Source organism: Gallibacterium genomosp. 3 (assembly GCF_001678475.1).
GTDB lineage: Bacteria > Pseudomonadota > Gammaproteobacteria > Enterobacterales > Pasteurellaceae > Gallibacterium > Gallibacterium faecale.
This window is the reverse complement of sequence record NZ_JTJR01000029.1, coordinates 1-57,671: the sequence shown is the minus strand read 5'-3', so window position 1 is coordinate 57,671 and position 57,671 is coordinate 1. Positions and strand designations below refer to the sequence as shown.

The 57,671-nt window shown below is 38.0% G+C and carries 40 protein-coding genes (1 of these 40 running past the window's edge); 28 read left to right on the top strand and 12 right to left on the bottom strand.

What is annotated here, in order from left to right; genetic code table 11:
- From rpe to srmB, 5 genes are all read right to left on the bottom strand, one after another.
- Positions 1 to 402, bottom strand: the 5' portion of a protein-coding gene (gene rpe, locus QV06_RS07715) for a ribulose-phosphate 3-epimerase (RefSeq protein ID WP_065235242.1). The gene continues 276 nt to the left of window position 1, outside the view; only the first 402 of its 678 coding nucleotides appear in the window; it begins with the start codon at positions 400 to 402; the stop codon falls past the left edge of the window.
- Between the two features lie 216 nt (positions 403 to 618).
- The gene (locus QV06_RS07710) at positions 619 to 1,761 is read right to left on the bottom strand and encodes an N-acetylneuraminate epimerase (RefSeq protein ID WP_065237632.1); all 1,143 of its coding nucleotides are present in this window, start codon (positions 1,759 to 1,761) and stop codon (positions 619 to 621) included.
- A 191-nt stretch (positions 1,762 to 1,952) separates the two neighbouring features.
- Positions 1,953 to 3,332 carry a bifunctional UDP-N-acetylglucosamine diphosphorylase/glucosamine-1-phosphate N-acetyltransferase GlmU gene (glmU, locus tag QV06_RS07705; protein WP_065237636.1) on the bottom strand — a complete coding sequence of 460 codons (1,380 nt, stop codon included), beginning with the start codon at positions 3,330 to 3,332 and terminating at the stop codon, positions 1,953 to 1,955.
- Between the two features lie 21 nt (positions 3,333 to 3,353).
- On the bottom strand, positions 3,354 to 3,683 hold the full coding sequence (locus QV06_RS07700) for a DMT family transporter (RefSeq protein ID WP_065237631.1): 330 nt from the start codon (positions 3,681 to 3,683) through the stop codon (positions 3,354 to 3,356).
- Positions 3,680 to 5,029 carry an ATP-dependent RNA helicase SrmB gene (srmB, locus tag QV06_RS07695; RefSeq protein ID WP_065237630.1) on the bottom strand — a complete coding sequence of 450 codons (1,350 nt, stop codon included), beginning with the start codon at positions 5,027 to 5,029 and terminating at the stop codon, positions 3,680 to 3,682. The genes QV06_RS07700 and srmB overlap by 4 nt, the downstream gene beginning before the upstream one ends.
- Positions 5,030 to 5,121: 92 nt before the next feature.
- Between srmB and QV06_RS07690 the strand changes: the two genes are divergently transcribed.
- From QV06_RS07690 to QV06_RS07635, 12 genes are all read left to right on the top strand, one after another.
- Positions 5,122 to 5,853 (top strand): tRNA1(Val) (adenine(37)-N6)-methyltransferase, encoded by a 732-nt coding sequence (locus QV06_RS07690; protein WP_065237629.1) that lies wholly within the window; start codon positions 5,122 to 5,124, stop codon positions 5,851 to 5,853.
- Positions 5,854 to 6,301: 448 nt separating this feature from the next.
- Entirely contained in the window at positions 6,302 to 8,539 is a 2,238-nt protein-coding gene (locus QV06_RS07685) for a nitric-oxide reductase large subunit (RefSeq protein ID WP_065237628.1), read from the top strand.
- 293 nt (positions 8,540 to 8,832) lie between these two features.
- Entirely contained in the window at positions 8,833 to 9,135 is a 303-nt protein-coding gene (gene rsfS, locus QV06_RS07680) for a ribosome silencing factor (protein WP_065234246.1), read from the top strand.
- Positions 9,136 to 9,139: 4 nt separating this feature from the next.
- A complete protein-coding gene (gene rlmH / locus QV06_RS07675; RefSeq protein WP_065237627.1) occupies positions 9,140 to 9,610 on the top strand; it encodes a 23S rRNA (pseudouridine(1915)-N(3))-methyltransferase RlmH in 471 nt (156 codons plus the stop codon).
- Between the two features lie 5 nt (positions 9,611 to 9,615).
- Positions 9,616 to 11,526 (top strand): penicillin-binding protein 2, encoded by a 1,911-nt coding sequence (gene mrdA / locus QV06_RS07670; RefSeq protein WP_065237626.1) that lies wholly within the window; start codon positions 9,616 to 9,618, stop codon positions 11,524 to 11,526.
- On the top strand, positions 11,523 to 12,635 hold the full coding sequence (rodA, locus tag QV06_RS07665) for a rod shape-determining protein RodA (RefSeq protein WP_065237625.1): 1,113 nt from the start codon (positions 11,523 to 11,525) through the stop codon (positions 12,633 to 12,635). The genes mrdA and rodA overlap by 4 nt, the downstream gene beginning before the upstream one ends.
- A gap of 43 nt (positions 12,636 to 12,678) precedes the next feature.
- Entirely contained in the window at positions 12,679 to 13,515 is an 837-nt protein-coding gene (locus tag QV06_RS07660) for a septal ring lytic transglycosylase RlpA family protein (RefSeq protein WP_065237624.1), read from the top strand.
- Positions 13,516 to 13,645: 130 nt separating this feature from the next.
- Entirely contained in the window at positions 13,646 to 14,830 is a 1,185-nt protein-coding gene (locus tag QV06_RS07655; protein WP_065237623.1) for a serine hydrolase, read from the top strand.
- Positions 14,831 to 14,967: 137 nt separating this feature from the next.
- On the top strand, positions 14,968 to 15,240 hold the full coding sequence (gene ybeD / locus QV06_RS07650; protein WP_065234252.1) for a DUF493 family protein YbeD: 273 nt from the start codon (positions 14,968 to 14,970) through the stop codon (positions 15,238 to 15,240).
- Between the two features lie 14 nt (positions 15,241 to 15,254).
- Positions 15,255 to 15,965 carry a lipoyl(octanoyl) transferase LipB gene (gene lipB / locus QV06_RS07645; RefSeq protein WP_065237622.1) on the top strand — a complete coding sequence of 237 codons (711 nt, stop codon included), beginning with the start codon at positions 15,255 to 15,257 and terminating at the stop codon, positions 15,963 to 15,965.
- 11 nt (positions 15,966 to 15,976) lie between these two features.
- Entirely contained in the window at positions 15,977 to 16,939 is a 963-nt protein-coding gene (gene lipA, locus QV06_RS07640) for a lipoyl synthase (RefSeq protein ID WP_065237621.1), read from the top strand.
- A 152-nt stretch (positions 16,940 to 17,091) separates the two neighbouring features.
- A complete protein-coding gene (locus tag QV06_RS07635; RefSeq protein WP_065237620.1) occupies positions 17,092 to 18,621 on the top strand; it encodes a YifB family Mg chelatase-like AAA ATPase in 1,530 nt (509 codons plus the stop codon).
- A gap of 37 nt (positions 18,622 to 18,658) precedes the next feature.
- Here QV06_RS07635 and QV06_RS07630 read toward each other — a convergent pair whose 3' ends face one another.
- Positions 18,659 to 18,871, bottom strand: coding sequence for a hypothetical protein (locus QV06_RS07630; RefSeq protein WP_065237619.1), 213 nt, complete (start codon positions 18,869 to 18,871; stop codon positions 18,659 to 18,661).
- Positions 18,872 to 19,601: 730 nt separating this feature from the next.
- Here QV06_RS07630 and QV06_RS07625 point away from each other — a divergent pair.
- On the top strand, positions 19,602 to 32,303 hold the full coding sequence (locus QV06_RS07625; protein ID WP_065237618.1) for an Ig-like domain-containing protein: 12,702 nt from the start codon (positions 19,602 to 19,604) through the stop codon (positions 32,301 to 32,303).
- Between the two features lie 326 nt (positions 32,304 to 32,629).
- Here the strand turns inward: QV06_RS07625 and QV06_RS12205 are convergent, their stop codons facing one another.
- A complete protein-coding gene (locus tag QV06_RS12205; protein WP_082985067.1) occupies positions 32,630 to 32,791 on the bottom strand; it encodes a fimbria/pilus periplasmic chaperone in 162 nt (53 codons plus the stop codon).
- Positions 32,792 to 33,117: 326 nt separating this feature from the next.
- Positions 33,118 to 34,344, bottom strand: coding sequence for an ATP-dependent RNA helicase RhlB (gene rhlB, locus QV06_RS07620; protein WP_065237617.1), 1,227 nt, complete (start codon positions 34,342 to 34,344; stop codon positions 33,118 to 33,120).
- Between the two features lie 159 nt (positions 34,345 to 34,503).
- Between rhlB and rho the strand changes: the two genes are divergently transcribed.
- Both rho and QV06_RS07610 read left to right on the top strand, forming a co-directional pair.
- Positions 34,504 to 35,766, top strand: coding sequence for a transcription termination factor Rho (rho, locus tag QV06_RS07615; protein WP_065234244.1), 1,263 nt, complete (start codon positions 34,504 to 34,506; stop codon positions 35,764 to 35,766).
- Between the two features lie 117 nt (positions 35,767 to 35,883).
- Positions 35,884 to 37,542, top strand: a complete 1,659-nt coding sequence (locus tag QV06_RS07610) for a sulfatase-like hydrolase/transferase (RefSeq protein ID WP_065237635.1) — start codon at positions 35,884 to 35,886, stop codon at positions 37,540 to 37,542.
- 16 nt (positions 37,543 to 37,558) lie between these two features.
- On the opposite strand, the gene QV06_RS07605 is transcribed toward QV06_RS07610, so the two are convergent.
- The 3 genes from QV06_RS07605 to QV06_RS07595 all read right to left on the bottom strand — a co-directional run bounded on the left by QV06_RS07605 (position 37,559) and on the right by QV06_RS07595 (position 41,202).
- Complete coding sequence (locus QV06_RS07605) at positions 37,559 to 38,818, bottom strand: glutamate-5-semialdehyde dehydrogenase (RefSeq protein WP_065237616.1); 1,260 nt, start codon at positions 38,816 to 38,818, stop codon at positions 37,559 to 37,561.
- Between the two features lie 11 nt (positions 38,819 to 38,829).
- Positions 38,830 to 39,924 carry a glutamate 5-kinase gene (proB, locus tag QV06_RS07600; RefSeq protein WP_065237615.1) on the bottom strand — a complete coding sequence of 365 codons (1,095 nt, stop codon included), beginning with the start codon at positions 39,922 to 39,924 and terminating at the stop codon, positions 38,830 to 38,832.
- A gap of 87 nt (positions 39,925 to 40,011) precedes the next feature.
- Positions 40,012 to 41,202 carry a sugar transporter gene (locus QV06_RS07595; protein WP_065237614.1) on the bottom strand — a complete coding sequence of 397 codons (1,191 nt, stop codon included), beginning with the start codon at positions 41,200 to 41,202 and terminating at the stop codon, positions 40,012 to 40,014.
- Positions 41,203 to 41,549: 347 nt separating this feature from the next.
- Between QV06_RS07595 and QV06_RS07590 the strand changes: the two genes are divergently transcribed.
- From QV06_RS07590 to nusG, 4 genes are all read left to right on the top strand, one after another.
- Entirely contained in the window at positions 41,550 to 42,326 is a 777-nt protein-coding gene (locus tag QV06_RS07590; RefSeq protein ID WP_065237613.1) for a threonine/serine exporter family protein, read from the top strand.
- A 2-nt stretch (positions 42,327 to 42,328) separates the two neighbouring features.
- Entirely contained in the window at positions 42,329 to 42,796 is a 468-nt protein-coding gene (locus QV06_RS07585) for a threonine/serine exporter family protein (RefSeq protein WP_065234239.1), read from the top strand.
- 146 nt (positions 42,797 to 42,942) lie between these two features.
- Positions 42,943 to 43,353, top strand: coding sequence for a preprotein translocase subunit SecE (gene secE / locus QV06_RS07580; protein ID WP_065237612.1), 411 nt, complete (start codon positions 42,943 to 42,945; stop codon positions 43,351 to 43,353).
- Positions 43,354 to 43,356: 3 nt separating this feature from the next.
- Positions 43,357 to 43,908 (top strand): transcription termination/antitermination protein NusG, encoded by a 552-nt coding sequence (gene nusG, locus QV06_RS07575; protein ID WP_065234237.1) that lies wholly within the window; start codon positions 43,357 to 43,359, stop codon positions 43,906 to 43,908.
- A 42-nt stretch (positions 43,909 to 43,950) separates the two neighbouring features.
- Here nusG and QV06_RS07570 read toward each other — a convergent pair whose 3' ends face one another.
- The gene (locus QV06_RS07570) at positions 43,951 to 44,337 is read right to left on the bottom strand and encodes a helix-turn-helix domain-containing protein (RefSeq protein ID WP_065237611.1); all 387 of its coding nucleotides are present in this window, start codon (positions 44,335 to 44,337) and stop codon (positions 43,951 to 43,953) included.
- A gap of 136 nt (positions 44,338 to 44,473) precedes the next feature.
- On the opposite strand from QV06_RS07570, the gene QV06_RS07565 reads away from it, so the two are divergent.
- The 9 genes from QV06_RS07565 (at position 44,474) to rpoC (ending at position 57,601) form a co-directional block, all read left to right on the top strand.
- Positions 44,474 to 44,827, top strand: a complete 354-nt coding sequence (locus QV06_RS07565; protein WP_065237610.1) for a hypothetical protein — start codon at positions 44,474 to 44,476, stop codon at positions 44,825 to 44,827.
- Between the two features lie 22 nt (positions 44,828 to 44,849).
- Positions 44,850 to 45,215: a hypothetical protein gene (locus tag QV06_RS07560; RefSeq protein WP_065237609.1), complete on the top strand. Its 366-nt coding sequence runs from the start codon at positions 44,850 to 44,852 to the stop codon at positions 45,213 to 45,215.
- A complete protein-coding gene (locus QV06_RS07555; protein ID WP_065237608.1) occupies positions 45,208 to 46,236 on the top strand; it encodes a hypothetical protein in 1,029 nt (342 codons plus the stop codon). The genes QV06_RS07560 and QV06_RS07555 overlap by 8 nt, the downstream gene beginning before the upstream one ends.
- Positions 46,237 to 46,706: 470 nt before the next feature.
- Entirely contained in the window at positions 46,707 to 47,135 is a 429-nt protein-coding gene (rplK, locus tag QV06_RS07550) for a 50S ribosomal protein L11 (RefSeq protein WP_039133696.1), read from the top strand.
- Positions 47,136 to 47,138: 3 nt separating this feature from the next.
- Positions 47,139 to 47,828: a 50S ribosomal protein L1 gene (gene rplA, locus QV06_RS07545; protein WP_065234236.1), complete on the top strand. Its 690-nt coding sequence runs from the start codon at positions 47,139 to 47,141 to the stop codon at positions 47,826 to 47,828.
- A gap of 261 nt (positions 47,829 to 48,089) precedes the next feature.
- Complete coding sequence (gene rplJ, locus QV06_RS07540) at positions 48,090 to 48,587, top strand: 50S ribosomal protein L10 (protein ID WP_065234235.1); 498 nt, start codon at positions 48,090 to 48,092, stop codon at positions 48,585 to 48,587.
- 52 nt (positions 48,588 to 48,639) lie between these two features.
- A complete protein-coding gene (gene rplL / locus QV06_RS07535; protein WP_065234234.1) occupies positions 48,640 to 49,011 on the top strand; it encodes a 50S ribosomal protein L7/L12 in 372 nt (123 codons plus the stop codon).
- Positions 49,012 to 49,264: 253 nt separating this feature from the next.
- A complete protein-coding gene (rpoB, locus tag QV06_RS07530; RefSeq protein WP_065234233.1) occupies positions 49,265 to 53,302 on the top strand; it encodes a DNA-directed RNA polymerase subunit beta in 4,038 nt (1,345 codons plus the stop codon).
- Between the two features lie 75 nt (positions 53,303 to 53,377).
- Positions 53,378 to 57,601: a DNA-directed RNA polymerase subunit beta' gene (gene rpoC / locus QV06_RS07525; protein WP_065234232.1), complete on the top strand. Its 4,224-nt coding sequence runs from the start codon at positions 53,378 to 53,380 to the stop codon at positions 57,599 to 57,601.
- Positions 57,602 to 57,671: the final 70 nt, after the last annotated feature.

Genomic DNA, 57,671 nt, shown 5'->3' with positions numbered 1-57,671 from the left:
ATCAATTTTATCCATTACATAATCGAGATAGCTTAATGGTGTAGCTGGATTAAAAACAAGCCCAGCTTGGCAGCCGTGATCTCGAATTAATTGTAAAGATCGATCAATATGTTCACTGGCTTCAGGATGAAAAGTGATCGAGGTTGCTCCAGCTTTAGCAAAATCAGGAATAATGCGGTCAACGGGTTTTACCATTAAATGCACATCAATCGGTGCAGTAATCCCATCATTACGTAATGCTTCACAAATGGCTGGGCCAAAGGTGAGATTTGGTACATAGTGGTTATCCATTACATCAAAATGAATAACATCAGCACCTGCTGCAAGAACATTTTTAACATCATCACCTAAGTGAGCAAGATTAGCGGAAAGGATTGATGGAGCAATTAAAAAAGGTTTCATGGTAGCCTCAATATAATAGTGAACAAGAGTTAATAGTGTACTACTTAATAGGATCAAATTTAAGGTTTTACTTGCAAAGAGTGACTAAGGACAATGACAAATTTCTCATTAATCTGGATAAAAACAAAAGGGGGAGTAACTTTAATCATAAAATAAAAAAAGGCATGGAGGAGAGTACCCATGCCTGCAAAAATAACTCAAGAGGAGAAGTTGAAATTATTCAACGGTTAATTTCTTACCATCGAAGCTAATTGTTCTAACAGCTGTTAATGGTTTACCACCGTCAGTTTCTCCACCAATTAATAAAACTTTATTGTCATAAGAAACAGCGACACCGTAGCCTGAACCGTAAGGTAATGTACCAATTTGTTTCCATTTACCTTTGTCTAGGCTAAATACTTCTGCTGGATAAGCTTTCTTAAGTCCTTTATGCGCAAAGAGTTGGCCTTCTTTAAATTGTTTAGTTGCACCAGGGAAGTTAGCACCACCAGTCACTAATAAATGACCATTACTGTATCCTGCATAAGCACCAGCTAAACCTTCTTGTACTGAACCTTTTTCTGGTGCAGGTAAGTTAGGGAGTTTTTTCCAATCAACAGTACCGTATTTGTTAAATTTACCTTGGCTTGCTTCTGCAGTTCTTAATCCTGGCTTAATTTCACCATTAATGACGGTAATAACGTCACCTTTAACAGTTACGGCAGCACCAGCACGGCCAGAGAATGGTAATTGGCCTTCGTTACGCCATTTGTTGGTAGATGGTTGATAACTAAAGAATGTGGTGTTAAAGAAGTAATCTTGCGGGCGTTGATTGAAGTAAGCCCCCATTACAGCTTCTTGTTTCGCTTTATCAGTACCTGCTGCGGTGTAATCTTGGAAATAACCATTAAAGATAGAAAGGTTAGAACCACCAACCACAAATACTTTATCACCATAATTTACCCCAGTTGCACCGACAAGACCGAGTGGCGAACGGGTAGGTAATTTAGTCCAAGTGTTATCCTGAGGGTTATAACTATATGCATCGTTTACGAGTTGTAATTCGCCTTTTTCATTCTTTTGTAAACCACCGAAGACATAAAGTTTGCCATCAACAGCGCTTACAACAGGTTGTGAACGGTCGCCACCAGGGAATGCTGCAATTTCTTTCCAACCCTCTGGTGCAGATTTTAAATTAAGTGCATAAAATTTATTTGCACCAGAACCTAAACCTACATATACGGTATCGCCAATTAATGCACCACCACCACTTTTAATGCCAACAGGAAGATCTGGATATTGACCTGCTTGTGCAGCAAAAGCAGCTACAGAAAGACCCGCAACAATCATCGAATGGAGAAAAGTTTTTTGTAATTTCATAGTATCACCCTTAGAGTTTGTGAATAGACCATTCTTTGATACTGCATTTGAATGGATTAAAAGATGAACTAATGATAAATCCACTCCATTATTGTTGTAAATATGGAGGATACTTTTAATTTCAGAAATATGGCAGGGATCACAAAAATAAACAAAATGCAGCGAAATTTCGCTGCATTTTTGGTTAAGAGTTAATCTTTTTTCTTCGTTGGACGCTTCCAACCTTGAATATGTTTTTGCGGTACACGGGTAATCACTAATTCGCCTTCAGCAATATCACGAGTAATAGTTGAACCAGCACCAATTGTTGCTCCATCCGCGACAGTCACAGGTGCAACAAGCTGCACATCAGAACCAACAAAGACATTGTCACCAATGGTAGTTTGGAATTTATTCGCACCATCATAATTACAAGTGATAACACCAGCACCAATATTGCAATCTTTACCAATTACCGCATCCCCCACATAAGTTAAGTGGTTTACTTTGGAGTTTACGCCGATAGTCGCTTTCTTAATTTCAACGAAATTACCAACGTGTGTATTTTCTAATAATTTCGCACCTGGACGTAAACGAGAGAATGGGCCAACTTGAGAGCCTTTCCCAATAATGGCATCTTCAAATACAGAATAAGGTTTAATCTCAACATCATCACCGACTTCCACATTTTTTAAGATACAACCTGCACCAATTTTCACACGGTTACCAAGTTTCACATCTCCTTCAATAATGACATTGATGTCGATTTCTACATCTTTACCATGAGTTAACGTACCACGTAGATCAAAACGATGTGGATCCGCTAAGGTAACGCCAGCAAGAAGCAATTTTTCTGCTTGAGTTTGTTGATAATAGCGTTCTAATCGAGCAAGTTGTAAGCGATTATTTACCCCTTCAACTTCCATTGGATCCTGTGGATGGACGGCAATAACTTGGCGGTCATCTTGATATGCCATCGCAATAATATCAGTGATGTAATACTCTTTTTGCGCATTATTATTGGTAAGTTGTGATAACCATTTCTTTAAATTTTTACCATCACACGCTAATAATCCAGTATTAATTTCTTGAATTTTTAGTTGTTCTGGAGAAGCATCTTTTTGTTCAACAATACCAATAATGTTGCCATCTGGTTGGTTGTTTTTACGCAAAATACGTCCATAACCAGTTGGGCCATCCAATTTTACGGTTAATAGCGCAATGCCGTTTTCTGGTTTTGCTGATAATAGCTGTTGGATAGTTGTAGCAGAAATTAATGGTCCATCACCATATAACATCACAATGGTTTCATCATCTGCAAAAAATGGGGCGGCTTGCTGCATTGCATGACCTGTTCCTAGCTGTTCAGCTTGTAATACCCAATTAACAGGCTCATTTTGCAAACGTTGTTGCAATAAATCTGCACCATGTCCATATACAAGGTGAATTTGATTTGCACCAAGCTGCGCCACAGTATCAATAACGTGTTTTACCATAGGTTTCCCTGCAATTTGATGCAATACCTTTGGTAATTCCGAATACATACGAGTTCCTTTACCCGCAGCTAAAATAACGACACTAAATGGAGATATTTTCATAAAATCCTCAATCGATTAATGTCCCGCAGTTTGCGAGAACAGATTAATAATTAAAACGCCGACTAAAATAAAGGCAATGCCGATCATTGCCGCTAGATCTAAATATTGCTTAAACAAAAATCGTCCAATAAGGGCAATAAAGAGAATACCAACGCCAGACCAAACTGCATAAGTGATGCCAATAGGAATGGATTGCACAATTTTTGATAATAAGAAGAAACTTGCTGCATAACAGCTTAATGTAATTACTGTATAGAGTGGTTGAGTAAACCCATCACTATAACGTAGGCTGGTTGTGCCAATGACTTCCAAAACGATTGCTAAAAATAGCAGTAACCACATCATTGTTTATTACTCTCTTGATTTTCTTGAGCAAGGCGAACGGCAGTTGGAACACGACGCTTACCAATATTCTTGGTATCACGGTGACGTAATTTCATCTTTTTCTTTGCGGTTTCTTTTTTAGTTTCTGCTTTTTTCTGTTTAATCCGTGCTTTTTGTTTCTTGCTTACTTTTTTTAGATCACCCTCTTTTGGTGCTTTGGTACGAGGTGCAAGATCAGCAATCACACGAGGCTTAAGCAGTTCACCAGTGTAACGACGAATTTTACCAAGTAGGGGGTAATCATGTGCTTCAACAAAAGAGATAGCAGTACCTTTTTTTCCTGCGCGGGCAGTCCGTCCGATGCGATGGAGATAAATATCGGCGTTATAAGGTAAATCGAAATTTAATACGTGAGAGATATCATCAATATCAATACCACGAGCAGCCACATTGGTTGCCACTAAAACAGTTACCACACCATCACGTAATTTCTCAATCGCATTATTACGTTGGGTTTGTGCCATTTCTCCTTCTAAATAGGCACTTCTAATACCACGTTTCCGTAAAATTTCTGAAAGCTCGCGCACTTCTTCACGTTTACGAACAAAAATAATGCCTTTGCTCACTTGTTCATCAACAATAGTGCGTGCTAATAATTTGATTTTATGTTCACGATTATCTGCATGGTAATACCATTGTTGAATTTTTTTGCGTTCACGGCGACTTGGTTCTGCATTGATTGCCACTGGCTCATTCAATAAACGTTCGGCAAAATCGGTTAGTAATTCCCCTTCAAGCGTTGCAGAAAAGAGCATCGTTTGTTTACGCCAACGTGTTTCTGCCGCAATTTGTTCTGCATCTTGGCCAAAACCCATTTCCAACATACGGTCGGCTTCATCAAAAATTAAAATTTCAATAGCTCGACAATCAAAGTTTTCTTCTTTGATGTATTGGAGTAAACGCCCTGGTGTCGAGATTACAATATCTTGGTTTTTATTAAAAATCTCGCCATGATTTTGATAAGCAACACCACCGGTAATAGTAGCAATACTTAATGAAGTGAAACACGCTAATTGTTCAGCTTGTTCCGCAACTTGGATGGCAAGTTCACGTGTTGGAGTAAGAATTAAGACTCGTGGTGCGCCAGGTTTGCGCCGTGGAAAATCGAGCAAATACTGGATTGCAGGTAATAAAAACGCTACTGTTTTACCTGTTCCTGTTGGTGAAGAGCCTAATATATCGTATGCATCCATCGCAGCAGGAATCGCTTCACATTGAATAGCCGTTGGACGAGAAAGGCCTTTTTTATCTAATGCTTTTAATAATTCAGGAGCAAGTTCAAATTCAGCAAAGGTCGCAATAGTCATAAAAAATCTCTAAAGTATAAAATCAGCCTCGAATTATAGCGAAATTTTATTAAAATATCCTTATTCGATCCTTGTTGTACATAATATTCTCAATGACCAAGCGAGCAGGTTTCCAATTTAAGCAATTCACCATTTATCATGATCGCTGTGCGATGAAAGTCGGAACAGATGGCGTTTTATTGGGCGCTTGGGCAGATGTTACTGAAGCGAAAACCGTATTAGATTTAGGTTGTGGTACAGGATTAATTGCATTGATGTTAGCACAAAGAACTGCATCACAGTGTCGTCTTGTTGGAGTGGAAATTGAAGAGAACGCCTATCAGCAGGCACAAGAAAATGTGATGATGTCGCCTTGGGCAAATAAGGTATCAATTATTCAGGATAATGTTGTGCATTTTTGCCAACATACTTCACAACAATTCGATTTAATTGTGGCTAATCCGCCTTATTTTGCCACAGCCAATAAATGCCGAGATGATCATCGAGAAATGGCGCGTTATCTGGGGAATTCTTCTCATTTAGAATGGTTAATCGCAGCCAGTCATTGTGTGACAGAACAAGGAAAGATCCAATTTGTACTGCCATTTACAGCAGGAATTCAGTTATTAGAACAGGTAACAGCACAAAATTTACCACTACATTGTGAACGGCTATGTGAGGTGATCACCAAACAGGGCAAAACAGCACAACGAATCTTATTAAGTTTTGTAAAAGACCAGTGTTCAGCATTACCTATCTCTTCCCAATTAACAATTTATACAGAACAACATCAATATCACGAAGATGTGATCCCGTTATTTCAGCCATTTTATTTAAAATTGTAGGTGGATAATGTCTGCTTTTGGTAGTTGTAATAGTTACAAATGAAATTTTTTAGCTGTATGTCAATGTTGATATTTAGAAGATTAGTCTTTCTTAGAATTAGTTATCTCTTGACTTAGTGATACTTCACCTGTTGCGCATAGGCTAGATTAGTTGCAATAAGTGATAAAAATTAACCTGTTTACTCATACTTTGAGGATTAACAAGTAGATTATTCCTTAAATCTATCTCTACTATACAAATCAAATTTAATCGATTTCCGTTGTTTTAAAACACAAAATTTTAAGATAGATCAATAGACTACTCCGATACAGGTATTACCTTTTGCATAATAACTTATATAATCAGTCAGGTATTTAGTTGACTAAATTAGTCAGGTATTTGTTGATTCTAAATACAAAATTCAAGTTTGGATATGCCATTTTCTTTAACTTATGGAGTGAAATCAAAATGGGACAATATAAAAAGCTGTGGATGATTTTATTAACCACATTAATTTTGACATTTACCTTATTAGGTTATCTCGGCGTAGAAGTTTATCGTCAAGCGCCACCAATTCCTGAAGCTTATGTTACACAAGATGGAACAACAGTAATCAGTAAGGAAGATGTATTAAAAGGGCAAACCGCATGGCAAACTACCGGCGGGATGGAATTAGGTTCTTTATTAGGTCATGGCGCTTATCAAGCACCGGATTGGACAGCAGATTGGCTACATAGAGAATTAACCGCTTGGTTGGATATTACCGCTAAAGCAGCTTTTGGCAAAAGCTATCAAGAGTTAGATAAACCAACCCAAGCCGCGTTACAAGTCGCTTTACAAGAAGAGTATCGTCATCAAAGTGGAGTAAACGAGGAGGGTAAAGTTGTTCTCTCGCCAACCAGATTACAGGCGATTGAAGAAACTGCGAATTACTATATCAAACTTTATGGTGATGATCCGACCATGTTATCAACTCGCGAATCCTTTGCGATGAAAGATAACACCCTACCGAATTTAGAAGCACGTCAACATCTTACTGAATTCTTCTTCTGGACAGCTTGGGCAGCTTCTACTGATCGTCCAAATGCAGAAGCAACTTATACCAATAACTGGCCTCACGAACCATTAATTAATAATGTACCAACCACAGAAAACATTATGTGGTCATTAATCTCAGTGGTTTGTTTAATTGCTGGAGTAGGTTTCTTAGTTTGGGGTTACTCTTTCTTACGTAATCACCAAAATCAAGAACCGACACCACCTGCAACCGATCCATTGTTAAAATTAAATTTAACCCCATCACAAAAAGCATTAGGTAAATATGTATTCTTAACCTTAGCGTTATTTGTGGTGCAAGTTGCGTTAGGTGGCGTATTGGCTCACTATACAGTAGAAGGACAAAAATTCTACGGTATTGATATTTCCCAGCTATTTCCATATTCATTGGTGCGTACTTGGCATATCCAAACCGCTTTATTCTGGATTGCAACAGGTTTCTTAACGGCTGGTTTATTCTTAGCACCAGTGATTAACGGCGGTAAAGATCCAAAATATCAGGCCTTTGGGGTTAATTTCTTATTCCTTGCGTTATTGATTGTGGTTGTTGGTTCTTATGCAGGAAACTTCTTCGCTTTAAGTCACCAAATTCCATCAGAGTTAAACTTCTGGTTTGGACACCAAGGTTATGAATATTTAGATTTAGGTCGTTTCTGGCAGATCTTATTATTTGTTGGCTTCCTTGTTTGGTTATGGCTAATGTTGCGTTGTACACGTTACGCCTTTAAACAAGGTGGTGATAAAAATTTACTTGCTATTTTCATCTCCTCTATTGTCGGTGTAGGGCTATTCTATGGTCCAGGTCTATTCTATGGTGAACATTCAAGTATTACCGTAATGGAATATTGGCGTTGGTGGGTGGTTCACCTCTGGGTAGAAGGCTTCTTTGAAGTGTTTGCAACCTGTGCGTTAGCCTTTGTATTCTACAACTTAGGATTAGTGAGTTATCGTAGTGCGACAGTTGCTTCATTAGTAGCGGGTAGCTTATTCTTAGTGGGGGGCGTACCAGGAACAGCACATCACCTTTACTTCTCAGGTACTACCACACCTGCTTTAGCGGCTGGTGCAGTATTCTCCGCACTTGAAGTGGTACCGCTTGTTTTACTTGGTCACGAAGCCTATGAACATTGGTCATATCAACACGCCACACCATGGATGAAACGTTTACGTTGGCCATTAATGTGCTTCGTTGCGGTTGCATTCTGGAATATGCTTGGTGCAGGGGTATTTGGTTTCTTAATTAATCCACCAATTTCATTGTTCTATTTACAAGGATTAAATACTACCGCAGTACACGCTCATGCGGCATTATTCGGGGTATATGGCTTCTTAGCATTAGGGTTTGTGTTATTAGTGGCACGTTACTTAAAACCAAGCTTTGAATTTAATGAAAAAGTGATGAAAGTTGGTTTCTGGTCAATGAATTTAGGCTTAGTGTTAATGATTGCATTAAGTTTATTACCAGTTGGTTTATACCAAGTTTCAGCAAGCATTAGTGAAGGTTTATGGTATGCACGTAGTGAAGGCTTCTTGCAACAAGATTTCTTAGAAGTATTACGTTGGTTACGTACCATTGGTGATGTGATCTTAATTTTTGGTGCAGTTTTATTTGCTTACCAAGTAACAAAATTAACTTTTAGTCGCCGATAATTCTGGTTATTACTTAAATAAAGAACGGTCAAACTAATGTAGTTTGGCCGTTCAGATTATTGATAAACTTAAATTTAAGGTGAAATGCTAAGTATGTATTTACTGAGTCACAAAGTGAAACATAAAGGATTTTATCAACAAACTGATATGCTATGTAACTTGATTTAAATCGCATTCTCTAATTTTCACCTCACACAATTTTGTTCTAATTTCCCTCTACAAAAATATCGTGGTACAATTCGCCCCTTAAATTTTCAAGATGTATCATTTTTTAAGCAAAAAAGGGCTTTAGCGTGTTAGAAATTATTGTCGATGAACTAGATAATTTAAAAGCAAAAGATATTTTAGTTCTTGATGTGAAAGGCAAATCACCCATCACTGATCATTTAATTATCTGCACTGGTAACTCCAGTCGTCACGTCGCTTCTTTAGGCGAAAATTTAATGACAAATTGCAAACAAAAACAGATTGAAAATTTTGGTGCAGAAGGCTTTAACACAAGCGATTGGATTGTAGTTGATTTCGGGCAAGTTATGGTGCATATCATGCAGGAAGAAGCTCGCAATCTCTATCAATTAGAAAAACTTTGGGCATAATCTAATGAAAATACAGCTAATTGCCGTAGGGACTAAAATGCCTGCTTGGGTAACTGCCGGTTTTGAAGAATACCAACGCCGTTTTCCTAAGGATTTATCACTTGAGTTGATTGAAATCCCCGCTGGAAAGCGAGGCAAAAATGCAGATATTAAACGAATCTTAGAAAAAGAAGGTGAGTTAATGTTAGCTGCTTGTGGTAAAAATAGTATGATTGTTACCCTTGATATTCCAGGTAAACCTTGGACTACACCACAGTTAGCACAACAATTAGAAAGCTGGAAACAAGATGGTCGAGATGTCAGTTTATTAATTGGTGGTCCGGAAGGATTATCACCTGAATGTAAACAGGCTGCTGAACGTAGTTGGTCTTTATCACCGCTCACTTTACCACATCCATTGGTTCGTATTGTTGTAGCTGAAAGTCTTTATCGTGCTTGGAGTTTAACCACCAATCATCCCTATCATCGAGAATAATTAAGATGAAATTTTTGAAATTATTGCAAGAAAAGGAGACGATTCGTGACAATCAAGCAGAAAGTAATCTGTTTGCGCGTCGTGCATTAATTTCATTTATTGGTGTAATAATTCTGACTGGCGTATTAATTACCAATCTGTATAACTTACAAGTGGTGAATTATGAGGCCTATCAAACACGCTCGAATGGAAACCGGATTAAGTTACTGCCTATCGCCCCTACTCGAGGCATTATTTACGATAAAAATAATAAAATTTTGGCAGAAAACTTAACCTTCTTTGGTTTATATATTGTTCCTGAGAAAGTCGATAATTTGGACGAAACCTTTAATCAACTGCGTCAAATCGTCGGGCTTACTGATGATGATATTGAGGCTTTTAAAAAAGAGCGTCATCGTTCACAACGTTATACACCAATTTTATTAAAAGCCGATTTAAGCGAAGAACAGATTGCTCGTTTTTCTGTTAATCAATACGCCTTTCCAAGCATTGAAGTTAAACCTTATTTTAAACGCCACTACCTCTATGGTGAGCCACTTACCCATATTCTTGGCTATGTTGCCCGTATTAATGATCGCGATGTAGAACGCCTTAAACAAGAAGAGAAAGAAGCAAATTATTCCGGTACACACGATATCGGGAAGTTAGGGATTGAACGCTATTATGAAGATGTTCTACATGGACAAGTCGGTTTTGAAGAGGTTGAGGTCAATAGCCAAGGGAAAGTCATTCGTAAATTACGTGAACAATCTGCGATTGCTGGTAAAAATATTCGCTTGACCTTAGATGTGGATTTACAACGTTATATTTTTAATTTACTTGGGGAGCAAAAAGCAGCTGTCGTGGTAATGAATCCAAAAGACAGTAGTATTCTCGCAATGGTATCTACCCCAAGTTACGATAATAATCTATTTGTAGATGGTATTTCCTATAACGACTATCAACGCTTATTGAATGATAGTGATCGTCCTTTATATAGTCGTGCATTACAAGGCGCTTACCCACCAGCTTCTACTGTAAAGCCTTTTATTGCAGTGTCTGCATTGACTGAAAAGGTTATTACGCCAAATACTACTTTCGATGATCCAGGGTATTTTGCAATTCCTAATACAACAAAACGTTTCCGTGACTGGCTAAAAACCGGGCATGGTTCTACAAATGTAATCAAAGGTATTACAGAATCTTCTGATACATTCTTCTATAACGTTGCTTATCAGATGGGAATTGATCGTCTCTCAGAATGGATGCAAAAATTTGGCTTCGGTCAATCTACTGGCGTAGATATTTTAGAAGAAACTAACGGCGTGATGCCGACCCGCGAATGGAAACAAAAACGGTATAAAAAACCATGGTTCCAAGGAGATACAATTCCTGTTGGAATTGGACAAGGTTATTGGACTGCGACACCATTACAATTAGCCAAAGCGTTAGCAATCTTAATCAATAATGGCAAAGTGAATACGCCACATTTAATGCAAGAAATTATTGGTAACCAAGTTGAACCTTATCAAGATCAGCACCCTTACCCAGATATTACCGAACCGACCACAGCCTCTTGGAATATTGCTAAACAAGGGATGTATGGGGTGGTGAATAGTCCTAATGGAACAGCAAGAAAGGCTTTCGTTGGTACGCCTTACAAAGTGGCGGGAAAATCAGGTACTGCGCAAGTGTTTAGTTTGAAAGAAAATGAAACTTATAATTCTAAAAATTTATCTAAGCACCTGCACGACCACGCCTGGTTCAATGCTTTTGCCCCATTTGATAATCCAGAAGTCATTGTCACCATTATTATGGAAAATGCTGGTGGTGGTTCTGGAAATGCGGCACCGATTGTCAGACAAATTTTTGACTATTATTTTGCGCATAAACAAACAAATGGTGAATTTAATCCTAGCGGAGTATCGACACAATGACCGAAAAACATACAATAGTGTCCTTATGGCAGAAGTTACACATTGATTTAAAACTGCTTCTAGGTTTAATTGTCGTTGTTATTTATGGCCTAATCGTGTTATATAGTGCATCTGGCGGTAGCGAAAAAATGTTTGATAATCGTGTCATGCAAGTGGCAATGGGGTTTGCGGTAATGTTTATTTTTGCCCAATTACCCCCGCGATTTTATCAAAAAATAGCACCTTACTTATATATTGTAGGTATTATCCTATTGATTTTAGTAGATTTAATTGGAACTACCAGTAAAGGTGCACAACGTTGGTTGGATTTAGGTTTATTCCGTTTTCAGCCTTCAGAATTAATTAAACTTTCGGTTCCATTGATGGTGGCAACCTTTTTAGGTAAACGTCAATTACCGCCGAGTTTATTAAATACAGTAATCGCCTTACTGTTAATTATCGTACCGACGTTATTAGTTGCAATTCAACCTGACCTAGGTACATCAATTCTTGTTGCAGCATCAGGTATCTTCGTGGTATTCCTTGCTGGCATGAGTTGGAAATTAATTGCTTCCGCCATCGTTGGCGTAGCAGCTTTTATTCCTGTGTTATGGTTTTACTTGATGCATGATTACCAAAAAACACGGGTATTAACCTTGCTTGATCCAGAAAAGGATCCATTAGGTGCAGGTTATCATATTATTCAATCTAAAATTGCCATTGGTTCTGGTGGGTTGTTTGGTAAAGGTTGGATGATGGGAACGCAATCACAATTAGAATTCTTACCTGAACCGCATACTGACTTTATTTTTGCAGTATTGAGTGAGGAGCACGGTCTAGTTGGGATTATTATTTTATTAACGATCTATTTATTTATTATTGGGAGAGGATTAATTATTGGTGCGAAAGCACAAGATGCCTTTGGTCGTATTTTGACTGGCGCTTTAACATTGATATTCTTCGTTTATGTCTTTGTTAATATTGGTATGGTGAGCGGTATTTTGCCTGTTGTAGGAGTTCCATTACCACTAATCAGTTATGGTGGGACTTCATTTGTGACATTAATGGCCGGTTTCGGGTTAATAATGTCAATACATACACATCGACGAATGCTTTCTCATGGAAGCTAATTTCCATTTGAGCAATCAAAGAAAGTTAGGGAACATATTTAATATGAAACTAAAGAAATATTTAACTGTATTGGCTACGTTATTTTTTCTGTTTCAGACGTCTGTTGCGTTAGCCAAGACAGAAGTAAAAAATGAAACTAAGAAAGTTTATGGTATTGCGGGTCCAAAGTTACAATATCATCCTAAAAAGAACACAAGTAGAACTTATATCGTAAAAGGTGTACGGTATCGAACCGTTACCTCAAAAGAAGCTAAAAATTATGCCAAGCAAGGCAAAGCGACTTTTTATCATTCTAAATTTGTAGGAAGAAGAACATCAAGTGGCGAGGTTTATAATGAAAAACTCTTCACCGCTGCACATAAAACATTACCATTGAACAGTTATGTATTAGTGACTAATTTACGTAACCACAAAAAAGTTGTAGTGCGTATTAATGATAGAGGACCTTTCCATTCCAACCGTATTATTGATCTTTCTAAAGCTGCAGCAAAAGAACTTGGTATGACAGCGCGTGGTGTTGCCAATGTCAAATTAGATATGGTTATTATTGATCGTAATGGCAACTTATCAGGTAAAGGCGGAATTACATTAATCGCTTCACGCCAACAAATGCAAGAGGGTGCCACGTCTGAGTTAAATACGCAAAAAGTAAACAGCCAATTTAAACTTACCGCAAGCAATATAGAAAGTAGAGAAAAAGCAGAGCAATTAATCTCTGACCTTGCAATGAATGATGTTAAAACAGAAATCACCCAAGAAGGTGACAAATTTAATATCCATTTTGGTCCATTAGTTGATCAAGCTAAGGTAAATAGCATTAAACTCGCCTTTTCTCGTTTAAATCCAGAAAATAGCCAACTTTACACTTATCGCTATTAATCTGTAAGACTTAAAGGTTTAAAACCTTTCCTTTATCGCGATATAATTATACGCATTCAATGTCGGCACAACACAGCGTTTCCAGCAATGTGTTGTGCCATATATTCAAATAAGTTGTAAGGAAGAAAACATGTCATTGTACTCTAAAAAACTGAAAAAACTCGTGTTAGCCGGTTTACTCAGTTTTTCTAGCATTTCTATTGCATATGCAGAAGGTGTTTATGATATTGCACCACCACAAGTTAATGCACAAACTTATATTTTAATGGATTACCACACAGGCGCTGTGTTAGCTGCACTAAACCCAGATCAAAAACATTATCCTGCTTCATTAACTAAACTGATGACCAGTTACGTGATTGGGCAGGCACTCAAAGAGGGCAGAATCCACAATACTGATATGGTTACTATTGATGAAGAGTCTTGGGGGAAAAACTTCCCTGGTTCATCAAAAATGTTCCTTAATGTTAATCAGCAAGTGTCAGTTGCTGATTTAAATAAAGGTATTATCATTGCTTCTGGTAATGATGCTTGTGTTGCAATGGCAAAATATTTAGCAGGTTCACAAGCCAACTTCATCAATATGATGAATCAATATGTTGATCAATTTGGCTTAAAAAATACCCACTTTGAAACAGTGCATGGGTTAGACCATGAAAACCAATATTCAACATCACGCGATATGGCAATTATCGGTGCGAAATTAATTCGTGACTTACCAGAGGAATACCATATTTACTCTGAAAAAGAATTCACGTTTAATAATATTAAACAGCAAAATCGTAATGGTTTATTATGGGATAAAAACCTCAATGTTGATGGTTTAAAAACAGGCCATACTGACGAGGCTGGTTATAATCTTGTTGCTTCTGCTGTGGATAATAATATGCGTCTTATTTCAGTCGTTATGGGGGTAAGTTCTTTTAAAGGCCGTGAAGTAGAAAGTAAAAAGCTCTTACAATGGGGATTTGCTAACTTTGAAAATGTCAAACCATTAGTAGCAAATCAGATAGTATCTGAACAACCAATTTATTATGGTAAAGAGAGCAAAGTAAAATTAGGCACACTTTCAGACGTTTATTTGGTTATTCCAAAAGGTAAGAGTCAATCTGTTAAAGCACGTTATCAACTTAACCAAAAATTCTTAGAAGCCCCATTGAAGAAAGGCCAAGTCGTGGGTTCAATTATTTATCAATTAGATGGCAAAGATATTCAAACTGCAAACCTTCAAGTTATGGACAATGTTGAAGAGGCTGGTTTTGTTGGCAAAATTTGGGATTGGATAGTGCTTACAGTAAAAAGTATTTTTAGTTAGAATAGTTCCCTTTAAGTAGTTTGTTTATTCCTTGAAATTTATCTAACCCACCCCATATGCGGTGGGTTAAATTCCATTGATAACTTGCCTATTTGGTTTATAACAAAACAGTTATCAAAGAAAAAAGAGAAGAGATCATGCAACAAGAACAACCAAAATTAAAAGATTTATTAGAGTTTCCATGCGACTTTCCTTACAAAGTCGTTGGTTTAGCTCATCCAGAACTTACCGATCGTGTCCTTGCCGTTGTGCAACAACACGCGCCGGGTGATTACAGCCCATCTATCAAACCAAGCCGTAACGGTAAATACCACTCTGTTTCTATTACCATTACTGCACAAAATATTGAACAAGTGGAAACACTGTATAAAGAGCTTGCTGAAATTGAGTTAGTAAGAATGGTGTTATAACAAGGATGGTATCTATGGGAAGTACAACAGAACATCTTGAACAGCAAGTGATTATTCGTCAACTTGGTGTGCAACCTTACGATACCATTTGGCAGCGTATGCAAGAATTTACCGATCAACGCACCGCTGAAACTATTGATGAAATTTGGTTAGTCCAACACCCACCTGTTTTTACTCAAGGGCAAGCAGGCAAAGCGGAACATATTCTAACCAAAACTGATATTCCAATTGTGCAATCTGATCGTGGTGGACAAGTAACTTATCATGGGCCAGGTCAGCAAGTTATGTATATCCTCGTGGATATCAAAAGACGAAAATTAATTGATAAATTGTCTGGCAATGAATCACCATTATCCGTAAGAGATCTCGTGACCGATTTAGAACAGTGCGTGGTAAAAACATTAGCGGATTATGGCATTGAGGGCTATCCAAAGCCAGATGCACCCGGTGTTTATATTGATAGTAAAAAAATTTGCTCACTTGGATTACGGATTCGCAAAGGTTGTTCTTTCCATGGTTTAGCATTTAATATCCATATGGATTTATCACCATTCCACACCATTAATCCTTGTGGTTATGCTGGTTTAGAAATGTGTCAATTACAAGATTTTATTGATACAGAAATTACTTGTGCAGATGTCGCACCAAAACTGATCAAACATTTTACAGATTTAATCGGCTACCAACAGTTAAGCTATGTTGATGGCTTTCCCGACAACAAATAAGGAATATTAATATGGGCACACCATTTAAAATGGAACGTGGCGTGAAATACCGTGATGCGGCGAAAACGTCAATTATCCCAGTAAAAAATATCGATCCAAACCAAGAATTACTACCAAAACCTGAATGGATGAAGATTAAACTTCCTGCCACTTCAGAGAAAATTCTTAATATCAAAAAAGCAATGCGTAAAAATGGACTCAATTCAGTGTGTGAAGAGGCGTCTTGCCCTAACTTAGCTGAGTGTTTCCACCATGGTACAGCAACGTTTATGATCTTAGGTGCGATCTGTACTCGCCGCTGTCCATTCTGTGATGTTGCCCATGGTAAACCTTTACCACCAGATCCAGAAGAACCGAAAAAACTCGCACAAACAATTAAAGATATGGGATTACGTTATGTAGTAATTACATCAGTTGACCGAGATGACTTACGTGATGGTGGTGCCGGACATTTCGCCGAATGTGTTAAAGAAATTCGCACCTTAAACCCAAATATCAAAATTGAAATTTTAGTGCCTGATTTCCGTGGTCGTATTGAAGTCGCATTAGAAAAACTGTCAGAAAATCCACCTGATGTATTCAATCACAACTTAGAAAACATTCCTCGTTTATATAAAGAAGTGCGTCCAGGTGCTGATTATCAATGGTCATTACGTCTGTTACGTGAGTTCAAACAGATGTTCCCACATATTCCAACCAAGTCTGGTTTAATGGTTGGTTTAGGCGAAACCAATGAAGAAATTCTTGAAGTGATGCAAGACTTACGTGATAACGGTGTGACAATGCTAACATTAGGTCAATATCTACAACCTAGCCGTCACCATTTACCCGTTGCTCGTTATGTACCGCCAACAGAATTCGATGAGTTCCGTGCGAAAGCTAAACAAATGGGCTTTGAACACGCCGCTTGTGGTCCATTCGTTCGTTCATCTTACCATGCTGACCTACAAGCCAAAGGTGTTGAGGTGAAATAATCTCTTCTTTCTATATACAGTTACCCACAAATGAATATTTCCATTTGTGGGTTTATTTTTCTTTCACGATCCTGATCGCAAATCAATATATTTTTTCACGTTGTTCCCGTAAAAACTTTTATCTTTAATTTTATTTAATTAACGGGAAAACTATGTCATTAGCTGTTGTCTATAGCCGTGCTTCTATTGGTATTGAAGCACCACTGGTTACGATTGAAGTGCATATTAGTAAAGGATCGCCGGGCTTGACCCTTGTTGGTTTACCCGAAACCACCGTAAAAGAAGCCAGAGATCGTGTCCGCAGCGCATTACTTAATGCCAATTTTCGTTATCCTCCACAACGTATCACAATCAATCTTGCTCCAGCAGATCTACCCAAAGAGGGAGGCCGTTTTGATCTACCTATTGCCTTAGGCATTCTTGCTGCCTCAGGGCAAATTGATGCTAAACGATTACGATCGTTTGAATTTGTGGGAGAGTTAGCCTTAACGGGTAACTTACGTGGTGTGCAAGGTGTGATTCCTGCTATTCTTGCAGCACAAAAAGTAAAACGAGAGTTGATCATTGCTAAACAGAATGCAACAGAAGCAACATTAGTTGCCAATACACAAACCTATTTTGCTGATTCACTATTAGAAGTTGTCAGTTTTCTCAATCAACAACATACCTTACCTATTGCTCAAACATTAGAGATTACCGAGCAAAACTCTTCACATTCTATCCTCGATATGACCGATATTATTGGCCAACAACACGCTAAACGTGCTTTATTAATTGCTGCGGCAGGGCAGCATAATCTCTTATTTCTTGGTCCACCCGGAACTGGAAAAACTATGTTGGCTAGTCGTTTAACCACTCTACTTCCTGAAATGAATGAACAAGAGGCTATCGAAACAGCGGCAATTAACAGTTTAGTGCAACACCGTCTTGATTACCGACATTGGAAGCAACGTCCATTTCGTGCACCACATCATAGTGCTTCGATGGCAGCATTAGTCGGTGGTGGCACGATCCCGAAACCCGGTGAAATCTCTTTAGCACATAATGGTGTCCTTTTTTTAGATGAACTCCCCGAATTTGATCGCAAAGTCTTAGATGCCTTACGACAACCATTAGAAAGTGGAGAAATTGTTATTTCAAGAACATCTGCTAAGGTCACATTCCCGGCTAAGTTTCAACTCATTGCGGCGATGAATCCAAGCCCAACCGGGCATTATCAAGGTACGCATAATCGCACTTCACCACAACAAATTATGCGGTATCTGAATCGTTTATCTGGTCCGTTTTTAGATCGTTTCGACCTTTCGATTGAAGTGCCTTTATTACCACAAGGCACATTACAACAATTACCTAAAGATGAAAACAATAGTGAAAAGTTACGCCAGCTAGTGATCCAAGTACGGGAACAGCAGCTTACTCGCTCAGGTAAGATTAATGCCCATTTATCAGGCAAAGAGATTGAGAGATACTGCAAATTACAACAAAATGATGCTGTGTTTTTAGAAACCGCATTGAATAAATTGGGGTTATCGGTGCGTGCTTATCACCGTATTTTACGTGTTGCACGTACTATTGCCGATCTTGCCAATGAATCCGATATTCAGCGTACACATTTAGCCGAAGCGTTAAGTTATCGGGCAATGGATCGTTTATTACAACGGTTAACGGCAGGAATGGAATAGGTTGGTATTTTTCTCTAATTATCAGTTAGGTTTTGCCCTAAAGGACAACTTCATTTTCTTTTATATTGGCAGGTAATGTAGTAAATAGATAACCATTGTCATCTAATGTAATTTCTGTCAATCCCATTAATCTCAATTCATCTTTCAGTAAATGTAATAAATCCCATTGTTGTGGGGTACTTAGTACAGTAGAATTTTTGGGATCAGAGGTGGTATAAGTTTTTACATATTGTGTAAGGTGTTCAATCAATTAGTGTTTTATTGCGATATTGATATTAGCCATAGTTATATAATTTTCAGACATCATTTCTATATCTTCTATTAAATAGGTTAATCAAAAGTGTTGAATAGTATTTTTTATAATCATTCAAGTTGTAATGAAAATTTAGAGAAAAGCACTAATCTTAATCCTATTTTAACAGATAATATTTTGTGCCACCGCTACAATACAAATTATCTAAACTAAAATCAAGTATCACACCATCTTTCAACAAGGCAGGTATAAAACCTGCTGATGAGTAGTAGGTAAAGGCTTATTTGCCATCTTATGTAAACTGAATTTGTAAATGAGTAACTAACAGCGGGCTATGTCGATTGGCACTTTTATCATGATTGTCACTCTTGGCAATCGTATCCAACCAACAAAACAATAGTAAATTATTACCTATTGATATGATAGGTAACTCAATATTATGCAAATTTTTTAATCAGATAATTATATAATGTAAACTTATATCAGTTATTTGTTAAATTTTTTTGATGCATAAATTTAACAAATTGTGAGGTATGAGCGTCATATTTCTATCTTTAATTATTTTAACTAAATGATTTTATTGCTTTTTTTTTGAAATTTTTGACTGGTTCGGGGGGGTTAGTTGTTGTAAATATCTAAACAAATAATATAGAATTCCGCAACTTTATCAATACTAGACAATAGCATACATTAGTTTTAATTATTAATGATAACTAGAGGGTTCTACATGGCTTTAATATTGATTGCAAAGAAATCTGGTAAAAAAGTTAATTTGTCAAAAGTAGCTAACAATGGGAAATATACTGAGTTAGCAGTGCCAGGTGAAGAATACTATCTAATTGATACGGTAACAGGGAAAACACCTGAAGATGTTAAAGTGACTCGTAGTGGTGATGACTTAATTATCCGTAGTGAAAAAGAACATATGGAAGTCATTATTGATGAGTTTTGGCACGAATGTACACCTAACGATCAATGTTATGCACTGTTTGATGTACCAGCTACCGAAACTGCTGAAGCTGGTCAAGTTATCGTAACTCAAGTTGGTGCGGACGTTAGTGCATTTGAAGCTGGTATGGTAGGCAGTTTACCAGAAGGATATACAATCAGCCCTTGGCTAGCAGGTATTGGTGCAGCCGCACTATTAGGTGGTATCGCTACAGGTTCTGGTGGTAGCAGTGGTGGTTCTCATCAATCAGCTAGAGATACAACTGCGCCAGAAATTAAAAGTGGTAGCTTAGAGGTATCAGGTGATGGAAAACACGTAACGGGTAAAACAGAGCCAGGTGCAACAGTCACCATTAAAGATGGTGATACTGTGATTGGTACAGGTACAGCTGACCAAAATGGTAATTTTGATGTAGCAATTAATCCACCAAAAACTAATGGTGAAACATTAACTGTTACTGTTAAAGACGCAGCTGGCAACACATCAACACCAAGTTTAGTACAGGCAGACGACACCACGGCACCAAATGCACCAACATTAAATGATGACAGTCAAGATCAAACACTGAATGCGACTGATGACACTAACATTTCTGGTTCTGCACCAGATGCTAAAGGTGGTACAGTAACATTAGTAGATGCAGATGGTAATCCAGTGACAGATGCTGATGGTAATCCAATCACCGCTCCAATTGATAATGACGGTAATTTCGATTTAGACACAACCGGTGTACCGGATGGCAATTATGGTGTTCAAGTTAAAGATGAAGCTGGTAACCCAAGTACAGACAATACGCCAATTACTATCGACCGCACAGTACCTGTAATTACTTCTGTCGCTTTTGCAGATAATAACAACCCGGCAGACAATCAATTAACTCGTAATGAAATTGGTACTGATGGTAAAACATTGGTTAATGTTAACTTCGACAAAGCAACTGTTAAAGTTGATGATATTATCAAGGTCAATGGTGTTGATCATAAAATTACAGCGGCTGATATTACTGCTGGTCAAGCCCAAGTTGAAATCCCAGTAGGTATTGAAGCAGGACACCAAGGTATATTATCTATCACAGCACAGATTACAGATACTGCAGGAAATCAATCTAACACTGCTGCTGATTCAATTGAAGTTAATCGTGCCGTAGATAGTGTTCCTCGTGTGGTTTATAGTGATGACGCCAATAAGGATGGCACTTTATCCGGAGCAGAAATTGGTTCTGACAATTCAGTGACAGCACAAATTGTATTACCAAAAAATCTATCTGATGGTGATAAAGTTACTATCTCAGGGCAAGTTTATCCTATTAATGTTAATGATAATAAGGTTGGTGATTTCCCTATTAAAACCAATGCAGAGGGGAATCCATATATTGAAGTACCTGTAGATGTTCCTACAAATTCTATAAAGATTACAACGCCAGTTGTTGTAACTGTAGCTGGTAAAGATACAACCCTAGCACCTGAGATTAAAGTAGATACCGTAGCGCCACAATCTGCACCAGAGCTTACTGTAGAGGGTTTAACGGCTACCGATACCATGATTAATGCCGCTGAAGCAAAAGATGGTTTAAACCTTACTGTGACAATCCCTCAAGGTACACAAGAGGGTGACCACATCATCATTAAAGACGGCACTAAAACATTACTAGACCGTCCACTTACTCAAACAGAAGTTGATAATGGTACGGTGGTACTCAATACCCCTGCTCCAGTAAATGGTACAAAAGTTAATTTAACAGCAACAGTAGCAGAACCAAGAACAGATGGCATTGCTCAAACTTCTACTCCAGTAACCGCAACAGTTGATACTTCCGTACCTGGTGGCGTTGATGCTGACGGTGATGGTTACGGAGATAAAGCGCCTACTATTAACTTTACTCAAGATACACAACCTGAAGATGGTAAATTAAATGCCGCAGAGCTGAATGGTCAAAAAGCAGCAATTACTATTAAAGTGCCTACAGACGGCGTTGCGATTAATGACACCTTAGTTTATACCGTTAATGATGGCACTGAAAAAACTGTGACAATTACGGCGGCAGTTAAAGAAAACGGCTTTACTGTACCAGCAAATGAGTTACCAGCAACAGGTACAATTACGGTTAAAGCCTATGTAAAAGACAATTCAGGCAATCGCTCAGTTGAAGCAGAAAAAGAAGTTAAAATAGATACTCAATTAGGTAAACCAACTCTTACTGCGAAAGAAGATGGTTCCGTAGATATCAGCTTGCCTCAAGATGCAGAAATAGGCGATACAGTTAAAGTGGAATATACCGATGAAGCAGGTAAACCACAAACTGTTACCTTGACCAAAAGTGATAGTGGTTGGACATCAGACAAACCTGAGCTTATTGCTAATCCAACAGGTAATACTGCTACTCTTCCTGAAGACGGTATTAAAGAGAACACACCGGTAACAGTAACGGCTAACGATACTGCTGGTAATACCGCATCAGTAGACTCATTTACTGCGCCTGATGTAACAGCACCTTCTGAACCAGAACTTACGGCAAATGATGATGGTTCAGTGAAACTTGATTTGCCAACTAATGCTAATCCAGGTGACCAAGTTAAAGTTACTGTGACGCCTGAAGGAGCGACAGAACCTACAACAGTAACTTTAACCAAAAAAGATGACGGTACTTGGGAATCAGATGAGCCTACGATTGTTCCAGACACAACGGAGGGTAATAAAGACACTACTACTATCCCTGAAGACCAAGTAAAAGATGGTAGCCCAATAACTGCCGTAGCGACTGACGGTACCAACTCTTCTGAACCGAAGACAGTAGATGCGACAGACAAACGTATGCCAATGCTTAGCTTAACCGGTCAAAGTGATAATAAGATCTTAGATAAGACCGAAGGTAACAACATCACAGGTAAAGTTACTTATAACAGTACTGATGCTAATGCTGACTCTGCCGAAAGTGCAACGGTTATCTTGAAAAATGCACAAGGTGAGCAAGTGGCTGAAACAACAACGGCTGATGACGGCATATTTACCTTTGCAAGCGTGGCTGATGGTAAATACAGTATTGAAGTGACTAGTGCTTCAGGCGAAACTGGTACACCAATCACTGATATTCTTGTCGATCATGTAGCACCAACAGAACAAGATATTAAATTAGCGCATGATACAGGTACAAATACCACAGATGGTATTAGTAAAGATGGTACATTAGAGGTGCCTGCTGGTGACAATATTAAAGTAACGGTGGGAGGCAAAGAACTTACTCCAAATAATAATGGTAAGTACGTCCTAGAGCCAGGCGAGTATGCGGCTGGAAGTATTAAAGTCACTGTTAAAGATGCTGCTGGTAATGAAACAATTTCTACCAACGCTCGACCAATTACAGTTGATGTTACAGCACCAGCTCAACCTACAATTAACCCACAAGCTAACGGTAGCGTAAGTATTACCTTGCCAAGTGAAAATGTTGAAGCAGGCGATACCGTTGAAGTGGCATATACTGATGAAAGTGGTGTAAAACAAACGGTTACCTTAACCAAAGATGAAAGCGGTTGGACATCAAACAAACCGAACTTGATTAGCAATCCAGACGGTGATACAGCAACTATCCCTGCTACCTCTGTGAAAGATGGTGGCGAGGTAACTGCTGTCACTAAAGACTCTGCGGGTAATGAAATCGCAGCAACACCTCAAAATGCAGGTAACAACCCTGATACTACAGCACCTTTTGCACCAGTACTTACTCCAAAAGCAGACGGTACAATGGATGTTGAGTTACCCACCGATGCTAATCCGGGCGATAAAGTTGAAATTACTGTCACACCAGATGGTGAAACGCAATCTACAACGGTAACTTTAACTAAGAAAGACAACGGTACTTGGGAATCAGATAAACCTGAAATTATTAATCATCCAACAAGTAATAAGGCAACAATTCCTGAAAACCAAGTAAAAGATGGTAGCCAAGTAACAGCGGTAGCGACCGATGAAGCTGGCAACTCTGCTGCAGCGACTCCTAAGAATGCAACCGATACCCGTACACCAGTGATTAGTCTAACTGGTGAAAGTGAGGGTGGCGTTTTAGATGCGACAGAAGGTGGTCGAATCACAGGTAAAGTAATCTATAATGGCACAACAGATGAGGCAGAGGGTGCAATCGTTAAATTAGTAGATGAACAAGGAAACCCTGTTGTAGTCGATGGACAAGAAGTTAATGTTGCAGTTGGTGCTAACGGTACATTTACATTTGACAGTGTACCAGATGGTAAATACAGCCTTGTTGTGACCAGTGCATCGGGCAAATCAGGCACCCCTATGAGTATCATTGTTGATCATTCTGTACCGGGTGATAGAAATGGTGATCATGTTGCGGATAGCACAGAAGGAGAAATCCCTGTTGTTAAATTTGTGGATGATAAAAATCCAACAGATGGTGTCTTGACTCGTAACGAAGTCGGCTCTAACGGTAAAGTTAAAGTTGAAGTGACTTTACCTACTGCCAATGTTAACAAGGGTGATACAGTTATTCTTACAACTAATGGTAGCGAAGAACCTGTTAAACACACCATCACAGCAGCTGAAGCTCAATCACACAAAGCAACTATTGAAGTTCCTGTGGGTACTATTGGTGCAGAAACTCAAGAGAATTTAACTGTATCGGCTAAAGTTGTAGATGCGGCAGGACAATCTTCTCAAGAAAGTAATAGCACTATTCCTGTAGATAGAACCGTTAACGGTACCCCATCTATTGAGTACATTGAAGATACTGGTTCAACCGTAAACGGTACGCTTGTAGGTAAAGAAGACGGTATTCTCTGGGCAAGTGAAAATGCCGGTGATGATAATAGCAACTCAACTACCGTTAAAGTGAATTTACCGCAAGGTATCGGTGGTATAGAAAATCCAAATGATGCAGTAAACATCACCATCAATGGTACGGTTTATACCTTAGCAGCTGATAAAGAAAGTGTTACTGCTGACAATGGTACGACGATCTACGCAATTCATCGTCCTTCTGCAACTGATAGTTTTGACCCTTATGTCGAAATTCCGGTAACTACCACAAGTATCTCTGAAATCAAGGCTAAGGTTGAGGTTTCTTATACCAAAGCAGGTGCAGCAGAAGTAACTAATGCAACTACAGAAGAGGTGACTTTAACCATCGACTCTGCGGTACCAGGTGGTGATACCGATAACGATAACGTTGGCGATGCCGCACCAATCTTAACAATTACAGAAGCTGCTAATGGAGTGAGTGCAGATGACCTTTCTGATAGTAAAGTTGAAGCACAAATTACATTACCTGTTGGTGTACAAGTGGGCGACCATATCATCTTAAAAGATGCTAGCGGTAACGTTTTAGCGGATGTACAAGTTGATGCAGATAAACAACAAGGCGATATTGTTACAGTTGACATTCCAAAAGCAAAATTACCTGATGGTGATTACAGCGTTACTGCAATTATTAAGGAAGATGGTGAGCACGGTCGTGAATCAGCCGTATCAGATCCTGTTGAGTTTAAAGTAGATAGCGATGCACCGAGTGCACCGACACCTGTTGCAACACCAAACGGCGGTGTAGATATTACTTTACCTGCTGATGCTCAAACTGGCGATCAAGTTGAAGTGAAATACACCGATGAAAATGGTAACCAACAAACTGTGACTTTAACCAAAGGTAATGACGGTTGGGCATCAGACAATACAGAGGTTATTCCAGATAGCAGTACAGATGAAGTAACATTACCGGCTAACCAAGTCAAAGATGGTACACAGGTAACTGCGACAGCAAGCGATGGTGTCAACCCAGGCGCATCGGTTAAACCTGTCACAGTCAAAGATATCCGTACACCTGTGGTTACTCTAACCGATCAAAGTGCAGACGGTAAATTAACTAAAGTTGATAATGAAACCAACACAATTACTGGTAAAATAGCATATTCAGATGAGGATTCTGCTGAAGGAGCGACTGTCATATTAGTTGCTGAAAACGGAACCGAAAAAACTGCAACAGTACAGCCTGATGGTACATTTAAGTTTGAAAATGTAGATGATGGTGTTTATACCATTAAAGCCATTACAACAGGCGGTGTAGGTGCAAGCAATACAACAACAGTAACAGTAGCACTTAACAGTCCTGCTGATGCAAGCATTACCTTGAAAAATGATAATGGTACTAATGCTAACGATAAGATTAGTAATGACGGTACATTAGCCATTGACCCTAAAGGTGCGACTATTATTGATGGTAGTGTTGAATACAGTAAAGATGGCACGACTTGGACAGATGTACCTGTTGTTGATGATAAATATGTCTTACCTGAAGACGGTACTTACAGCGTCCGAGTGACTACTGAGGATAGTGTGGGCAATACCACCACAACCAAGGTAGATGGTTTTGTAGTAGATAAAACACCTCCTGCCGATGCAATCATTAAATTAACTAGCGATACTGGCGAAAGTGGTACTGACAATATCAGTAAAGAGGGTGGGCTTACCATTACACCTGCTGGCGATGCAAGTATTCAAACAGTAGAATACCAAAATGCCGCTACTGGTGTATGGACGCCATTAACTGGTCCTGCCTATACCTTACCAGCAGGTACTTATGCAGCTGGTGCTATTAAAGTAACGACTGTTGATACAGCAGGTAATACTAAAGAAACCTTAAATACTGATTCAATTACTGTGGATACATCCATACCAACCAAAGCAGATATTACATTAGCAAATGATTCTGGCACAGCTGGTGATGGTATTAGTAAAGACGGTACTTTAGTAACACCTAAAGTTGAAGGTGAAAGCATTAAATCCGTAACAGTAAACGGACAAGCATTGTCACCAAATGCGGATGGTAAATATGTTCTACCTGACGGTACTTATACCGCTGATGCTATTAAAGTAACCGTTGTGGATAAAGCCGGTAATGAAACAGTATCTACTAATGCAGCTCCTATTACAGTTGATACAACATTACCGACAGCACCAATAGTTGAAGCTGCGACAGAAGATGGTGATGGTTCAGTAGCAGTTGGTTTACCAGATGATGCGAAAGTTGGCGATAAAGTAGAAGTGACCTTTACTGGCGAGAACGATCAGCCTGTAACCATTACCTTAACCAAAGGTGAAAACAGTTGGACGCCATCAGCTGATTTACCTGATGACGTTATATTAACTGACAATACCGTGAAGATTGGTGAAAATGCGGTTAAAGATAGTACGCCGGTAAATGCGAAATCTATAGATGTCGCAGGTAATGAAAATCTAGTAGGTGCAGCAACGGCAGGTAACGACGCTTTATCTACTACTCCATCTGTAACTGTGGTAGTAGCTCAAGATGGCTATGTTAACAAAGCAGATTTAGCTAATGAAGGTCTAATCGGTACTACAACTAATGCCCCTGATGGCTCAATAATCAAACTGTTAGACAAGAACGATCATCCAGTTGATATTGGTACTATCAGCGTTACAAACGGCAGATTCACTATCCCAGCAGATAAAGTGCCAGAGGGTGACTACAAGATTACCGTAACTACTCCGGCAGCTGATGGTGGCAAAGTATCTGCACCTACACCACTCTTTACTGTGGATAAAACAGTAGCTGCACCGACTGTTACCGCAGCGATAGCAGATAATGATGGTTCAGTTACCGTTGGTTTACCAGTTGATGCAAAAGTAGGTGACAAAGTTGAAGTTTCTGTAACTCCAGAGGATGCAACAGAACCGGTTACAGTGACTTTAGAAAAACAAGCAGACGGTACATGGCAATCAGATAACACCGATATTGTTCCAAGCACAACAGCGGACAATAAAAATACGACAACGATCCCTGAAAATGCGGTTAAAGATGGCAGCACAGTAACAGCGAAGTCAGTAGATGCGGCAGGTAATGAAGCAGCAGAACAATCTGCAACGGCAGGCAGTGATGAACCTAAACCAACCATCACAATGGGCGATGAAGTTAGTAGCGGTGTAAATAAAGCAGAGTTATCCGACGGAGGTATCAGCGGTACAGTAAACAATGCTCCAGCAGGTGCACAGGTTCAACTTTATAAAGGTACAACCCCAGTTGGTGAGCCAACTACTGTGGGAACTGGAGGTGCGTTCACTATTCCGAATACCGGAAATGCGATTACCGATGGTGACGACTACACTGTTAAATTGGTAAGTGATACCTCTGTTGCTTCAGATCCATTTAAAGTGGATACAACCGCACCAGCCGGTGCAACCATTACATTAGTAACGGACACTGGTACGCCTAATGACAAGATTAGTCAAAACGGTGAATTAAATATTACTCCAGCTGATGATGCAAACATCGTTGCTAATAGCGTGAAGTACAGTACAGATGGCGAGAATTGGACAAGTGTACCTGTTGTTAATGATAAATATGTATTACCGGAGGGTGGTACTTACCAAGTTCAAGTACAAACCCAAGATGAGGCGGGTAATGTTAAGACTACAACTGTTAATGGTTTTGTGGTAGATAAGACAGCACCTCAAGCAGCTGTTACAGCTAAAGATGACGGTTTTGTAGAAATTACTTTACCTGCACAGCCTGAAGATGGTGATAAAGTAGCGGTTACCTACACACCGACAGATAAACCTGAAACAACAGTAACTTTATCTTATGATAAGAAAACAGGTACTTGGTTAGGATTACCTGAGGGCTCAGCGCTTACCTTCGCTGATGGCAAAGTTACTATTCCTGCTGATGAAGTGGCAGACAATACCACTGTTAAAGCGGTTGGTAGTGATTTGGCAGGTAATACACAAGCAGTTACCGATGGAATCAATAGTGTCACGGCTTCAGCAGCACCGGTCGTAGCTGTACCAAGCATTACAATGGGTGATGAAGTAACTAACGGTGTGAATGCTAAAGAGTTAGCAGATGGTATTAGCGGTAAAGTCGAGAATGCTCCGGAAAATGCACAAGTTCAGTTGTATAACGGACAAGGTACTGCAATTGGTTCACCGGTTAATGTGAAAGCAGACGGTACATTCATTATTCCGAAAGATGGTATTACGGATGGTGAGAACTACACTGTGAAATTGGTTGATAACAACAATGTAGCTTCTGATGCGTTTGCAGTAGATACTGTTGCACCTAAAGGAATGGTATTGATTGATAAGATAGTGGTTAGCGAGAGTGGTGATAGAAGCGGTTCTGTCGATATTACCTTGCCAAAAGCAGAGTTGAAAAATGGTGATAAAGTAGAAATTACCTATACACCTACGGGCGCAGAGCAACCGACAACCACAACATTGACTTATCAAGATGGTAGTTGGGCAGGTGATTTACCGACAGGTTCGACGAATGAAAATGGTACAATTACTATTCCAGCATCATCGTTAAAAGCAGACACACCAGTGACAGCAATCGCTAAAGACGTTGCTGGTAACGAACGTGCGGCTATTGAATCATTGAAAGTTGTCTTCCCAAGCGATGATCTAAGCAATAATGATGCTATCAGCGGTTACGATGTAGTGTTGAATGGTCCGGAGGCAGAGAGTGTGTCAAGTAGTTCAAATTACCGAGTATACCTCCCTGAAGGTACTAAAGCAGGTGATGTCTTAGAGATTCCAGTGGCTGGTCGTAATTTTCCTTATCCTTTAAAAGGAGACGACAGTGTAATAGGAGGTATTCATACGGATGATAATGGAAATTTATATACAGAATTTCCAGTTACTGGGCTAGACTTCTACAAAACTGTCGATGGAAGCAAAGTACTGAAAGAAGGTCCATACGAGTTTACTTATACATTGAAACCGGGAGCGAATAATGATTCTAATCTGACAGCTCCTATAGGAAGTAAAACTAAAATTTATATTGACGCAACTGCGCCGACAGTAGATGTTGCTACTACTGACACTACCGCAACAGTAACCTTGCCGACAGAAAGTGATGCTGCTTCAGTAACTGTTAAAGTTGGTGATGCTACTGTTACCTTGGTGAAAAACGATTCTACTTGGACTACACAAGCAGGTAGTACGCTTACACCAACCATTGAAAATGGAAAAGCTGTATTCTCTGGTTTAGAAGAAGGTACAACTATCACAGCGACAGCTATCGATAGCGTAGGCAACATATCAGAAGTCAGCAAAACAACACAAGCTCTACCGATGTCTATCACTACTGTATCTGTAACGGATGAGGACAACAGTATAGATGATACACAAGTTGTTGATAATGATGTTAGCTTCTCTTATACCTTGGCGGGTAAACTTGATCAAGGTAAGCTAATTCGTATACGTGTCGTTGATGAGAACGGTGCTTCTGCGGGTGAAACAAAATACTTCACTCCAACTCAAGGTGCAACAACGGGTTCGCTTGCTTTACCATCAGTTAATGGTAAAAACTTAAAAGTTGTTGCTGATATTGTAGATGCCGTTTACCGTGATAGTGCAGTTGCTGGCTCTGCTAAAAATGCGGATTTTACTGTGGATAATATCAACTCATCAGAAGTTATGTTTGATAGTAACAATCCGAATGCTGTTACTGTAGATGGAACGCCATATAACTTTGGTACTGCTCAGAATGATAAAGTAAAAACGGCATCTGATGGTTCCAAAATTTATAACCCGAAACTTGACTGGCTCATGCGCCCAGATGATGAAGATGATGGTGACTATTTCCGTGAAATAGCAGGAACCAGCCACGATCAAGCACCAAACTGGCGTGATAATGGTAATAGAAGTTATAGTTGGGCTGGTACAAATGCCAACGATGTAATTATTGCCGCATCTGTACAGACCGATGAGTTTGTGACCGAGAGACGTTGGAAAGGTGTTATGGGGGCTGCTGATGATGCCGTATTTAATATTGATACAGCGGCAGGTAATGACTATATTGAAGCAACAGGCGGTATTACTGGAGCAACAAATATTACTACTGGTGTAGGCGATGACACTATTAAAACTGTTTATTTAAATGGTAAACAATTGTTAGATAGTAATTTCAATGGTGCACAGCAAATTTCTATGGGCGATGGTAATGACCAGTTCTTAGTAACAGGTAACGCAGCTACAGTAGAGTATACAGCTACCGTAGGTAACTGGAATGACCATAATTCCGCACTGTACAACACCAATAGTAAGATTGATATGGGTAATGGTAATGATATCCTGAAAGTTACTGGAGGATTTATCCTCGCTGCCAATGAAAGTAATATTGGTAATTACTTTAGCCTAGGTTCTGGTAACGATGAGATGGAAACTAAAACTATCTCTAGTGAAAAACATACTGACCAAGGTTCTAACATTATTAACTTGGGCAGCGGTTACGATAGATTAACTGTTAACGGCGATATTATGGGTGAGCAAAATGGATCTTATAATGCCAGTGAAATTCATGATCATGAAGATTGGCAAGCTCGCTTCCTGTTAATGTCCAAAGACAGTAGTGATGTACATATCACCGGTAATGTCGGCGGTAAAGTATCCATGTTGATGGGTAATGGCGATGACAATATCCGTATTGATCAAGAGCTATGGATGGGTAATCAATCCAATGTAATGGATTGGCTATCTATAACTCTCAATAGAGCTAACATTGCTGGTTGGAATAATTACTACGTCAATGAAAACAGCGCAGATTTGCGTGATGATATTAATACTGCATTGTCAAGCGGTGTGACAAATTCCGGTGCTTCAGGTTTGGGCGTGACTTATGTTACCAAACAGCTTAATCCAGAATGGCAAGCAGATGATAATATTGAGAATTTTGCTGCCCGTATCGGTTTGGGTAACGGTGATAACTACCTTGCTGTTGGTGGTTCGGTTACCAATGCCAATATCTTGAGTGGTACTGGCAAAGATGTGGTTAAATTAGGTTTCCATCCAGATCAGTCTGGAGATGCTTCATTTAACTGGAATGCTGCTACTGATAATACCAAAGTATGGACTGGTGCTGGTAATGACTTAGTAATGATGGTTAATGTTGCTAATAATGTTAGGGTATATACTGGCGCTGATAGCGATGATATCCAACTCTATAATGTCAATGGTACAAACAATAGAGTAGAAGCTGGAGACGGTAATGATATTATCCGCTTATACGGTAAAGTTACCGGCAGCAAAACCAACATCTTTGACGGTAATAACGGTTACGATACAGTAATTATCGGTACTGCTGAAGATGGTGGCCACAATGGCTTTACCATTAGTGGGGTAAATAAGACTATAGATGATCACAGCCAACTTTGGCATATCGAAGAAATTCAATTTGGTTCAAATCTCAATAGTAATGGAGATAATAATAGTGGAGACTGGATCAAAATCAATGATAATGAGCCTATTAGTGACTCCGGTAAATTGTTTATCCGTGATGAAGATGGCAAGGATTTGAGTGCTAACCAAGTAGATATCAGAGAAACAGGCTGGAAAGCAAACGGTCAAACCTTTAGCGATCATGGTGATGGTATTACCTATGATGTTTATACTAATACTACCAATTCAACAGCAGGTACGTTGTATATCCAACACGGTATTGATGTATTGATTTAGTCAAGCACCAATAAAACACAAAACCCACCCTACTTCGGTAGGATGGGTTTTTCTTTATGGTTAAATAGAAATTTGCCAAAGACAATTTATCTAGATTTTGTTAGTAAGATAGCTAACTTAAATAGCAACGATTTTCTCTATTTATCAGCTAAACTTGTATAAACAATAAGCCAATGCTTAGTTCCGTATTGGCTTATTGCTGTTTTTATAAAATCAGATTTGGTGGGTATTATTGATAAGAAAAGGTAAAAATGGCTTTACTCACTACATTACCTACTTCGACTTTTAATTTGATCAGGGGTAACGTTGATATTCCCATCATCAATCTAGCTCTGAATTAATGCAGGATTATTGTTATCATTTGTCACTTGAACTAACAACACTTTTTTCTCCGCAGAATAAATCACTCGTGTCCCTATAATAACTATACTGGTATAACTGGTTGATACGCTTAGCCCGCAGATTAGACAAAACAATTTTTTCCACATAGATCTTTCCAAATGCACAAATAAATATTATTACCCAACTTCATATTGGATCGTATATTCTGCTTTTGCGACTATATTACTAATAGTTGGAGATGCTGTTATATTATTGGCTAGAGTGGAAAAGTTAATAAGATTATTTTCATCAAATACTTACACGACTATACTCGTAGCTGTATCAGTAGTAGATCACAGCTCTTATCTCGGTTATTTATACATATAGTTCAACCGATCAATTTGTTGGCAAAGTCCTTTATTTCTTAAATTTAAGTTTATCAGCAGTCTGGTATGCCATTTAAATCAAGTTAAATTAAATGGCATATCTGTTTTTATCTATGACGAGGATTTGCTGCGTAATATTTCTTATTGGTTGTTGTCTTTTTTATCTTAGGTAAGGGTAATAACGCAGTAGGATCATAATGACTAACAGGGATCTGATGACCAATATATTGTTCAATTGCTGGTAGATTAATTGCATAATCTTCACATGCAAAGCTAATTGAAATGCCTGTTTCTCCCGCACGGCCAGTACGCCCAATTCGATGTACATAATCTTCATAATCATCAGGTAAATCATAGTTAAAAACGTGCGTTACTTGAGGAATATGTAAGCCACGTGCTGCTACATCTGTTGCCACTAAAATATCGAGTTCACCTTGTGTGAATTGTTCCAATAATTTAAAACGTTTCTTTTGTAAGACGTTACCTGTGAGTAAACCCACACGGTGCTCATCAGCCAACAAATATTGCCAAATTTTTTCGCATTGATATTTAGTATTGGCAAATACAATACAACGTTCTGGCCATTCTTCTTCGAGTAATGTAAGTAATAACTTCATTTTATCTTGGTTAGAAGGATAAAAAAGTTCCTCTTTTACAGTGTCGGCTGTTTTATATGCGGATTCTATTTCAACATAATGCGGATCATTCATATCTTCAAAAGCCAACTCGCGTACTTTGAAAGAGAGCGTGGCAGAAAAGAGCATTGTTAATCGTTCAGTAGGTGGTGGGCAATGCCGTAATAAATAGCGAATATCTCGAATAAATCCGAGATCAAACATTCGGTCGGCTTCGTCTAAAACTACACATTGAATATGATTTAAGGAGATAACGCGTTGTTTTACATAGTCAATTATCCGACCGGTCGTACCTATTAGAATATTGACACCATCTTGTAATGTTTGTAACTGTTTCTCGTAACCATCACCACCATAAGCCAAACCTAGTGTTAATCCTGTTTTTTCTGCAAATATCTGTGCATCATGATGAATTTGTACAGCAAGCTCTCGGGTCGGGGCAAGAATCAGTGCGGAGAGTTGAGATTTTGCTTGGGGTGATTTTTGTAAATGTTGGAATAGGGCAGTTAGAAAAGCAACGGTTTTACCTGTTCCAGTTTGTGCTTGTCCTGCAATATCTTTACCTTGTAAAGAATATGGCAGCGAAAGCGCTTGAATTGGGGTGCAGTATTCCATCCCCATTTGCTGTAAGGCAGCTAAGATCGCAGGATCAAGCGAAAAATCACGAAAACGTGTTGATGTGAGATATTGATGTTCCATAAATTAGAAATAAAGTTAAGATTTTATTAAATTCAGCGCAAATTCTACTCTAAAACTAGACAATAGTCTTTTTTAATGGTAATTTTGCGACTGAATTTTTATCTCATATCTAAATTACAATTCGTTTTTAATCTAATCTACAACAACATTTCAGTTATTATGAATTTAACAGAATTAAAAAATACGCCTGTTTCTGAGCTTGTGAAATTGGGCGAGGAACAAATGGGGCTAGAAAATTTAGCTCGTTTAAGAAAACAAGACATTATTTTCGCAATCCTTAAACAACATTCAAAAAGTGGTGAAGACATTTTTGGTGATGGTGTTTTAGAAATTTTACCTGATGGCTTTGGTTTCTTACGTTCTGCAGATAGTTCTTATTTAGCTGGCCCAGATGATATTTATGTTTCCCCAAGTCAGATTCGCCGTTTTAACCTACGTACAGGGGATATGATCGAAGGTAAAATTCGACCGCCAAAAGAAGGTGAACGTTATTTTGCTCTTCTCAAAGTTAATCAAGTCAATGATGACCGTCCTGAAATCTCCCGTAATAAAATCCTTTTTGAAAATCTTACTCCATTACACGCAAATTATCGTTTACGTATGGAACGTGGTAATGGTTCAACAGAAGATTTAACCGCACGTATTTTGGATTTAGCTGCACCAATCGGGAAAGGACAACGTGCTTTAATCGTTGCACCACCGAAAGCAGGTAAGACAATGTTCTTACAAAATATTGCACAAAGCATCACATATAACTATCCAGAATGTATTTTGATGGTGTTGTTAATTGATGAGCGTCCAGAAGAAGTGACCGAAATGCAACGTATGGTAAAAGGTGAAGTGGTTGCATCAACCTTTGATGAGCCAGCAGCACGTCATGTACAGGTTGCAGAAATGGTTATTGAGAAAGCTAAACGTTTGGTAGAACACAAAAAAGATGTTGTGATTTTATTAGACTCAATTACACGTTTAGCACGTGCTTACAATACGGTAACGCCGGCGTCAGGAAAAGTGTTATCAGGTGGGGTGGATGCGAACGCATTACATCGACCAAAACGTTTCTTTGGTGCAGCCCGTAATGTAGAAGAAGGCGGTAGCTTAACGATCATTGCGACAGCATTAGTGGATACTGGTTCAAAAATGGATGAAGTGATTTATGAAGAGTTCAAAGGAACAGGGAATATGGAACTTCATCTTTCACGTAAAATTGCAGAAAAACGTGTCTTCCCAGCAATCGACTTCAATAGCTCTGGTACACGTAAAGAAGAGTTGCTCACCACCCCAGATGAATTACAAAAAATGTGGATTTTACGTAAGATTGTTCATCCAATGGGTGAGATTGAAGCAATGGAATTCCTCATTGATAAATTGTCAATGACAAAAACTAATGAAGAATTTTTTGAAGCAATGAAACGCTCTTAATGTTTAAATTTTGATGAAATAACCGCATTGGTAGTCACTATCAATGCGGTTTTTATTTTGTATTTGAGGTAAGTATGTAATAATCAAGGTTATTTTTCAGGGGAGTGGATTATGATTATAGTGGAATATATTTTATTAACATTATTTAGTATTGCTTCTTTAATTTTTATTAAAAACTCCCATTATCGTTGGACTTATCTATTTGCTATTTCTCTTTTTTTATTTTTCTTTGGTTTAGTATTAACATTTACCTCTCAATGGCAGCGTGCATTAAATTTTGCCAATCTATCATTTATTATTTTAATGCTGTTCCATCGTCTAAAAATCCATTATTACAAACAACCTTTATTAATTTCTGATTTTATCCTTGCCTTTGATCCTCGTAATTGGGAAACGTTATTACATTATAAAAGTGCGATTGTTGCTATTTTAGGATTATTAGGCTTATTTATTTACGCCATCATCGGATTTTCTTCGGTAGCTTCTTTAGGCTTAATAGGCCATAGCTTAGGTGTGATTATTGTATTAATCAGTTTTGGTGTAATGTTCCATTATAGTAAGCATCCAGATGCAATTCGGGTGTGGTTAGATTCTTTACCTGATGACGGACGAGATGTATTTCTCAATCTACCTATGTCGGCAAGAGGAGTTTTCTTCCATGTGCCCAAAATAGAGGGGAATGGAGAGAAATTTCAACAGTTAATGGCTACTGTGGAAGCATACCCATTAAAATCAGAAAAACCTGATATGGTGATTTGGTTGCATGAATCAACCGTTGATCCACAAATGTTCTCTTTTCAGTCTAGCCATATACCAGTATTATCAATGTATCAAACACAACAAGATTGTGTATTACATAATTTATTAAGGGTACATACTTTTGGTGGCGCAACCTGGAAATCTGAATTTGCTTTTTTATCTGGAATTCCTTCCACTGATTTTGGTGCTATGGCGAGTTCTGTTTTTTATTCGGTGGCACCACATACAAGATATAGTTTACTCAAAGTATTAAAACAAGAAGGGTATTATTGTGTGGCATTAAGTCCTTTCACCAAAGGAAATTATAATGCACAACAAGCTTATGATTGTTTTGGATTTGATCTGTTCTTGCAACCACAAGATTTAGGGTATCCTGCGCCAATATCAAAGAATTTATGGCATATCGAAAGTAGTGATATGGCGAAGTATGTGCAAATGATTTTAGAGAAACAGCATCCACGATTAGTCAATATTGATCAGCCATTATTTGTGTATGTATTAACTATGCGGGAACATGGTCCTTATCATGCACATACTGAAAATCTTTATCAGATTGAAGATGATCATTTTTCTGCGCATGATATTGGGTTAATAAATGATTATATCCAGCGGTTGGTAAAATTAGATGTATGTATGGAACAGTTTAATTGCTATTTGCAACAGCGAGGCAAGCCTTATCTTTTAGGTTATTTTGGTGATCACCAACCTAATTTTGAGCAGAAAAAAGTGAAATATCAGTCGGTACTCAATCAATTTGAGTATCCAGAATATATTACTCAATTTACTTTACGGGCAAATTATCAGACTAATCCGATTCAGATTAATGGCGTATTAGATATTGCACAGCTTGGTGGTGTGTTGTTAGAAGTTGCAGGATTAAAGGCTGATCCTTTCTTTAAGGCGAATATTGCTATGCGTAAATTAGGAGGTGGATTGCAAGAGTCTGACACCAAAGATCAGGCATTATTACGCGATTATCAACACTATCTCTATCAGCAGCTAGAGATAGTGAGATAACCTTAAAAGGAAATTATTATTTCCTTACAGCATAATCCCCAGAGCAGATCCATTTATAGGTAGTTAAGGCCTCTAAGCCCATTGGGCCCCGTGCGTGAAGTTTTTGTGTACTGATAGCAACTTCTGCGCCTAAACCAAATTCACCGCCATCTGTGAAACGGGTACTTGCGTTTAAATAGACCGCAGCAGAATCAACTTGATTCTCAAATTGCATTAATAATTGTGGATTTTGGCTGAGGATACCATCGGAATGTTGACTGCCATAATGGCGAATATGCGCGATAGCGTGAGCCATATCTTTAACAATAACCACATTGAGATCGAGCGATAGCCATTCTTGGCTTAGTGTAGCTTCATCTAAAGGTTGTACTCGATCGGTGTGTTGGCGAAGAATAGCCAAAGCTTGTTGATCAGCATGGAAAGTGATGAGTGGGGTTTTATTATATTTCGCTAATTCAGCTAAAAATGTTGGCGCAATACTTTCTTGTACTAAGAGTGTTTCTAAGGTGTTACAGGTGCTTGGACGTTGTGTTTTTGCATTATGAATTACAGTCAACGATTTAGCGATATCTGCACTTTCTTCAACAAACAGATGGCATACTCCAATTCCACCAACAATCACAGGAATGGTGGATTGTTCTTTACATAATTGATGAAGCCCCGCACCACCACGAGGAATAATCATATCAACATATTGATCTAATTTAAGAAGCTGGGTAATTAATTGGCGATCTGGATTTGTGATAGCTTGTACAGCCGTTGCAGGCAACTGTTCATCAATTAAGGCTTGTTGGATAATATTCACTAACACTTGATTGGTATGTTGTGTTTCTTTTCCACCTCTTAAGATAGTTGCATTTCCTGTTTTTAAGCAAAGACAGGCTACATCAATAGTAACATTTGGGCGCGCTTCATAGATCACACCAATCACACCTAACGGAACCCGTTTGCGTTCAATTTTTATCCCACTATCTAACTCAGCGCCATCAATGATATTCCCAACGGGATCAGCAAGAGAAATAATATGATTGACCTCGTGGATAATGCCATCAAGACGTTGTTCAGTAAGGAGTAAACGATCGATCAGTGCTTTGCTTAGTCCTTGTTGCTCCGCTTGTTGAATATCTTTTGCATTAGCAGTGAGAATCTCTTCTTGATGTGCTTTTAATTGGTAAGCGATACGCGCTAAAACGGCATTTTTTTGCTGATGAGAGATGGTTGCAAGTTGGAAAGAGGCGTCTTTCGCCTGTTGTCCCATAAGTTGTAGGTCGGTCATATCTTTTACTCCTATAATAAAACGAGATCATCACAATGGATGGCAACAGCACCATATTCATAGCCAAGAATCTCATTAATTTGTTGAGATTGTTGCCCTTTGATACGTTGTAAAGCATCACTATTGTAACGTACCATACCACGAGCTAATGGTTTCCCCTCTGCATTTTGTAACAAGATAACTTCCCCGCGGGAGAACGTACCTTCAATTTGTTTAATACCCGCTGGTAGTAAAGATTTATGTTGAACTGTTAGGGCGTGTTCTGCACCTTGATCAACACTAATTTTTCCAGCAATAGGTGCAGCAAATAGCCATTGTTTACGACTATCAATCGCGTGGTGTGGTACTTTAAATTTTGTTCCAATCTCGACTTCATTCGCGAGATCAATAATGACGTGTTTACGATTACCTGGTGCAATAATAGTTTCGATACCTGAACGTGTAGCAATATCAGCTGCGGTAATTTTAGTCGACATACCACCAGTACCTAAACCAGATACACTTCCGCCAGCAATAGAACGGGTTTCGTCTGTAATTTTCTCTACCACAGCAATTAATTTTGCATCAGGATTACTTCTTGGATCGCTATCAAATAACCCTTGTTGATCAGTTAATAGATAAAGTTGATCAGCGTGAGCAAGAATTGCCGTAAGTGCAGAGAGATTATCATTATCACCAACTTTAATTTCAGCAGTAGCCACCGCATCGTTTTCATTAATGACGGGAATGATTTGATTATCGAGTAAGGCAGTTAATGTATCACGAGCATTTAAGAAGCGTTCTCGATCTTCAAAGTCGGCACGTGTTAATAAGATTTGCCCAATTTTAATATCATAGATTTGAAAGAGTTGTTCCCAGGTTTGAATAAGCTGACTTTGTCCTACAGCGGCTAATAATTGTTTTGAGGCAATCGTAGCTGGAAGTTTGGGATAGTTAAGATAGTGGCGACCAGCAGCCACAGCACCAGATGTAACAATAATAATCCGATAACCTTGTTGATGTAATGTGGCACACTGACGCACAATTTCCAGCATATGTGGACGATTTAATTTTGATGACCCTTGCGTTAAAACACTAGTTCCAAATTTTAAAACAATAGTTTTCATAATTATGTTTAAGTAAAAATTAAAGCGTTTAAGGTAGCACTAAACTAACAAAAAACGAAGTAAATAACGTAGTTTTTTCGTGATGGTTTAGGCTTGAATATTTAATAGTTTATGTTGAAATTTTAGATGGATAAATGTAAACCAAACGATAGCAATAACCCCTAAGATTGCTCCAACATAGCCGATATAACTCAACCCGAGGTGCTGCATTACCTGATTACCAATTAATGCGCCACCACCAATGCCAATATTATAAATACTTGAATAGATAGATGAGGCTAAATCGGAGGCATCGGGCGCCAGTTGTAAAACTCGAGTTTGCATACCAAGCCCTAATGTAGAAATACCAATTCCCCAAACTAAAATAAGAATAAATAGTGCAATCGGGCTATGCCCTAGATAATAAAGGGACATTAATGACATTGTCAGCGTCAGCATAGCTGTAGCGAGAAATCTGATTGGCATTAAACGAAATAATAGATTAAATAACAAACTAGCAATGATCCCAGCAAGACCAAAGATAAGTAGGCCTGCTGTTGCAGATGCTGCTGAGATATGACTAATTTGCAACATAAATGGCTCAATATAACTATACGCAGTAAAGTGTGCTGAAATAATAATAGCTGTAAAGAGATAAATGCCTAGTAACATTGGTCTACGACAAAGTATAGGTAAGCTCTTGAGTGAACCAGCATTTTGGCTTGGAAGATGAGGCAATAGACGTGCCAAAATAAATAAAATGATGGTAGCAATGATACCAATTTGGGCAAAAGTTGTCCGCCAGCTTAGCCATTGACCAATGATTCGACCTAATGGAAGTCCTAATACCATGGCTAAAGCTGACCCCATCGCTAACAAGCCAAGTGCTTGTATTTTTTTATCTTTTGGCGCAACACGCATAGTGAGTGATGCAGTAATTGACCAAAAGATAGAGTGGGTTAATGCGATACCAATGCGAGAGAGTAATAAGATCCAATAATTCCAAGCAATAGCGGAAAGAATATGACTTACGATAAAAAGGATAAATAATTTTATCAATAATTGACGGCGTTCCAAGCTAGAAGTCATTAACATACAAGGTAATGACATTAATGAAACAATCCAGGCATAGACTGTAATCATTAATCCAACTTCGGAAACAGGCATAGTAAAGCTTTGTGCAATATCAGTCAGTAATGCAACTGGGATATATTCAGTTGTATTAAAAACAAAAGCAGCAAATGCCATAACAACTACTCGAGCATATTCAATTCGACGAGCAGATCTTCTTGATAACATGTTGTATAACGTTCCTTAGTAATATCAAATCATCTCAAACATCTTGAAAAGACGATTGAGAAAATAAGTTATGATTAAAAATGGAATAAATTATTGTTACGTAGAAAGTTAGCTTATTGATTTTATTACTTATTTATTTTTACTAAGATAGCTAACATACGAATATTTGTAGGTTGATAGAAACTTATTCTGTCAAAGTGGGGTAATTTTATCGCTTATTCTGATGAAGGTACACAGCTTTAAATATTTAATTTGAGAATTAACTTTAATCTTTGATCTGTATTCATAGTGAGCAAGATAAGTTTCTTTTATAATGCCAACTTCGATTTTGTAAGGTAGAGATATATATGGCTGAAATATCGCATGAAATGCAGCAAGAAATCACCCGATTATGTGCAAAAGCTGCATTATTAATGTTACAACATGGTGCCGAAAGTACGTTAGTCGATCAGGTTGCTTGTCGCCTTGGTCGCGCATTAGGCGTTGAAAGAGTTGAAGCTGCGTTAACACCAAATGCAATTGTGCTAACCACCCGTCATCAAGAACAATGTATTACGACAACACGACGTAATTATGATAGCGGAATTAATATGGCAGTGGTTACGCAAGTACAGCGGATTATGATTGCGGCTGAACATAAAATTTATGATGTCTATCAGGTACGTAGGAAATTAGATGAAGTAAAACCACTTAAATATAATCGTTGGTTTGTTGTATTAATGGTGGGGCTTTCTTGTGCAAGCTTTGCTAGATTGGCAGGTGGTGATGTTATCATTTCTTTGATTACGTTCTTTGCGTCTGGATTAGGGATGTTTGTCAGACAGGAGTTAGGAAAGCGTCACTACAATCCATTGATTAATTTTGCGGTTACAGCATTTGTGGCTTCTTGTGTTTCTGGGCAGGCACTATTGCATAGTTGGGGTAATGAGCCTGAAATTGCATTAGCATCGAGTGTCTTATTATTAGTACCAGGGTTTCCATTGATTAATGCCTTGTCTGATGTGTTAAAGGGATATGTAAATATGGGGCTTGGCCGTTGGGCAGTCGCAACGGTTCTTACCTTTGGTGCTTGTATTGGCATTGTTTTTGCATTAGCTGTTTTACATATTAATGCGTGGAGTTAACAATGAATGTGGTTTTAACCTTATTAAATGATCTGTTATTTGCGGCTATCCCAGCGGTTGGTTTTGCATTAATTTTTAATGTGCCGCCTAAAGCATTAAAATATTGTGCAACATTGGGAGCATTAGGACATTGCTTTCGTACCATTTTAGTTAGCTATTGTGGCGTACCATTAGTGTTTGGTACATTTTTTGCCGCAGCATTAATTGGGTTTATTGGTGTTTATCTCTCGCAACGTTTTCTTGCTCATCCAAAAGTGTTTACGGTTGCTGCGATTATTCCAATGATTCCAGGGGTGTATGCTTACAAAGCAATGATCGCTATCGTACAAATTGCTCATTATAGTTATAGTGAAGAATTATTGGCACAAGCATTAGAATATTTTGTAAAAACAGGTTTTATCCTTGCTGCGATTGTCTTTGGACTTGCATTGCCAGGCTTACTTTTTTATCGTAGCCGTCCTGTGGTTTGAGTAATAAAAACGCTTTTTATCTGATTCTGATTGAAAATTGATTAGAGCAGATAATTTTTGTATGAAATCTAGCAATAAAGTGCTAGAATTGCGGGCTTAAAAATCTCCCTATAAGTTTTATTTATTAGGTTTTATGTAGGTTCATAATGAGTTCAGAAATTGAGAAACAGAAAGCATCCTCGAATGAGGAGCTTAAATTTAAAAAAGCAAACAGCGCATTATTGTGGATTGTTGCGGTGATTTTAGTCTTAGTTGCAGCTGTAGGTAATATTTATTTTAAAGATCAATTTGCTGCATTTGTCCGTGTGCCAGTTATGGCAGTATTATTGTTATTAGCTTTAGCCGCGGCAGCATTCACTAACCAAGGCACAACAGCAAGAACATTCTTAAAAGAGTCACGTATCGAATTAAGAAAGATTATTTGGCCTACCCGTCAAGAAGCTTCTCAAACAACATTAATTGTTATGGGAGTGACAGTAGTGGTTTCATTAGTATTATGGGGCTTAGATTCTTTAATTGTTTCTTTAATCAACTTTATCACCAACTTGAGGTTCTAAATTATGAGTGAAAATACAACGCAAAAACGTTGGTATGTGCTACAAGCCTTTTCAGGATTTGAATCCCGTGTTGCGGCAGTATTACGTGAATATATCAAATTGCACAATATGGAAGATCAATTTGGCGAAGTATTAGTACCAACCGAAGAAGTGGTTGAAAATGTTGGTGGAAAACGTAGAAAAAGTGAAAGAAAATTTTTCCCTGGCTATGTGTTAGTTCAAATGGTGATGAATGATGATACCTGGCATTTAGTACGCAGTGTGCCACGTGTAATGGGCTTTATTGGCGGAACACCAGATCATCCAGCACCAATTTCTAATCGTGAAGCAGAAATGATCTTGAATCGCTTAGAACAAAATAGCGATAAACCAAGACCGAAAACGATGTTCCAACCTGGTGAAGAAGTTCGCGTTAAAGAAGGTCCTTTTGCAGACTTCAATGGTACAGTAGAAGAAGTAGATTATGAAAAGAGCCGCTTGAAAGTTTCTGTATCTATCTTTGGTCGTGCAACACCAGTTGAGCTTGAGTTTAGTCAAGTAGAAAAAACTATTTAATTATTGCTTATAACAATAAAAAAGTGGCAAAAAGCCACTTTTTTATTGAACTAATTTATCTTTTAATAGAGCTATAATTTCTTCCAATTTTTGGATTTCTTTCTCTTTTTGTTTTAGTAACTCGTCTTTATGAATGATGATAAGTTTGAGTTTTTCGTTTTCAATATTTGGTGAGTTGTTATAATAATTGGAACTTAATTGACTATTTTCATTAATAAGGAAAATATTGTTGTTATCAGTTGTTATCAATTCAATAATGTCCATATCAAAAATTTTTGCAATTTTTTCTAATTTATCAAGATGTAATTTCGTTTCTCCTCTTTCAATTCGTGCGTAACCGTTGAGAGACATATTCATTTTATCGGCCATTTCTTCTTGGGTTAACAAATTCTGTTCTCTAAGTATTCTTATTTTTTGGTTTAGTTTCATTAATGCACCTATTTTTGGGGTATTTTACTCGAAAAAAGAGAATTTTTAGTGTGATTTTGATATACATCTAAACGCTTATATTAATTAAACTAATAATAACATATTTTGATGTTTTTTTTTATCAAAGGAGAAAAAAATGAAAGAAAAAATAGAGTCTATCATAGGTTTCGCTGTCATATGCTGTATTGGATATGCTGTATATGGAGTTTATAGTTTCTTTTTCTCATCAGACTTATCAGATGATTATCCTGAAATAGTAGAATATTTACAGTGTGCAACAGCAGCTGAAATGTTAGCTTCATCAGAAGAAGAAATAATAAAAGTTGGAAAGAAAGCGAAAGCCAAGCTTGTTCCATTGATTCGAGAATCAGGAATAGATTCACAAGAGTTTTTGGAAATTAATAAAGAGATTAGAAAAGAGTTATCTCAGGATAGAAAAAAAATATTAGAAATACATAATTCTGTAACTTGTAGAGCTTTACGTTCTTAATAGAATTTTTTAAGGAGGTTATATGTTGAAAAGAATAGAAAATATTGTTGGTAGAATATTTGGGGTAATTTTTTGGATTGTAGTGGTTTATTTTGTCTATAATCATTTTTTTTCAGATACAGCTAAAATTAAAGACTATTTAAAATGCTCTATTGCTGCAAATCATTTATCTATGGGTAAAACAAGTAGAGAAATAGAAATACAAGCTTCTAGGTTAGTTAATCAAGCAAATTTAAGCTCTAGAGATATAGCTAAAATGGGACAAGAAGTAAGAGACGATATGGATTTATATCGTCTAAATCCACAAGGACGATATGAAAAACTAGTGAAAATTTATAATTCAGGGACATGTCAGAAAATGCATTCTCAAGGAGAAATTGATGATTAAAAAATTTATTAAAGATCTATTTTATTTAAGTTTTCTTCTTTCTGTTTCATTATTTGTTAGTGCTAATGACTTAAAAGAAGATAAGAAAGAAATTATTTTAGATTTAGAGCATAAATTTAATTTTTTACATGATAAACAAAATGGTTTTATCAAATATGTGCCAAATATTAACTATTTTTATAATAAAAAATATGATGTGGGATTAAAAAGAAAGCTTTCTATTACTCAACTTGTTAAGATAATGATAGAGAATAAGAATATTAATTCATATGAAGAAGAGGATAAGTTGGCATATATTTTTAAGATTCTGGAAATTAAAACTGATTCTGACTTTGATTATTATAGATTATTAAAGGATAAAGATAAATATATTGCTCTTTATCAACAAGTAGTAGATAAAGCAAAAGTATATTTAGATGAAATATCGACTATACCTATAAGTTATCAAAAAATCATGCCTTTCAATATTTCAAAGTATAATTATTCGTTTGATGAAGAAAATCTGTATATTGATGATGAGGCGTTTTATTTTGATATTGGTGACCTAAATATAGGTAGTAATACGAGTAGTGATTATGGAAAGCTAGAACTTTCCGTTAGTAAATTGTCAGACTCTTTACCTTGTTTAAATAATCGTAGAAACAACTGCCACTATATTCATATTCCAATTGATATAGCAGAGAAATTATATAATTTAAATAAAGAACAGGGATTTACAGTTCTATTAAAACTAAAATTAAAATATCTTGGAGAACCAGAACTAGACTACAGCAGCTCTAAATTATTATTGCCAGTTGAATTACAAGATGCTGATATTATCTTTATTGATAATACCTCTAACTATATTAAATTAATCAATGCTATTCGGTATAATTATCAGTTAGCATATAAAGAAATAGAAGAAGAGAAGGGAATTTTTGATAAAAAAATAATATATCAAACGAAAATTGTATTTTCTAATGGAGAAGATGATGTTGATATTGGTGATGTTGAAGAGAGTGGAGATGATAATGGCATTTAGTTAATTAAGGAGTAAATATTAGGGATTTTGGGATGTAGCAGAAATTATTGGGCTAATGGTTGCAAATGAAGCGATTGAATCGTCAAAAAAATTAAGGCAGGAAACAAGGGATGATGAGATAACTAGACATACTATTTTTGTACATAAAGATAAAACAGATGATGAGTTATTTGAGTTATTAAGTATATTTTTGGAGAAAATATGCCTAAAATGATGGGTATTTATATTTTATTAATGTCTAGGGGTTACTCAGAAAGAGAAGTTGATTCATTCATACAACAAGTGATGAAGAAAATGAATTTATTTTAAATATTTAAATTGTCAAAAGATTCTGTTTTACGTATAATTCGCAACCTATTTTACGAGCAAGCAATCCTTACTCGTATTTTTGTGTATTACACTAAACTTCATTAGTGTTTTTAACAACGGGGAGCCGAAAGGCGATATCACCCATAACGAGGAAATAAACTATGGCAAAAAAAGTTCAGGCCTACGTTAAGTTGCAAGTTGCAGCTGGTATGGCAAACCCAAGTCCACCAGTTGGTCCAGCATTGGGTCAACAAGGTGTTAACATCATGGAATTCTGTAAAGCATTTAACGCTCGTACTGAGAGCTTAGAAAAAGGTTTACCAATTCCAGTTGTAATTACTGTATATGCAGACCGTTCTTTTACTTTCATTACTAAAACTCCTCCAGCAGCAGTATTATTGAAAAAAGCAGCTGGTATCAAATCTGGTTCTGGTAAACCAAATAAAGATAAAGTGGGTAAAGTAACTCGTCAACAAGTCCGTGAAATTGCAGAACTTAAAGCGGCTGATATGACTGGTGCAACAATTGAAACTAAGATGAAATCTATTGAAGGTACTGCACGTTCAATGGGCTTGGTAGTGGAGGACTAATCAATGGCAAAACTAACCAAACGCATGAAAGCAATTAAAGCCAAAGTAGATTCAACTAAAGCATACGAAATCAATGAAGCAGTAGCATTATTAAAAGAGTTAGCAACTGCAAAATTCGTTGAAAGTGTTGATGTTGCAGTAAACTTAGGTATTGATGCACGTAAATCTGATCAAAACGTTCGTGGTGCAACTGTATTACCACACGGAACAGGTCGTACTGTACGCGTTGCTGTATTTACACAAGGTGCAAATGCAGATGCAGCTAAAGCAGCAGGTGCTGATTTAGTAGGTATGGAAGATCTTGCAGAGCAAGTGAAAAAAGGCGAAATGGACTTTGATGTTGTTATCGCTTCTCCAGATGCAATGCGCGTTGTTGGTCAATTAGGTCAAATCCTTGGTCCACGTGGTTTAATGCCAAACCCTAAAGTGGGTACTGTAACGCCTAACGTGGCTGAAGCGGTGAAAAATGCTAAATCTGGTCAGGTTCGTTACCGTAATGACAAAAATGGTATTATCCATACCACTATCGGTAAAGTGAACTTTGAAGCAGATCAAATCAAAGAAAACTTACAAGCTTTATTAGCTGCTTTAAATAAAGCAAAACCAACTACAGCGAAAGGCGTTTATATTAAGAAAGTAAGCATTTCTACTACTATGGGCGCTGGCGTAGAAGTTGATCAAAACAGCTTATAATCAGCTTTACATTGTTGTAGGTTATCTCTATAATCTACAACCTTGACTTTTTTATCAAGAATTCTGGTTGGTGCTTGACCTATTCAAGCCTCATCCAAGACCGCAGGGGAAAGAAATTTCTTAATTATCCTGCGTAGATGGTGTACAGATAAGAATTTTTCTGCTTCTGGCACCGAAATTCGTCCCCATCTGTTAAGTTGTCAGATTGGGTTTTATTATGTCTAGGAAACTAGATAAATGTATTTCAGGAGCTAAAAGCCAATGGCATTAAATCTTCAAGATAAACAAGCAGTTGTTGCTGAAGTAAGCGAAGTTGCCAAGGGTGCGTTATCTGCTGTTGCTGCGGATTCTCGTGGTGTAACAGTAGACAAAATGACTGAATTACGTAAATCAGCTCGTGAAGCTGGCGTGTATATGCGTGTTGTACGTAATACTTTATTACGTCGTGCCGTTGAAGGTACCGCATTTGAATGCATGAAAGATACGTTTAAAGGTCCGACACTTATCGCATTCTCTAACGAACATCCAGGTGCTGCAGCACGTTTGTTCAAAGAATTTGCTAAAGCAAACGATAAGTTCGAAATTAAAGGCGCAGCCTTTGAAGGTGAGTTCATCGAAGCGAAAGCTATCGATCGTTTAGCAACTCTACCAACATACGAAGAAGCAATTGCACGTTTAATGGGTACAATGAAAGAAGCTGCGGCTGGAAAACTTGTACGTACTATTGCGGCGATTCGCGATCAAAAAGAAGCTGCTTAATATTAGTAGTTTATTGGTTTAAAAATTTTACTTACTTTAGGAAACGATTGTTATGTCATTAACTAACGAACAAATCATTGAAGCAATTGCTGAAAAATCAGTAATGGAAATTGTAGAACTTATTTCTGCAATGGAAGAAAAATTTGGTGTTTCTGCAGCAGCAGCTGCAGTAGCAGTAGCAGCTGGCGGTGACGCAGCAGCAGCTGAAGAAAAAACTGAATTTGATGTAATCTTAGCAGCAGCTGGTGCTAACAAAGTTGCAGTAATCAAAGCAGTTCGCGGTGCAACTGGTTTAGGCTTAAAAGAAGCTAAAGACTTAGTTGAATCAGCTCCAGCAACCTTAAAAGAAGGTGTTGCTAAAGCAGAAGCTGAAGCTCTTAAGAAAGAGTTAGAAGAAGCTGGTGCACAAGTTGAAATTAAATAATTGATATTATTTGATTTTTAGCAAGAATGGCTGGTGATTTTATCATCAGCCATTTTGTGCCTTTCAGAAACTGAGAGAAATTACCGTTTAAAACTCACAGTTTTTTATCAAATGAAGTCAGATAACGACTAAATTTAAATTATTGTTTTTATTAATATAAAACAATCCTAACGGTATCAATTTTACACTGCCACCTTGTATAATACAGCGAGAGTGTGTGGATTGTGGGTCTGAACAGCAAGCAGAGGAACCTATGGTTTACTCCTATACCGAAAAAAAACGTATTCGTAAAGACTTCGGCAAACGTCCGCAAGTTTTAAATATTCCTTATTTATTAACTATCCAATTAGACTCTTTTGAGAAGTTTATCCAGAAAGATCCTGAAGGTCAGCAAGGTTTAGAAGCTGCATTCCGTTCAGTATTCCCAATTGTGAGCAATAATGGAAATACTGAGTTGCAATATGTGGATTATAAGTTAGGTGAGCCTGTATTTGATGTAAGAGAATGCCAAATCAGAGGCACCACTTATGCAGCACCACTACGCGTTAAACTTCGCCTTGTAAGTTATGATAAAGACGCTGCGCCAGGTACAGTTAAAGATATCAAAGAACAAGATGTATATATGGGTGAAATCCCATTAATGACTGATAATGGTACTTTTGTTATTAATGGAACAGAGCGTGTTATCGTTTCTCAATTACATCGTAGCCCAGGTGTATTCTTTGATAGTGATAAGGGTAAAACGCATTCTTCAGGTAAGATTTTATACAATGCACGTATTATTCCTTATCGTGGCTCTTGGTTAGATTTTGAGTTTGATCCGAAAGATAATCTCTTTGCACGTATTGACCGTCGTCGTAAATTACCTGCGACTATTATTTTACGTGCGTTAGGTTATACCACAGAAGAAATCTTAGAACTTTTCTTCAATAAAATCGTATTTGAAATTAAAGATAATCAATTATTAATGACCTTAGTCCCAGAAAGATTACGTGGTGAAACTGCGACTTTCGATATTGAGGCTAACGGTAAAGTTTATGTTGAGCGTGGACGTCGTATTACAGCTCGTCATATTCGTCAATTAGAAAAAGATAATATTTCACAAGTTGTTGTTCCAGCAGAATATATTGTAGGAAAAGTTGCCGCAAAAGATTACGTCAACTTAGAAACTGGAGAAGTGATTTGTCCTGCAAATGCTGAACTTAGTCTTGAAGTGTTAGCAAACTTAAGTCAAGCAGGTTATACAACAATCGAAACATTATTTACCAACGATCTTGATCATGGACCATACATTTCAGAAACATTACGTGTAGATCCATCTTATGATCGTCTTAGCGCATTAGTTGAAATTTATCGTATGATGCGCCCAGGTGAACCGCCAACAAAAGAAGCGGCAGAAGGACTATTTGATAATTTATTCTTCTCTGCAGATCGTTATGATCTTTCTGCTGTGGGTCGTATGAAGTTTAATCGTTCACTTGATATTCCAGAAGGTGAAGGCAGTGGTATCCTCAGCAAAGAAGATATCATTTTAGTGATGAAGAAACTGATTGATATCCGTAATGGTCGTGGTGAAGTAGATGATATTGACCATTTAGGAAACCGCCGTATTCGTTCTGTGGGTGAAATGGCAGAAAACCAATTCCGTATTGGTTTAGTGCGTGTTGAGAGAGCAGTAAAAGAGCGCTTATCATTAGGTGATCTTGATTCTGTAACGCCACAAGATTTAATCAATGCAAAACCAATTTCTGCTGCGGTGAAAGAGTTCTTTGGTTCATCACAATTATCACAATTTATGGACCAAAATAACCCATTATCAGAAGTAACACATAAACGTCGTATTTCTGCTTTAGGTCCAGGTGGTTTAACTCGTGAACGTGCTGGTTTCGAAGTGCGTGACGTTCACGCAACACACTATGGTCGTGTATGTCCGATTGAAACCCCTGAAGGTCCGAATATCGGTTTGATTAACTCACTCTCTGTTTATGCACGTACTAATGACTATGGTTTCTTAGAAACTCCATATCGTAAAGTGGTTAACGGACAGGTTACTGAAGAAATTGAATATTTATCTGCAATTGAAGAAGGTAACTATGTTATCGCACAGGCGAACTCTAACTTAGATGAGAATTTCCGTTTCACTGATACATTTGTTACTGCACGTGGTGAACATGGTGAATCTGGTTTATATCGTCCAGAAGATATTCACTATATGGATATTTCTACACAACAAGTTGTTTCTGTTGCGGCAGCATTAATCCCATTCTTAGAGCACGATGATGCGAACCGTGCATTGATGGGAGCAAACATGCAACGTCAAGCGGTACCAACTTTACGTGCAGATAAACCATTAGTTGGAACTGGTATTGAAAAAGCAGTAGCTGTTGACTCTGGGGTAACTGTTGTTGCGAAACGTGGTGGTTATGTTCAATATATTGATGCCTCTCGTATCGTAGTGAAAGTAAATGAAGATGAAACTATCCCAGGCGAAGCGGGTATTGATATTTATAACTTAACCAAATATACACGTTCTAACCAAAATACTTGTATTAACCAAGTGCCATGTGTGTCATTAGGCGAACCAATTGGTCGTGGTGAAGTATTAGCAGATGGTCCATCAACTGACTTAGGTGAGTTGGCATTAGGACAAAATATGCGTGTGGCATTCATGCCATGGAATGGTTATAACTTCGAAGACTCAATGTTAGTATCTGAACGTGTTGTTCAAGAAGATCGTTTCACCACTATTCATATCCAAGAACTTTCATGTATTGCACGTGATACCAAATTAGGTTCTGAAGAAATTACAGCAGATATTCCAAATGTGGGCGAAGCTGCATTAAGTAAGCTTGATGAATCAGGTATCGTTTATATCGGTGCTGAAGTGAAAGGCGGCGATATTCTTGTGGGTAAAGTGACACCAAAAGGTGAAACTCAATTAACTCCAGAAGAGAAATTACTCCGTGCGATCTTTGGTGAAAAAGCATCTGATGTTAAAGATTCTTCATTACGTGTACCAAATAGTGTTTCAGGTACAGTTATTGATGTTCAAGTCTTTACTCGTGATGGTGTTGAGAAAGATAAACGTGCATTAGAAATCGAAGAAATGCAGTTAAAACAAGCGAAGAAAGACTTAACTGCAGAATTAGATATCCTTGAAGCAGGTCTATTTACTCGAGTCCGTTCTCTTTTATTAGCAAATGGCTTTACTGAAGAGAAACTTGAAAAATTAGATCGTATGAAATGGCTTGAGCAATCTCTTGCTGATGAAGAAAAACAAGCTCAATTAGAGCAACTTTCTGAACAGCTAGATGAATTGCGTAAAGAGTTTGATCGTAAGTTAGAAATTAAACGTAATAAGATTATTCAAGGCGATGATCTTGCTCCGGGTGTATTAAAAGTTGTTAAAGTTTACCTTGCAGTAAAACGCCAAATCCAACCGGGTGATAAAATGGCGGGTCGCCATGGTAACAAAGGGGTTATCTCTAAGATTAATCCAATAGAAGATATGCCTTATGATGAAAATGGTCAGCCAGTTGATATCGTGTTAAACCCACTAGGGGTACCATCACGTATGAACATTGGTCAGATCCTTGAAACTCACTTAGGCTTTGCTGCGAAAGGTATTGGTGATCAAATTAATCGTATGATTAAAGAGAAACAAGAAGTCGCGAAATTACGTGAATATATCCAAAAAGCGTATGATTTAGGTGATGCTTGTCAAAAAGTTGATCTCAGTACATTTACAGATGAAGAAGTGATGCGTTTAGCGCAAAACTTACGTAAAGGTTTACCGCTTGCGACACCTGTCTTTGATGGTGCGGAAGAAAAAGAAATCAAAGGTTTGCTTGAATTAGCAGGCTTGCCAACATCAGGACAAATTACCCTTTATGATGGTCGTACTGGGGAAAAATTTGAGCGTCCAGTAACCGTTGGTTATATGTACATGTTGAAACTTAACCACTTAGTAGATGATAAGATGCATGCTCGTTCAACGGGTTCATATAGTCTTGTTACGCAACAACCGCTTGGTGGTAAAGCTCAATTTGGTGGTCAACGTTTCGGTGAGATGGAAGTATGGGCACTAGAAGCATACGGTGCAGCATATACTCTACAAGAGATGTTGACTGTGAAATCAGATGACGTCAATGGTCGTACGAAGATGTATAAAAACATCGTTGATGGTACGCATGAGATGGATCCAAGTATGCCTGAGTCGTTTAATGTATTACTTAAAGAAATTCGTTCTTTGGGTATCAACATTGATTTGGGTGATGAGGAAGCTGAATAATTCAGCCAATAAGATTAGCGCAAGTGCGGAGCTTTCCGCACTTGAATAAAGTTTAACTCCGATGGGAGCAAATCTGTGAAAGACTTAGTTAAGTTTTTAAAAACACAATCTAAATCAAGAGAAGATTTTGATGTGATTAAAATTGGTCTAGCTTCTCCTGACATGATTCGTTCATGGTCTTATGGTGAAGTTAAGAAACCAGAAACTATCAATTATCGTACATTCAAACCTGAGCGTGATGGTCTATTCTGTGCAAGAATTTTTGGACCAGTTAAAGATTACGAATGTTTATGCGGTAAATATAAACGTTTAAAACATCGTGGTGTTATTTGTGAAAAATGCGGTGTTGAAGTTACTCAAGCTAAGGTTCGTCGTGAGCGTATGGGGCATATTGAATTAGCCTCTCCTGTTGCGCATATTTGGTTCTTAAAATCATTACCATCTCGTATCGGTCTATTATTAGATATGCCATTACGTGATATTGAACGTGTTCTTTACTTTGAATCATACATTGTGATCGAAGCAGGGATGACTGATCTTGAAAAAGGTCAATTATTGACTGAAGAACAGTTCTTAGAAGCGGAAGAACGTTGGGGTGATGAATTTGAAGCGAAGATGGGTGCAGAAGCTATTCAAGCCTTACTTCGTGATATGGATCTTGAGCACCAATGTGAAACTTTACGTGAAGAATTACAAGAAACTAACTCAGAAACTAAACGTAAAAAAATCACTAAACGTTTAAAACTATTAGAAGCATTTATCCAATCTGGAAATAAACCAGAGTGGATGGTATTAACTGTATTACCAGTTTTACCACCAGATTTACGTCCATTAGTACCTCTTGATGGTGGTCGTTTTGCGACATCTGATCTCAATGATCTCTATCGCCGTGTTATTAACCGTAATAACCGTTTAAAACGCCTTTTAGACTTAATTGCGCCAGATATTATTGTGCGTAATGAAAAACGTATGTTACAAGAGTCTGTGGATGCGTTATTAGATAATGGTCGTCGTGGTCGTGCAATCACTGGATCAAATAAACGTCCATTAAAATCATTAGCGGATATGATCAAAGGTAAACAAGGTCGTTTCCGTCAAAACTTATTAGGTAAACGTGTTGACTATTCAGGTCGTTCTGTAATTACAGTAGGTCCTTACTTACGTTTACACCAATGTGGTTTACCTAAGAAAATGGCATTGGAATTATTCCGTCCATTTATTTATTCAAAATTAGAAAGTCGTGGTTTAGCATCAACTATCAAAGCAGCGAAGAAGATGGTTGAGCGTGAAGATGCGATTGTATGGGATATCTTAGCGGAAGTTATCCGCGAACACCCAATTCTCCTTAACCGTGCGCCAACATTGCACCGTTTAGGTATTCAAGCATTTGAACCAATCTTAATTGAAGGTAAAGCAATTCAGTTGCACCCACTTGTTTGTGCAGCATTCAATGCGGACTTCGATGGAGACCAAATGGCGGTTCACGTGCCATTGACATTAGAAGCACAGTTAGAAGCTCGTGCATTAATGATGTCAACCAATAACATCTTATCACCAGCAAACGGTGATCCAATTATCGTTCCATCACAAGACGTGGTATTAGGTCTTTACTATATGACCCGTGAAAAAGTGAACGGTAAAGGTGAAGGTATGTTATTACAAGACCCACGTGAAGCAGAAAAAGCATACCGCACTGGACAAGCTGAACTTCATTCTCGTGTGAAAGTACGTATTACTGAATATGAGAAAAATGCAAATGGTGAATTTGAAGCTAAAACAACATTAACTGATACCACTGTTGGTCGTGCGATCTTATGGATGATTGCACCAAAAGGTATGCCATTTAGCTTGTTTAACCAAACTTTAGGTAAAAAAGCGATTTCTCGTTTGATTAACGAAAGTTATCGTCGCTTAGGTATGAAAGATAGCGTAATTTTTGCAGACCAAATTATGTACACAGGTTTTGCATACGCAGCACGTTCTGGTTCATCAGTTGGTATTGATGATATGGTGATTCCAGAGAAGAAATACGAAATCATTGCCTCTGCGGAAGAAGAAGTTGCAGAAATTCAAGAGCAGTTTAACTCTGGTTTGGTGACCGCCGGCGAACGTTATAACAAAGTTATCGATATTTGGGCAGCTGCAAATGAACGTGTTGCAAAAGCGATGATGGAAAATCTTTCTACTGAAGAAGTGGTTAATCGCAATGGTGAGTTAGAAAAACAAAGCTCATTTAACAGCATCTTTATGATGGCTGATTCTGGGGCGCGTGGTTCTGCAGCTCAGATTCGTCAGTTAGCAGGTATGCGTGGTTTGATGGCACGTCCAGATGGTTCGATCATTGAAACCCCAATTACTGCGAACTTCCGTGAAGGGTTGAACGTTCTTCAGTACTTTATTTCAACTCACGGTGCACGTAAAGGTTTGGCGGATACCGCATTGAAGACAGCTAACTCAGGTTATCTAACCCGTCGTTTAGTTGATGTAGCACAAGATTTAGTTGTTGTTGAAGATGACTGTGGTACTCACGAAGGTATTGTGATGACACCATTAATTGAAGGTGGTGATGAAAAAGTTAGCTTGAGAGAGTTAGTATTAGGTCGTGTAACGGCAGAAGATGTCTTTATGCCAGGTACAGAAGACGTATTGATTCCTCGTAATACACTGTTAGATGAAAAATGGTGTGAAGTTATCGATAAACACTCAGTAGATAGCATTAAAGTACGTTCAGTTGTAACTTGTGATACTGATTTCGGAGTTTGTGCGAAATGTTATGGTCGTGATCTTGCTCGTGGTCACTTAATTAACCAAGGTGAAGCAATCGGGGTTATTGCAGCACAATCAATCGGTGAGCCAGGTACACAGTTAACCATGCGTACATTCCACATCGGTGGTGCGGCATCTGCGGCAGCGAAAGAATCTAGTGTTCAAGTGAAAAATACAGGTACCATTCGTTTAACAAATGCTAAGTTTGTAACAAATCAAGAAGGTAAACTTGTGATTACTTCACGTAATACTGAGTTAACTGTAATTGATACTTTTGGTCGTACCAAAGAACACTATAAATTACCTTATGGTTCGATTTTAAATAAAGCGAATGGTGATGAAGTTACTGCCGGTGAAACCGTAGCAAACTGGGATCCACACACAATGCCAGTTGTTTCTGAAGCAAAAGGTTTTGTGAAGTTTGTCGATATTATTGATGGCTTAACTGTAACTCGTCAAACTGATGAATTAACAGGTCTTTCATCAATCGTAGTACAAGATGTGGGTGAACGTGCAACCGCAGGTAAAGATCTTCGTCCAGCATTAAAACTTGTTGATGCTAACGGTAATGATATTTTAATTCCGGGTACAGAAGTACCAGCACAATACTTCTTACCAGGTAAAGCGATTGTTACTTTAGACGATAATGCAGAAGTGAATATCGGGGATTCCTTAGCACGTATTCCACAAGAATCTTCTGGTACTAAGGATATTACTGGTGGTCTACCACGTGTTGCAGACCTATTTGAAGCTCGTAAACCGAAAGAACCAGCTATTTTGGCTGAAATCTCTGGTATCGTTTCATTTGGTAAAGAAACCAAAGGTAAACGTCGCTTAGTGATTACACCAAGTGAAGGTGAAGCATACGAAGAAATGATTCCTAAATGGCGTCAACTCAACGTATTTGAAGGTGAAATGGTACAACGTGGGGATATTATTTCTGATGGCCCAGAATCACCACATGATATTCTTCGCTTACGTGGCGTTCGTGCCGTAACTGAGTATATCGTTAATGAAGTACAAGATGTTTACCGCTTACAAGGGGTAAAAATCAATGATAAACATATCGAAGTTATCGTGCGTCAAATGTTACGTAAATGCGTAATTACTAATGCGTATGACTCAGAATTCCTTGAAGGTGAACAAGTTGAAGTTGCTCGTGTGAAGGTTGTTAACCGTAAACGTGCAGCAGAAGGTAAACCTTTAGTTGAATTCGAACGTGAATTGCTTGGTATTACTAAAGCGTCATTAGCGACAGAATCATTTATTTCAGCAGCATCGTTCCAAGAAACAACGCGTGTGCTTACTGAAGCAGCAGTAGCTGGAAAACGTGATGAGTTACGTGGTTTGAAAGAGAACGTGATTGTTGGTCGTTTAATCCCAGCTGGTACTGGTTTTGCATATCACCAAAGCAGAGCGAAAAAACGTCATGCAGCGGCGAGTGTTAATGCGGTAGCAGTAGAAGAGCCAGCAATTAGTGCAGAAGAAGCAGTAGCGAATCTTGCTGAAATGTTAAATATGAACGAAGAGTAAAGACTTCGCATTGAATAAAATACCGAGCTTAAAGCTCGGTATTTTTTTATCTAGGTATAGTAGACAAAAT

What these genes read in the sequence shown, in the direction of transcription:
- QV06_RS07710 (WP_065237632.1), bottom strand. Translation starts at nt 1,761, where the DNA reads ATGAAATTACAAAAAACTTTTCTCCATTCGATGATTGTTGCGGGTCTT.
- QV06_RS07700 (WP_065237631.1), bottom strand. Translation starts at nt 3,683, where the DNA reads ATGATGTGGTTACTGCTATTTTTAGCAATCGTTTTGGAAGTCATTGGC.
- srmB (WP_065237630.1), bottom strand. Translation starts at nt 5,029, where the DNA reads ATGACTATTGCGACCTTTGCTGAATTTGAACTTGCTCCTGAATTATTA.
- QV06_RS07690 (WP_065237629.1), top strand. Translation starts at nt 5,122, where the DNA reads ATGACCAAGCGAGCAGGTTTCCAATTTAAGCAATTCACCATTTATCAT.
- QV06_RS07685 (WP_065237628.1), top strand. Translation starts at nt 6,302, where the DNA reads ATGGGACAATATAAAAAGCTGTGGATGATTTTATTAACCACATTAATT.
- rlmH (WP_065237627.1), top strand. Translation starts at nt 9,140, where the DNA reads ATGAAAATACAGCTAATTGCCGTAGGGACTAAAATGCCTGCTTGGGTA.
- mrdA (WP_065237626.1), top strand. Translation starts at nt 9,616, where the DNA reads ATGAAATTTTTGAAATTATTGCAAGAAAAGGAGACGATTCGTGACAAT.
- rodA (WP_065237625.1), top strand. Translation starts at nt 11,523, where the DNA reads ATGACCGAAAAACATACAATAGTGTCCTTATGGCAGAAGTTACACATT.
- QV06_RS07660 (WP_065237624.1), top strand. Translation starts at nt 12,679, where the DNA reads ATGAAACTAAAGAAATATTTAACTGTATTGGCTACGTTATTTTTTCTG.
- QV06_RS07655 (WP_065237623.1), top strand. Translation starts at nt 13,646, where the DNA reads ATGTCATTGTACTCTAAAAAACTGAAAAAACTCGTGTTAGCCGGTTTA.
- ybeD (WP_065234252.1), top strand. Translation starts at nt 14,968, where the DNA reads ATGCAACAAGAACAACCAAAATTAAAAGATTTATTAGAGTTTCCATGC.
- lipB (WP_065237622.1), top strand. Translation starts at nt 15,255, where the DNA reads ATGGGAAGTACAACAGAACATCTTGAACAGCAAGTGATTATTCGTCAA.
- lipA (WP_065237621.1), top strand. Translation starts at nt 15,977, where the DNA reads ATGGGCACACCATTTAAAATGGAACGTGGCGTGAAATACCGTGATGCG.
- QV06_RS07635 (WP_065237620.1), top strand. Translation starts at nt 17,092, where the DNA reads ATGTCATTAGCTGTTGTCTATAGCCGTGCTTCTATTGGTATTGAAGCA.
- QV06_RS07625 (WP_065237618.1), top strand. Translation starts at nt 19,602, where the DNA reads ATGGCTTTAATATTGATTGCAAAGAAATCTGGTAAAAAAGTTAATTTG.
- QV06_RS12205 (WP_082985067.1), bottom strand. Translation starts at nt 32,791, where the DNA reads ATGTGGAAAAAATTGTTTTGTCTAATCTGCGGGCTAAGCGTATCAACC.
- rhlB (WP_065237617.1), bottom strand. Translation starts at nt 34,344, where the DNA reads ATGGAACATCAATATCTCACATCAACACGTTTTCGTGATTTTTCGCTT.
- rho (WP_065234244.1), top strand. Translation starts at nt 34,504, where the DNA reads ATGAATTTAACAGAATTAAAAAATACGCCTGTTTCTGAGCTTGTGAAA.
- QV06_RS07605 (WP_065237616.1), bottom strand. Translation starts at nt 38,818, where the DNA reads ATGACCGACCTACAACTTATGGGACAACAGGCGAAAGACGCCTCTTTC.
- proB (WP_065237615.1), bottom strand. Translation starts at nt 39,924, where the DNA reads ATGAAAACTATTGTTTTAAAATTTGGAACTAGTGTTTTAACGCAAGGG.
- QV06_RS07595 (WP_065237614.1), bottom strand. Translation starts at nt 41,202, where the DNA reads ATGTTATCAAGAAGATCTGCTCGTCGAATTGAATATGCTCGAGTAGTT.
- QV06_RS07590 (WP_065237613.1), top strand. Translation starts at nt 41,550, where the DNA reads ATGGCTGAAATATCGCATGAAATGCAGCAAGAAATCACCCGATTATGT.
- QV06_RS07585 (WP_065234239.1), top strand. Translation starts at nt 42,329, where the DNA reads ATGAATGTGGTTTTAACCTTATTAAATGATCTGTTATTTGCGGCTATC.
- secE (WP_065237612.1), top strand. Translation starts at nt 42,943, where the DNA reads ATGAGTTCAGAAATTGAGAAACAGAAAGCATCCTCGAATGAGGAGCTT.
- nusG (WP_065234237.1), top strand. Translation starts at nt 43,357, where the DNA reads ATGAGTGAAAATACAACGCAAAAACGTTGGTATGTGCTACAAGCCTTT.
- QV06_RS07570 (WP_065237611.1), bottom strand. Translation starts at nt 44,337, where the DNA reads ATGAAACTAAACCAAAAAATAAGAATACTTAGAGAACAGAATTTGTTA.
- QV06_RS07565 (WP_065237610.1), top strand. Translation starts at nt 44,474, where the DNA reads ATGAAAGAAAAAATAGAGTCTATCATAGGTTTCGCTGTCATATGCTGT.
- QV06_RS07560 (WP_065237609.1), top strand. Translation starts at nt 44,850, where the DNA reads ATGTTGAAAAGAATAGAAAATATTGTTGGTAGAATATTTGGGGTAATT.
- QV06_RS07555 (WP_065237608.1), top strand. Translation starts at nt 45,208, where the DNA reads ATGATTAAAAAATTTATTAAAGATCTATTTTATTTAAGTTTTCTTCTT.
- rplK (WP_039133696.1), top strand. Translation starts at nt 46,707, where the DNA reads ATGGCAAAAAAAGTTCAGGCCTACGTTAAGTTGCAAGTTGCAGCTGGT.
- rplA (WP_065234236.1), top strand. Translation starts at nt 47,139, where the DNA reads ATGGCAAAACTAACCAAACGCATGAAAGCAATTAAAGCCAAAGTAGAT.
- rplJ (WP_065234235.1), top strand. Translation starts at nt 48,090, where the DNA reads ATGGCATTAAATCTTCAAGATAAACAAGCAGTTGTTGCTGAAGTAAGC.
- rplL (WP_065234234.1), top strand. Translation starts at nt 48,640, where the DNA reads ATGTCATTAACTAACGAACAAATCATTGAAGCAATTGCTGAAAAATCA.
- rpoB (WP_065234233.1), top strand. Translation starts at nt 49,265, where the DNA reads ATGGTTTACTCCTATACCGAAAAAAAACGTATTCGTAAAGACTTCGGC.